We start from the raw sequence: 57,671 nt of genomic DNA on the forward strand, positions 1-57,671 counted from the left end.
TATTAAAACAGATGATATTAGCCAGGGCTTTTCCGCAGTTATCGCCGGAAGAACGCTTAAATTATATCACTGAAATTGTCGAATTTCCAGAACTTTTAGACCGTCTTTGTACTGTGAGTGGGGGTCATGTACGCGAACTTCTTGGACTTGTGCGAGATTGGATTATGCTAGAACGAAAGCTCCCCCTCTCGCATACCGGACTTGAACAAGTGATTCGCAAGCGATGTAATAAAATGAGTTTATCGATTATTGATAAAGAATGGGAATTGTTGCGTCAAGTTCATCAAACTCAAGAAGTTAGCGGCGAGGATGGATATCGTGTCTTAATTCGCAGTTTGTTTGTGTATGAATATTACGACCAACAGGGATCATGGTTTGTGGTGAATCCGATTTTATTAGAGACAGGTAAATTAGAATGAATAGTAATCCCTCAGAACATCTAACTATCCATAACCAAAATACCCTAGAACAACTGGCTTGGGCGATTGAAATGGGTGCGTCTGAGGATAATTTTTCTCTAATTTTTGCCTATTGTAATTCGGTACAACTTCGCGATCGCCTGATTCAAAAATCAAAGGAAATTTGTTCAGTTAAAATTCAAGAAGTTAAACTCAAAACAGAAGATAAACAGCTTTTAGTTGTTATTCAAGCGGAACTCGATACAGCAACTTATCAAGCAGTAATGATATCGGGTTTTGAACGGGTTGAATCTTTGGGTGAACTATTAATTTCTGCTAATAGAGTTCGAGAAGAATTTCGTAAAAAATTTCACTTTCCGATAGTTTTCTGGGTGAATGATACGGTACAGAGTCAATTTTTTCGCGTGGCGAGAGATTTAGAAAGTTGGGGGACAGGTTCGACGTTAGAATTTGAAGTTTCAACAACCGAATGGATCGAGTTAATTCAAGAGGTAACAGATACCGTTTTTTCGGAATTATTGGAAGCGGGTGCGGGTCAATATTTACCAGAAGTTGTACATTTGAGTTCTGAAAAAATTGCCGAGTTACAGTCTGCTAAAGCCGAGTTAGAAAGTCAAAATTTTAGTTTAAATGCTGATTTAGAGGCGAGTTTAGCGTTTGTTTTGGGCTGTGCCAAGTTTGGGGTTTCCGAAGAAGCTAGACAATATTATGAACGGAGTTTGCAACTGTGGGAGGGTTTGTATTTACCCCAGATACCCTTAGAAATCAAGGGTGTAAATCCCCCTCAACCCCCCTTAGAAAGGGGGGAAATTTTGGTGCGGTATGGGTGTGTTTTGTTTCACTTGGGGATTTGGTGGAAAAAATATGCAGATAAACCTCGTTCTGATCGACAAAATTGTTATTCTGAAAGTCTAACCTATCTTCGGCGATCGCTTGATTGTTTTGAACAGGCGCAACGTCCTGATTTAGTGGCAAAATTTATTAATAGTTTGGGAGAGGTTCTGTATTTTTTAGGGAATTGGAATGCTTTAGAGAAATTAGCAAAGCAAGCAATTAAATTACATAAAACCTATCCAGATCCTATTTGGTTAGCCCATGACTACGGAATTTTAAGGTCAGAAGTAGCGATCGCACGTTCGGATTGGAAACAAGTCAAAAAACTCGCAGAACAAGCCATTAGTATTTTAGCAAATGCAGAATTACATTTACCTACTTCTTTGTCAATACGAAAAGAAATAAATCGAAAATGGGCGCAAAGTTATCATCTTGGATGGTATTATTTTTCATTGGGAATGGCGCAACGACAGTTGGGAAAGCATGAAATAGCGATCTCCCACTTAGAAAAAGCAAGACAGCAAAATAATCCCATTTATGATCCTTATTTATATCTACTAATTTTAGCAGAGCTAATATACATTTATCAAGAGAAAAAAGACTACCTCAATGCTTTTAGGATAAAAAAAAGACAGCAACTTATTGAATATCAATTTCGTTTTCGAGCCTTTGTAGGTGCGGGACGAATTTCGCTGGAAATTCCTGAAGTTGACTCTCACTTCGCCGATGAAGAACGTCAACAAATTCTTGCTCAAGAAATTGAAGCTTCAGGACGCGGACAAAATATTAAGGAATTAATTGAACGCATTAGTGATAGTCAAAATAAACTTACCATTATTTACGGTTCTTCGGGAGTAGGAAAAAGTTCTTTGGTTCAAACGGGTTTAATTCCGGCATTGCGTCAAAAAACGATAGAAACCCGTACTGTTTTACCTGTTTTACAGCGCGTTTACGCTAACTGGATCGAACAGCTTTGCAGTCGCATTCTTAGAACGTTTGAGGAGCTGAAAATTAATCACCGTTTGAAAGAAAATTCTCCTTTATTAAAAGAACAGTTAGAAATCTCTATAAAGCCTATTATAGATCAACTCAAGGGAAACTACGAAAGCAATCTGTTCACAGTTTTAATTTTCGATCAGTTTGAAGAGTTTTTCTTTGAATGCAAACAACCTAATCAACGAAAAATATTTTATGAGTTTTTACAAGAATGTTTGAATATTTCCTCGGTTAGAGTCATTTTATCCTTGCGAGAAGACTATCTGCATTACTTGCTCGAATGCAATAACCGTTTAATTGGTTTAGATGTGGTGAATAGTGATATTCTTAGCAAAGATGTTCTTTATTATCTCGGAGATTTTACCAAACAGGAAGCCAAAGATGTAATCGAACGGTTAACGGATCAAGCTGAATTTTCTCTTGAACCTGAACTAATTGAAGCATTAGTTGAAGATTTGTCAAAAGAACGAGGGACGATATTACCTATAGAATTACAGATCGTCGGGGCGCAGTTACAAACGGAAAAAATTACAACTTTTAGACAATATCAACAGCAGGGTGATAAAGGAAAACTGATTGAACGGTATCTTGAAGATTTGATGATGAACTGTGGTGAAGAGAATCAACAAACAGTGTGGGAGTTGCTGCTTCTGCTAACTGATGAAAAAAGAACTCGACCGATAAAAACCAAAAGCGAAATAAAATCAGCCTTGAAGCTTGAATCTGGAAAACATGAAATAATCCTTAGTATTTTAGTAGAATCGGGTTTGATTTTAAAATTTCAAGATGTTTCTGAAGAACACTATCAATTGATTCATGATTACTTAGTTAATCCTATTCGCAAAATGGGGTATGATTTTCTTTTAGAAAAAAAATTAAAAAATAAATTTGAAGATGGGATAATATATGGTTCGATAATATATGGTTAATTATACTTCAGAGATAAACTATCTTTTCTCGCGTTGCAAGTTGTAACCTGTAGGATATAAGCATCTATTTTCAGTTACCAGTCACCAGTTTTTTCAGTTATCAATTATGAATGGGCTTATGCCATAAGCCCCTACAATTTTGTTGATTTTAACCAGTAGGGGTGCAAGGCTTGCACCCAAAAGAAACTAACGGTTGATGAATTTATTACTCAATATGGCGATCACAATTGCTCTTATGGCGGGTTACTTACAGGAAAACTAGACGGGGATTGATAAATTTTGACTTGAGTCTAACTCACCCTACGGGTTGAGAAAAGTAAAAGAATTTTTCACCTGTTCCCTGCTATACCAACAGATACAGAACCCATCTATTACCTAACTTAGAACGGATTTCCATCAGTTTAACCCTTGAAGTCAATTCTTCACATCGAATAAGAAATAAATCAAGGGTTAATGATTCAATTCCGCCATTTTTTACAAAAATTTTGGAAGATCGGTATAAACACATTGCTTCCGGTGTCTTGACTCCATCCTCTAAATCAATAATTCTTCTAATTGATGTTGGTTCCAAAGGGATTGATATAATCCTTTTTGTTGTACCAATTGCTCGTGAGTTCCTTCTTGAACAATTCTTCCTTGATCCATCACTAAAATGCGATTGGCTTTGGCTGCGGCTGACATTTGATGCGAAATAAACACAACTGTTTTTCGTTGGGTTCCTGTCGTTAAATTCTGCAAAATTTCCGTCGCCGTTTGATTATCAACACTCGAAAGTGCATCGTCCAAAATTAACACGGGAGCATCTACCAATAAAGCCCTAGCCAAAGCGGTTCGTTGTCGTTGTCCGCCTGAAAGGGTAATTCCTCGTTCTCCAACAATCGTATCATATTGTTGTGGAAAATTGATAATTTCGCCGTAAATTTTAGCCGTTTTTGCTGCGGATTCAATTTCTGAAAAATCCGCTAGAGGGTTTCCATAGCGAATATTTTCTCGAATCGTTGTACTAAACAAAAAGCTTTCTTGGGGAACATAAGCAATTGTATTTCGCAACTCGGAAAGTCTTAACTGGGTAATATCTTGACCATCGAGAAAAACACAGTCAATGTCAATATCCAATAAACGAGGTAAAGCATTAGCTAGGGTTGATTTCCCTGAACCAATTGCCCCCACAATTGCCACCATTTCACCAGGTTTTATGGTAAAATTAACCTGATCTAAAGCCGGTATTTTACTTCCGGGATAAGTGTAACTCAGATTTGTAGCACTCAGCCAACCTTGAACGGGAGTTGATAAAGGAATGGGATCAAAATGATCGTGAATTTTAGGTTTGACACTCAAAATCGCTTCAATCCGATCAATACTCACTTCTCCCCGTTGATAAGCGGTAATTGTAAACCCAAGTAACGCCGTCGGAAAGACTAATCGTTCGATATACAGAACTAACGCAACAAAATCTCCAACATTTAACTCGCCTTGAGCAATCGTTTGATCTCCCACTGCCAGGAGAATTAATAAACTTAAACTGGCTAATCCCCCTAAAACCGGAAACAAAAAATTACGGGTTTTTGCTAAACTCAAATTTGCTGCAAACAAATTATAATTATACCGTTCAAACGCTCGCTGTTCGTTTTCTTCTTGAGCATAGATTTTAATTAAAGAAATCCCGCTCATATCTTCCTGAAGCAAGTCACTGATATTTGATAACTTCTCCTGCACCTCCATCTGTTGATCCCGCAGTTTGTCACTAAAAACCTGCACTAAAATCAACATCACGGGATAAACAGAAATTGATAACAGCGTCAATCTGACATTAATGAGTAACATGACAGGTAGAGTTAAAGCATAAGCAAATAGCGTATTTGCCAAGCTCAAAATCGCAAACCCTAACAAACGACGAATATTATCAACATCACTGGTGGCTCGGTTAATTAAGTCTCCAATTCGACTATTAGAAAAATAAGCAGGTTCCAGGGTTAACAGATGTTCAAAAATATTTTGTTTGAGGTCATATTCAACTTGTCTTCCCACTCCAAAAATTAAGATGCGAGAAACCATCCGAATTACCCACATCAGAGAAGCGAGTCCAAAAATTAAGAAGACTAGACCGATAATGTTACTGATATCAATCGCATTTTCTAAGTCATTAATACCATTGCGAATTAACAGGGGAATATAAACTCCTAAACCGTTAACAAGTAATAGAGTAAAAATTCCAAGCAGCGATTGTTTCCAATGCGGTCGAATGTAACTTGCTAGTTTTTGCAGTCTTGAATAAGCCATGTTAAAAACTTCAACGTTTATTCATTAAAAAGGGATTTACCCTAGCAAGCGAGAGGCTTGCACTACCCATAAATTGTACAAAAATTTACCCGCTTCAAGTTCACAACTCCTTCAATATTTGCTATATTAACAAAATAGCTACTCTGCACTGTGAGTTGAACGTTCAGGAAAAAGCTGACAAGATCGAGAGGTCCGTTGGTTCACTTCCAACAAACGAGAGGTGATAAATCGATTCATCCACCCTTCTAAATAAATACGGTTCGCTTGTTGTTGTTGGGAATCAGTGCTATTGAGTGGATAAGGTGCTAATCCTTGTATTGTTGCGGTTGTCACACAATACATTGACTTTTGAAAACTCTGACAAATTTGCACCCGTAAATCATCTTCTCCTCGACAACTTGTACGGTAAATCTCGTGTAAATAATCGGGTAAATAGTGAATCATATCTTGCATTAATTGCGTCGGCGGAATTCCTGAACCGCCAATCGGAAGGGGATCAGCGTATAATGCACCGTAGGTAAACTCTTTTTGTTCGGTGGGAATTTGATGGACTTGAGCATTATAAGAAACGACACCTTGAAACGGTGTTCCTCGGAAGAAAACTGCTTCTACATAGGGAATGGCTGTGTCTGCTAAAAAGGTTAATCCGACAGAATCGGGGATGATCTCATAAACGCGATCGCGAAGTTTGACTTTGTAAGTAATCGGTTGATTAGCAGCAGCAACTAAACCCTTTAAAATATGATCAACCACTTGAGGAATCGATTGGATTTCACCTTGATCGTAGCGATCAGAAAGTTCGATAAACATATCGCTCATTACGCGCCAAAATTGACCTAAAGCACTGTAATAGGACAGTTGACGAATAGATTCGGGAAGAAAATCAGGAAACAGTTTATTGACTCCTAAAATCAACCCATTATTTTTAAACCTTGCTTGAATGGCTGTATTAGCAAGCTGCTTAAATTCAGGAGAATCTAAATAAGCATCTAATCCGCCGCCCCCATGCCAGAGCATGGCTTTCATGCAATATTCAGCATACTCATAGTTAATCCGATCATGCCACCAATGCTGTAACAATTTTGACAGCGTAATTTCTCCATTGAAATATTTAAAAAAGGGAAAGAATACGAGAAATTGATTTTCAGCAATGTAAATTAGATTACGAGAGTACGCATCCAAAACCACGCCATAGCTTTTAAGAATGCCAACAACTTCGACCACATTTTCCGGGTAGTCAGGCAGGAGGGCATCACCAGCTTGCAGTCGTTGGATAAATTCTTCGAGTGGATGAAGAGTAGGTTGAGATGTGGTACTGCTCATAAGTTGGTTATTTGTTGGTTTGTTTGTGATTATTGGTAGGTCGTTTGATGACGACTGTTTAGGGGACTGAACTTCAGAAATATTGCAGCCAGTCCTCTATATTTTAATTATTATTTCAACCGATTTGTTGGGGAAGCATTGGCAACGGTAGCAGAAAGATTCACTAAAGCAGTGGTTGTCGTTTCACTTAAGTTAAGAAGTAAACTGGGTTGAATTCCCAAGATTGTAATAATCATAGCCAGAACCATAGCGGGAATGCGATCGCGCCATTGAACTTGTGGCAGATTGACAACCCAATCTGATAAACGTCCGAAAAAGACGCGGTTGATCATAATCAGGAAATACACCGAAGTTAAACCCGTTCCAATCATGCACAATAACGTTTGTACAGGAAACACTTCAATACTGCCGCGAAACACAATAAACTCCGAAATAAATCCAACTAAACCGGGAATTCCTGAACTTGCCATCACCGCTAGAATCATCAAACTGCCAATTAAAGGCAAGCCCCGTTCCGGGTTCAGTAGTCCACGCAACACATTTAAATCCCGACTTCCTGACTTTTTATAAACCACACCCACCAATAAAAACAGTAACCCCGAAATCAAACCATGACTCACCATTTGTACAACAGATCCGAGTAAACTCAAAGGCGTAGCAGCAGCGAATGCTAGCAGAATATAACCCATGTGAGCAATCGAACTATAAGCAACCATTTTCTTCATATCCGTTTGATAAATGGCGCAAAAACCCCCATACAATACACTGACAACCGCCCAACTCGCCATCCAAGGAGCGACAATTTGCCAAGCCTCGGGAAATAATCCCACCCCAAACCGTAATAAACCGTAGGTTCCTAACTTGAGTAAAACTCCAGCTAATAAGACAGAAATCGGTGTGGAAGCTTCAACGTGGGCGTCGGGTAGCCAAGTATGGAAAGGAACCAACGGAATTTTAATGCCAAACCCGACAACAATTCCAGTCAGTAAAATTAATTGCGTGCTAATCGGTAAAGTGGCAATTCCTAAAGATCCAGAACTCAGTATTGCTAAATCAAAATTGGGGGCGGAAGTCAGGAAAACAATTCCTAAAAAAGAAGCTAACACGAGAATACCGGAAACCGCCGTGTAAATTAAAAATTTAGTCGCGGCATAACCCCGTCGTTTACCACCCCAAATCGCAATTAACAAATAAAGTGGGATGAGTTCAAGTTCATAAAAGAGTAAAAATAGCAGCAGATTTTGAGCTAAAAATGTTCCAGCGATACCCGACGCAATGAACAAAATGAGAATATAGTAGAGTCGATGACGACTAATATTGCTGTCTGTACTCCAAATCGCAGTGCTAGTTAAAAGACCATTGAGAATAATCAAAGGCAATGACAAACCATCCAGCCCCAAATAGTAATTTAATCCCAAGGGTTCAATCCAAGGGATAAACTCACTCATCTGCAAGTCCGCAAAATCCGGGTTAAACAGACGGGCTAAAATCAGCGACCAAACAAACAAACTTCCGGCGCTCAAAAAGGCAACTTGACGGGCTTGTTTAGCAGTAAGCTGTGGCCAAAGTCCAATGATTGCAGCACCAATAATCGGTATCCAAATGAAAACACTTAACATGGAATATTTGTAATGTTTTGTTGGTAATTGGGTGGAAAAATAGAGGGAAAAAGAGTGAGAATGGCATCAAAAATCAGCAAAGCGTTCAATTGCAAATCTCTAAAATTGCCACAACATCAAAATGATCAGCAAACCTACTGCGATCGTAATGGTCAGAACATAAAATTGAGACTGACCCGAAATACTATATTTTAAGCCTTCACTACTTCCCAATGTGGCTAAACCCAAAGCGTTGACTACTCCATCGATAATATAGCGATCAACCCAAGCGCTAATTGCTGAAAGACGACTCACCAAAAAGACAACCGTGACATCGTAGAGTCGATCAATATAAAAGTCATAGGCTAACAGTTCTTGTACCGATTTCCAGGGTAGGCGAACAGGCCTTTCCACAACACCATAGAGATATATTGCCCCTCCCACTGCAACCCCAATCAAACCGGATATCCAGAGTAAAGGAACTGCCGTTTGATGAATCAGTTCAGTGATTCCAGAAGCGGGAATATCCCGTAAGGGTGCTGACCAACTCAGGAGTAATTGCCACTGTTGCAACATCAACGGGATCAGCAAAGTGACAATCGTCATGGAAACCATCGGTACCGCCATCTGCCAGGGAACTTCCGGTGTACGCCTGGTTTTGGGTTGGGGTTCACCCGTAAAGATTAAACCAAAAACTCGGGTTAAGTTCAGCGCTGTTAAGCCGTTCACCAGCAGCAAAATTAAAACTAACCACCAGGGAGTTTCCCAAAACCCACTCACCCAACGCCGCATCGTCCAAAATGTTCCCAAGGGTAGCACCGCAACCATTCCACTCGCACCGACGAGGTAAGCGGTTGTTGTCGCAGGCATCCGTGACCAGAGTCCCCCCATTTCAGTCATGTCTTGGGTACTGGTAGTCAGAATAATTGATCCGACGCTCATAAACAGCAAGGCTTTGGCAAGGGCATGAGTTAGGAGTAATAATAAGGCAATATCAACCTGTTTGAGTCCGACTGCGATGAAGACTAACCCCAGGTATGCGCTTGTAGAATGAGACAGGGCGCGTTTGATGTCAATTTGAGCGATCGCCACTAAACTCGCCCCAATAGCCGTAGCGCTTCCGAGCGCGATCAGAACGCCGTCGGTAATCGGTGAAAGGGCTAAAACGGGTTGCAGTTTGATCAGCACAAAAGCTCCGGCTGAAACGACAACGGAGTTTCGCATGATAGAGGCGGGGTTAGGGCCTTCCATTGCTTCATCGAGCCACAAGTGCAAGGGAAATTGGGCGCATTTTCCAATGGGGCCTGCAATTAGACCCAAACCGAGTAGAGTAGCTGTTAGGGGTTTTAATTCGGCAGTTTCAGCCCAAATTTCTAAGTCGGAGAAGCTTAAACTCCCGGATAATGCCGATAAAGCGACGACTCCCATTAATAGCAGTACATCTCCAACTCGCTTGGTGAGAAAGGCATCTCGGGCGGCGGTTACGACTAACGGTTGAGCATACCAGAATCCCACCAATAGATAGGTTGACAGGGTGAGCATTTCTAGCAACCCATAGGTGAGAAACATTGAATCACTTAAGGCAATCCCACTGATCGCCGCTTCAAAAAAGCCCAATAGGGTATAAAACCGAGCGATCGCCCAGTCTTTTTCCATGTATCCCAAGGCATAGAATTGAGCGACTAAACTCAATCCTGCCACTAATTCCATCGCTCCCACACTGACGGGGGAGATTTCGATAACAAAGGATATATCTAAGTCAGGGGCGGTTAACCACGAATAGGCTAGGTTTAAGGCGGGATGATTCCAAGTGATTCTAAACAGCAGTGAGCCGTGAATGAAGGCTAAGAGGGTCATCAATAAATTAATGTAGGCGGCAGGTCTTGGCCCTGTACGTCGGACTAGCCCCATTGCCCAAGGCAGGGTCAAAATCGCCCCGATCAATCCATAGAATGGTATACACCAACTCGTTTGTAGAAGGAACTGACTCATTGATAATGTTTCCTGAAATGGCTCCTATAATAGACTTTTTTAATGCTGATTATTTAATTTAATAATTCTCTCATCACTTGGGGTGTTCGTCTATACTCTCCTTCAAATCGACTCCATTGGAGTCGTCGGCATTCAAAAACAGATCAAGAAAAATCCTGACTTCAATTTCAGTCGGGGGTGAGTATTCCTCTGGCAGCAATCTCAGCAATTTGGGTAAAATGAACTTGAGAATCTCTCTCTCTTGTCATCTCTTCCCCTATCCAATTCTTAAATCTTTTCAGGGTATTAATGAATGAATTGGAAGACTCTGGTATGGGATTAATTATATCCCTATCAATTTGATAGAAACTTTATAAAAATGGAGTCAACATCATGCACCCTGTAACTCGCATAGAATTTCTTTCTGATGCTGTGGAAATGCACAAAATTTTGGATAGTTTAGATCGAGTCGGTGTCTCGAATTATACTGTCCTGCCCAACGTCCTCGGCAAAAGTCGGCAAGGTGAAGTCTTTGATGATATGGCAGTGACGGGTTTGGGAGGTCAGGTTTATATTATTTCCTATTGTCTCCCTGAGCAAGTCAAGACGGTTGTTGAAGAGATTCGACCTATCCTCAATAAGTTTGGCGGTTCTTGTTATATCTGTGATGCGATGGAAGTCCGTTCGGTTAAGTGTATTTCTTCCCTCTAACACCCAATTTCTTTAATATCTAGCCCGTCTTTTCGGTTAACATCTAGACGGGTTAGTGTTCAATCAATTCATCGATACTAAAGCCAAAATTGATTGATAATTCCCAGATAAATGGGAATGCCAACAATAATGTTGAAGGGGAATGTTAAAGCCAATGCCATTGAAATATACAAACTGGGGTTAGCTTCAGGAACCGACATTCGCATCGCGGCTGGAACGGCTATATAAGAGGCACTGGCACACAACACCGCAAATAATAAAGCGTTGCCTTTTGACATTCCAATTAAAGCGGCTATTAAAATCCCTACAATCGCGTTAAAAACGGGCATGAAAATCGAAAATCCTATTAAAAATGAGCCGCTTTTTTTCAAGTCTTGAATTCGACGAGCCGCCACCAGTCCCATGTCCAACAAGAAAAAGGTTAAAACGCCGTAAAACAGCTCTCCTGTAAAGGGTTCGAGACTTTCCCAACCTTGTTGACTGGTGACAATTCCCACGAACAAGCTGCCGACTAATAAGAAGACTGAACCGTTTAAGCAAGCTTCTCGTAAGACTTCTGAAACCGATAATTTTTCCTCGTTTTCTGAACGATTCGCGAACAGTTGAACTAGAAGCAGTCCGATGATAATAGCGGGAGATTCCATTAAGGCTAATGCCGCCACCATATGACCACCAAAATCAATTCCCAGTCGGCTTAAAAAGGAACTCGCGGTCACAAAAGTAACAGCACTAATGGAACCATAGGCGGCTGCAATTGCGGCGGAATTATAAATATCCAGTTTGAGTTTGAGAATAAAAAAAGAGTAAATGGGAACGATAGCAGCAACAATGATAGCGGCGAGTAAGGTGAGAGTAATTTCAGCATTGAGACCGCTTTCATGGATTTCATGTCCTCCTTTAAACCCAATTGCAAATAATAAATAAAGCGAAAAAAGTTTGGGGATAGGTTGGGGAATTTCTAAGTCTGATTTGAGAAAAACGGCACTCATCCCGATGAAAAAAAATAGGACGGGTGGATTGAGAATATTAGAAAGGATCAGACTTGCATTCATGGGCTATATAGATCAAAAAAACGGGCTACCCACTTCAGCAATCCGATTGTTTTGAATATCAGTTGAACTGAAACTGTTCTGACAATCGACCTTGCTAAAATTAGGTATTTTTACTAATTTTTTCTGTAAAAGTTAAAAAGTGTGAATAAACAATAAGTATATAAACAGCTCTTTGATTTTTACAAATCTACCATAAGAAACTCGACTCTGACAATGCAATGGTTCGAGAAGTTTTGTAATGAATAAAGTTTTTTAATTAAGTAATATATAGTTTGTAACGAAATCTGATGTAAATTTAAACAAAACTTCTTGACAGTTGCGATCAGTTGTTAGTCAAACAGAAATCAAAGGGATAAAATTTAGAAGTCGGGGTTGATCCGATGAACAAGCCAGATGAACTGAATCTAAGCAACTTTGACGAGATCAGTTGCCGAACTTCCTCAACTTTGAGAATCAAGTCGGGGTTTGAGGCAGTCACAGTTATGCTCATCTGAAAGTTGGGTAGAAGTAAACTTTTTTAATAAAATATTAATTTTTGTTACGCATTAACGATTTTAATTAACTTCATCAGCAAGAATAATAGAGATTTATATTGTCAAGGAAGACACAATTCTCCTATTCTATTAATCAGGGAGAAAGGTAAGAAGGGTTCTAGAAGCGAAAAATCGCAATTCTGGTTGTCATTCTACCGATTGGTCTAAAAATTTTACGCAGTTTGTGCTGCTTTTGTGTTCATTAGGAGTTAAACGATGTCAATCGCTGTTGGGATGATTGAAACCATAGGTTTTCCAGCCGTTGTAGAAGCGGCTGACTCAATGGTGAAAGCCGCCCGAGTCACCTTAGTTGGGTATGAAAAAATTGGAAGTGGTCGCGTAACCGTAATTGTTAGAGGCGATGTGTCTGAAGTTCAAGCCTCCGTTGCGGCGGGAATTGAGGCGGTAAAGCGCGTCAACGGCGGTGAAGTGTCATCAACCCACATTATTGCTCGTCCCCACGAAAACTTGGAATACGTTCTGCCCATCCGTTATACCGATGCAGTGGAACAGTTCCGGGCTTACTAAAATCATCATGCAGTTCAGATTCATCTGGACTCGCTTCACTCATCAGTCGTACAAGGCTCACCAGCAAGAGGCAAGCAGCAAGCAATGTCGCGGAAATTCCTCAAAGGAAACTGGTTAGTGAGTCAGTCTTGTACGACCTCAAAGTGTGTTCATTGAATTGTCAGATCAGGAGTTAAGTATGGCCATTGCAGTTGGCATGATTGAAACCTTGGGGTTTCCGGCTGTGGTAGAAGCAGCCGATTCGATGGTAAAAGCAGCTCGCGTTACTCTCGTGGGATATGAGAAAATCGGGAGTGGACGAGTAACGGTAATTGTGCGAGGAGATGTTTCAGAAGTACAAGCTTCTGTCTCAGCCGCCATGGAGACGGTGCGTCGAGTCCATGGGGGTCAAGTGCTATCGACTCATATTATTGCTCGTCCCCATGAAAATTTAGAGTACGTTCTGCCCATTCGTTATACCGAAGCCGTAGAACAATTCCGCGAAAGTGTCAGTGGAATTCGCTCACTCAACCGTCCCTAAAGACAAGTCAGTTTTAGAAAAACAGATAGGGAAAAGACCAGCAACTGATGATTCTGGTCAGCGAAGAGTTCGACAGTCGATTCTACTGTATTTTCCATTTAGACCTCGCACCAGCAGAGTCTAAATCTGATTGAACAGCAAAATCGCACAATTGCTGAACTCTTAACCTTTCTGGGTTGACGAGCTAATCATTTCCAAACTCACAAAATCGCACCTAAACCCGAAAAACCCATGAAAATTGCCAGAGTCATTGGCACCGTCGTCAGTACCCAAAAAGAGCCGAGTTTGAGAGGTTCAAAATTTCTACTGTTGCAATTCATTGATGAAACCGGAGAAACTCTCCCCGAATATGAAGTTGCCCTAGATTACGTCGGCGCAGGTTTTGACGAGTGGGTTCTCGTGACGAAAGGAAGTGCAGCTCGTCAAGTTCCCGGAAGCGAAACTCGTCCTAGTGACGCGGCTGTAGTAGCAATTATAGATACCATTACAGCGGGAAATCGTTCGCTCTACAGCAAAAAAGATCAGGAACGTTAGTTTCAACCTTGAGGCAAAATTCCTGAGCCATTCCACAACAAACAACAGAAAACTCATAAAGATTGATTAGGAGAAATTCAATTATGGCAGTCCGTAGTATAGCGGCTCCTCCCACACCCTGGTCAAAAAACTTAGCCGAGCCGAAAATCGATTCTACAGCCTACGTTCACTCCTTTTCTAACATCATTGGAGATGTGCGAATTGGAGCGAATGTTTTGGTTGCACCTGGAACCTCCATCCGCGCTGATGAGGGATTCCCCTTTTATATCGGCGAAAACTCCAACATCCAAGATGGAGTGGTCATTCATGGCTTAGAAGAAGGCCGAGTTAAAGGAGATGATGGTCAATCCTACTCCGTTTGGATTGGGAAAAATACCTCCATCACCCATATGTCCTTGATTCACGGCCCCGCCTATGTGGGAAATAACTGCTTCATCGGCTTCCGTTCCACCGTGTTTAACGCCCGAGTTGGAGATGGTTGCATTATCATGATGCACACCCTGATTCAAGATGTCGAAATTCCCTCGGGTAAATATGTCCCTTCCGGGGCAATTATCACCAACCAACAACAGGCTGATCGCTTACCCGATGTTAACGACGCTGATCTGAAGTTCTCCACTCATGTCATCGGAGTCAATCAAGCGCTAAAAGCGGGTTATAAATGCTCGGAAAATGCCGCTTGTATGACGGGTATTCGCAACGAAGTTAGCAATCCCGCCACTAACGGCGGTGGACGCGATCGCTCCTATGCCTATGCGAGTAGCGGTAGCCTCGATGCCAGCATTGTCGCACAGGTGAATCAACTGTTAGCTCAAGGCTACAAAATCGGCAGCGAACACGCCGACAAACGCCGCTTCCGCACCAGTTCTTGGCGCAGTTGCACCCCCATTGATTCTAACAACTCCAAAGACGTGATGGCAGCGCTTGAAGCCTGTTTACAAGAACATCAAGGGGAATATGTTCGTTTGTTGGGGATTGATCCTCAAGCCAAGCGTCGAGTCTTTGAGGAAATTATTCAACGTCCTGACGGCATCGTACAGAAATCCTCAAACGCTCAAGTATCAGCACCAGCATCCAGAGCTTCTGCACCGAGTCCGGCGAGTGCCTCCTTTGCCAGCAGCAGCATGAGTTCTAGCCTGAGCGAACAAATTAGTCAATTGTTGGCTCAAGGTTGCAAGATTGGTCTGGAAAGTGCCGATAAACGCCGCTTCCGTACCAGTTCTTGGAACAGTGGCCCCTCAATTGAATCGACTCGGGTTGCTGATGTGGTCGCACAAGTCCAAGGCTTCGTCAGTGAACATTCGGGAGAATACGTGCGGTTAATTGGGATTGATCCCAAAGCCAAACGTCGCGTGGTTGAAGAAATTATTCAACGTCCTGATGGCCCTGCCCAGTCTGCTCCTCAATCAACCATTGCACCGACTGCTCGCCCTGTTGCTTATCAGCCTGCGGCTTCCGTCAGTTCATCCAATGGGGGTGGTGTCAATTCAGAATTGATCACATCCGTTCGCAGCTTACTCGCTCAAGGCTACAAAATCGGGACTGAACACGCCGACAAACGCCGCTTCCGCACAGGCTCTTGGCACAGTTGCGCTCCCATTGAGTCAACCCGTGATTCTGAGGTGATTGCTGCTTTAGAAGGCTGCATGAAAGAACATAGCGGTGAGTATGTTCGGATGATTGGCATTGACCCCAAAGCCAAGCGTCGGGTGATGGAAGAGATTATCCAAAAACCGAACTGACTCAACTCAGCCTTGATATCTCTAGAGGTTCACACTCAATGTATAGGTCGCCACCGCAACTCCTGAACAATGCTTCTGTTTTCGTGAGTGGCGATGTTACCATCGACCCCAGTGTGGCGATCGCACCAGGAGTCATTCTCCAAGCTGATCCAGACAGTCAAATTGTGATTGCCACTGGGGTTTGTATTGGTATGGGAGTCATTGTCCATGCTCATCAGGGCCGGATAGAAGTTGAAGCCGGAGCAACGATTGGTGCAGGGGTTTTAGTGGTGGGTGATGGAACAATTGGGGCGAAAGCAAGTATCGGAGCCGAAGCAACTCTGCTCAATCCTGCGATCGCTGCCAAACAAGTTGTACCCGCAGGTACAATTATGGGGGATGAATCTCGTTGCGTCACGCTCTCTCCATCATCTGAGGAGAACAGTGATTCGGGATCAGTGGAGGAATCCCCCATTGATCAGGAGGAATATTCACAGTCTGGGAAACCTTCAGAAGTGTCGCCCGAAACATCGTCTACTTTAGACACCAAGGCGGCGACGGCTGTACAGGAATCCTCCAACCCTCCGGCAACAATTATCTACGGACAAGTTCATTTAAATCACTTGTTAGACACACTGCTTCCGCATCGCAAGTCTCTCAACAATTCCAAACCCAACGATCGCTCTCCCTAAAAAGTTAGTAAGATAAGGATAGGGAATTCCAAATTGGGCCTTGGGTTTCGCAGAGTCAGAGAACAGCACTTCGCGCTTACGGGTGAAGGGGTAAAAATAGACAACAGAATCAAGATTTTCCTGCTTTTGTGGACTGTCTCGGTATCCCGATGCCCCTTTGCCCAACTCCCTCGCTCTGAAATCCATAGTCCCCACTCCAACAATCGCCAGCATGGATGCACACCTGCAAAAATTTGTTTCCTCTCAACAGATGAAGCGACCCGAATACCAAGATATGGCTTTGGGTTTAGTTGAAACTCGCAGCTTTCCCGCTATTGTCGGGACGGCTGACATGATGCTGAAATCAGCAGGTGTTCATCTTGTCGGTTATGAAAAAATTGGCAGTGGGTACTGTACTGCCATTGTCCGGGGTCGCATTGCTGATATTCGGTTAGCTGTAGACACCGGAACCGATACTGCTAAACAGTTTAATCAATTTGTTTCGTCTCTGGTGATTGCCCGACCCCTTCCCAACCTAGAATATGTTTTACCGATTAGTGCGCGTTTATCTCAACTGGCTAGCAGTGGCGGTTATAGTCGTCTGAGTAACCGAGCAGTGGGTTTAGTCGAAACACGGGGTTTTCCGGCGATGGTGGGTGCTTGTGATGCGATGCTGAAAGCGGCGGAAGTTTATCTGGCCTCCTATGAAACCATTGGGGAAGCCTTATGTACGGCGATTATTCGGGGTTCTGTGGCGGATGTGGCGGTGGCGGTAGAAGCCGGAATGTTAGAAGCTGAACGCATTGGGGAATTAAACGCTGTGATGGTGATTCCTCGACCTTTAGATGATTTAGAACAAACTTTACCTCTGGCGAGTTGTTGGATAGAAGAAAAACGTCAACCGCTTAAATTCCCTGTGAATGTGAAAGAAACAGAGAAAGAAACGATTAAATTACCTGATTTAAAAGCACTCCCTCAACGCATCGAAGAAGACAATAATTATTTATAGCAGTCCGTTCTGAGTTGTGTGTAATATCTTTTTGCAAGAGGCAAAAGCGCAAACTTGCGGCCCGGCGGTTTCCGTCGAGAGCAAAGTTTGCAAGAGAGGCAAGAGGCAAGAGGCGCTCTTGGGAAGTCGTTTCAGACTTTTTATCAGCTTTTAGATTTCTCACAAATCATTTCTGATTGCTATATAATTTAAAATTTGGGAAACGGGAATAAGAGAAGAAAGACCACAAAGACACACCAGACACAAAGCGTAAACCTTGATGATCTTTGTGTTTTTTTGCGTCTAGATACTGCTATAAATTCCCTCTATCTAAAGAAATAGGTTAATATTCACCCCTTGACTCTCCAGTTGACTGGAGACTGTATCTTGAGAGCATACTTCTGATGGAGTCAAGGTGATGGAAACCATCTATTTGCGACTAAAAGGCATGGGGTGTGCTGCTTGTGCCAATAAAATTGATCGCGTTATTCACGAAATTCCCGGTGTAGCAGACTGTAACGTTAATTTTGGCGCAGAACAAGCCACCGTTCAGTATAATCCGAAACAAACTAATATTAAGACGATTCAAGAAGCGGTTACTGATGCGGGATATGGCGCGGAACCTCTAGAAAATACTCAAAATAGCCTCGAAGATCGGGATGAAGAAAACCGTCAAATTGCCCAAAAATTGAGGCGCAAAGTTATTATTAGTGCGGTTATTAGTAGTATTTTAATTATTGGAAGTTTACCGATGATGACGGGGTTAGAAATTCCGTTAATTCCGATGTGGTTACATAACCCCTGGTTGCAGCTTATTTTAACAACTCCGGTAATGTTTTGGTGTGGAAAAACCTTTTTTACAGGCGCGTGGAAAGGGTTAAAACGTCACAGTGCTGACATGAATACTTTAATTGCTGTCGGAACAGGTTCGGCTTACCTTTATTCGATATTTGTGACAATTTTTCCGGGATTTTTTATCAGTCAAGGGTTAAATGCGGATGTGTATTATGAGTCAGCCGCAGTGATTATTACTCTGATTTTACTCGGACAATTACTTGAACATCAAGCCAGAGGAAAAACATCTGAAGCCATTAGAAAATTGATGGGTTTACAAGCCAAAACAGCAAGGGTTGTCAGAGATGGAAAAGAAGTCGATATTCCGTTAGAAGCCGTTAATGTTGGAGATATTATTATTGTTCGTCCCGGTGAAAAAATACCCGTTGATGGTGAACTGATAGAAGGAGGTTCAACAATTGATGAATCAATGGTAACAGGGGAAAGTGTACCTGTTGAAAAGCAACCCGGAGATGACATTATTGGCGCGACAATTAATAAAACTGGAAGCTTTAAATTTCGGGCTTCGAGAGTGGGAAAAGATACCGTTTTAGCGCAAATTGTCCAACTGGTTCAACAGGCGCAAGGTTCAAAAGCACCCATTCAAAAATTAGCTGATCAAGTAACAGGTTGGTTTGTTCCGGTTGTGATTGGCATCGCGATTTTTACCTTTATTATTTGGTTTAATTTAACGGGGAATTTAACCCTAGCAACGTTAACCAGTGTCGGGGTTTTAATTATTGCTTGTCCTTGCGCGTTAGGATTAGCAACACCCACTTCTGTAATGGTAGGAACGGGATTAGGGGCAGAACACGGTATCTTAATTAAAGGCGCAGAAAGCTTAGAACTCGCTCACAAAATTCAAACGATTATTCTCGATAAAACCGGAACCTTAACCGCCGGAAAACCAACAGTTACCAACTATATTACCACAGGAGGAACCACCAATGATAACGAATTAAAACTCTTACGATTAGTCGCCGCAGTTGAACGTAAATCAGAACATCCTTTAGCCGAAGCGATTGTACAATATGCTGAATCTCAAGGAGTTGATTTTCCCTTACCTGAACCTGAAGACTTTGAAGGCATGACAGGAATGGGAGTTCAAGGTTATGTTTCAGATCGATTTGTTCAAATTGGAACGAGTCGCTGGATGGGAGAATTAGGCGTTGATATTAAACCCTTAAAACTGTTTCAAGAACAATGGGAAACCGAAGGCAAAACAACTGCTTGGATAGCCGTTGATGGTACAATAGAAGGAGTAATGGGGATTGCTGATACCCTCAAACCCTCTTCAGAAAATGCGATCAAAACCTTAAAAAGAATGGGGTTAGAAGTGGTGATGATTACCGGAGATAATCAAAAAACGGCTGAAGCCATTGCTTCACAAGTGGGAATAGAAAGAGTCTTTGCAGAAGTTCGTCCCGAACAAAAAGCAGATTTAGTAAAATCGATTCAAAAAGAAAAGAAAAGAAAAGGAGAAAATCATCGAATTGTGGCGATGGTTGGAGATGGAATTAATGACGCACCTGCCCTCGCTCAAGCTGATGTGGGAATTGCCATCGGTACCGGAACAGATGTGGCGATCGCAGCCGGAGATATTACTTTAATTTCTGGAGAATTAACAGGAATTGCCACTGCAATTAAACTGAGTCGCGCCACGTTGAAAAATATTCGCCAAAATCTGTTTTTTGCCTTTATTTATAACACCGCAGGAATTCCCATCGCTGCTGGAATTCTCTATCCGTTCTTTGGCTTGTTACTTAATCCAATTATCGCCGGAGGTGCGATGGCAATGAGTTCAGTTTCTGTCGTGACAAATGCCTTGCGTTTACGGAACTTTAAACTGTAATCGTGGTCTTGAAAAATTCTTAGATTAGACTCTAGATACTTGAAATTAAATCTAATCTTGATGAGCAAGAATTAAATTTAGGATATTCAATTCATTAGAGGTTAAAAAATACTTATCTGTGAAAAGTTTACTTCTCATCTCATTCAGGCTGTAACTTCTAAAAACCAGCCAAGGGAAATCTTTGTATTTATGACCAATTGGCAGAATATTACTAACAGGATATAGAGAACTAATATAGGTTGCTAGAAGATCTCGAAATCTTTGATCTTCTGGTTCTTCATCATTGCTAGAAAAATATTGACTCATCGCCTCACCTGTAATAAATGTAAATAACGGCAGAGCATAATATTGATCAAAGTACAGGCTATTTTGTTCAAATTTTTGCGTCTTATTCGGTTGCTCCTCCAGTAAGTTGACTAACTCTATTGCTTCATTAAGAGCAGAGCGGATACTTTCTGGATAAGCCGGACTATTTTTTATTTCTAACATCTGATGCAATAATTTACCGTTATTAAAAGTAACAATATCTTGTCCAATCCGCATTTTATACTTTTCCTCTACCGTTCTACCCGCGAGAGGAACCACTAATAAGCTACCATTAATATAACCCGATTGAATGGGAGTAAAGCCAAGTAAACTATCTAAAGTTGTATTGATTAAATCTGAAAATTTTGTCGAAAATGACTCTCGCAATTCTAGATAGGACAGTCCTTGATCTTCTTTAAAAGCTAATCCATTCCCTATATTGATATCGACTGAATTTAACAGACCTTCTAAGCTAGAATAAACTTCTTTCAAAAGTTCATCATTAGGACGTTTACGTTGTTCCTTTTTGAGTTGTTTAATCAGCATACTCATCTTGCTGCTAAAAGTTTGACCCGCAGCAAACACTGACTTTCCACCTATGGGAATCATCATAAAATAACTTCCACCAATATTACCAGAGCCAAAAATTCGGGTCATTATGGAAGTCTTTAAAATTAGGATAATATTCAAAAGGTTTAGACGAGTTTCCTGCAAGGATAGTTCTTGCTCATCGCTAGAGTTTTGTAAGGATGACTGAGGGTTTTTGGGGTAATACACAATTTGTTCAGATAAATAAAAAACTAACTCCTTGTCTTGACTATCCAGAGTTTTTTGAATACCATCTTCTTCGTAATATCCACGACCTCTATAGATTACCTGAATTACTTCCATTAGGTTTTTTTCAATTTCAAAACGAGGGATATCAACCAGAATATGTTTGGCTTTAGGAAATGATAAACCTCGACTGGCTGAAGCCGTCATAAAGATGACTTTTACTTGATTTTGCTTCAGGGGAATTTGTTTCTTTTCGTATTCAGAAAGACTTGCGTGAATTTCTAAGTAGTCTTCATATTGTTTAAACTCACCCTGCTGCTCTCTAATTTTTTCAATGAGGTCAGCCAATCTCTGCTTATCCTGAATGTAAACAATGACTTGAGCAGAATTAGGTTTATTTAAAAAAGTCTTGATGTCTTCTACAATTTCCTCCTGAACACGTTTTTCTAAGTCATATTTTTTTATTCGGTAAAGATTTTCATTAAATTTAATAGATTCTATAAAAATTTTATATTTTATTTCTAAACTTTTAGCTGGATAAGAGTTGGCATTAATAACGGTAGCATCTAATCCATTAAACTGGAATGATTGCACAGACAAAGGTAAATTCTTAGAAGTAACTTTTCTAAAAAAGATTTTATTGGGTTCTGCGGAAGTTTCCTCTAGATGCTGCTTAATTACATCTGGATCAACAATTGAAGCATCAGCTACAATAATTTTTGTGTTAAAACCATGTTGACTGTCAATTACTTCATATTTTTTTAAGAGCCTACTCATTCCGTTGAGAAACTCTACTCCACTATCATCGCCTGTGATTTCATCAATCATAATAAATAAATTCTTAATTTTACTAGAGATTTTTTTCATCTCAGCAGGAACTACAATTCCTTCTGTAGAGTTATAAGCATCTTTAAAGATTTTTTCAAAATGATCTAAAGTATCTTTTCCACTTTGAGTTTTCTTTAAAGATTGAATAGAAACTGTCGCTACTATGTTCTGGGATAGATCACATTTAATAGCCGTATAGATGGCTTGGCAAATACTATATAAAACACCTTTATTGTGTGGACCTATATCTTGAATTTGATCTTCCGTTAGTCTGCCAAGATTTTTGGATAATGAGGTAGAGGTTAATTCATTGGTTTGATTAATAAAATGTATAGTCTGCTCTATAAAATCATCTGTACGCTCGTTTGACAAATAATTTACAGTAAATTTTCCATCGTTATTTTTAATCAAATTAGCTGATGTAGTCAGCGTAAATATTCGGTCATCATCCAGTAAATTTGTTTGTTGATTTTTAAATTTTTCGATAATGTCTAGGTTAACTTGTTTTCTAGGACTGACGTAGAAAAATAAAAACCCTTCATCTAGACAATTTTTGCTTTTTAAAAAGTTAGCAATTGCTGTCGTTTTACCAATACCAGGATTACCTGTTAAAAAAATGTAGGTAGCATCAGAACTCAATGCTTTAGTAATGAGTTCAGCATGAGCGTTTCTCAGATCTAAATCTGGAGTGACTTGCAATTGTTTTGCTAAATCAGGCGGAATTATATCTATGGAGTTACAAAAATCTTTTATACGCTCTTGATGAAGAATAGATGTTATCCCATCTTTAGCAACTTTTGAAAACTTATTCAGAAAATCTCTACCATTTTCAAAGCTCTTAGCCGCATTGCGCTGAATTTGTCGTAAAACGTTCTTACGAGCATCTTTAATTTCTTCATCTTTTGGCTCGTGCTTGTAAATTTGGGAACAGGTTTCTAAAATATCTAAATTATCTCTATTAAGAGACATAGCACTAATACCACGATCACTATATCCTACTACATTAAAAATAACTGGTGTTTCCTCTGTTAGTAAACCCTGAGATTGCAAAAATTGAAAGAAACTATAGCTATAGCTACCTGCTTGAATTAACTTAGCAGTTTCTTTATCTTCTCGCTTGAAAGCTTTAAAGTAACCCTTAAGATTTTTGGATAAATTCAATTCAGCATTCTTTGTATCTATTCCTAAATTAGAAAAAACACTTTTGGATTTCAAGTAGCTAATCTCGCTGAGTAACAGCTTTCGTAGTACCTCGACGTTATCTACATCAACTAAATCCTGAATTGATTTAATCGAAAATATTGAATAATCTATGCACAGAACCCTAAACTGCTTACTACAACGGATTAGCATGATTGTATCTGCATTCAAAAATTCTCCTTTTTTTGAAAATTTGGCGATATCAACTTCTATATCTCCAAACTGTGCTAAAACTTCCTTGAATGACTTTTCTTCACCTTTAGTATAAGTTCCTAAACTGTTATCATCAGAAAAACAGCACTGGTAGTATAAAATTTCTAAACGCTTTAGCTGATGTTTACTCCAACCTGTAGATTTAATGTATTCACTGAATAAATTTAACCCCGCTAGAAAACCTTTTTGTAGAAAAAAGGTACTCCACTTGCCAATAATTTGTCTATTTTGTTCGCTAATAACTTGTTCTTTATCGGCTAACCGTCTAATCATTTTCGGAAAACTTAGCTGCGGCAAATCTTGCTGATATAATTCCCCAAATTTATGAGATAATTGATTTTGTTCAATATAGGCAAGCATCCCAATATTGAACCCTACTTCAAACAAACGACCTAACTCTTGTCCTAAAGTTGATTTAATCATGTTTCTTCACTCTCAGGTTGTACGTTTAAAGCTTTTCTAACTTCTGTTAAAAAGGCTAAGGAATTAAATTTAACTCCACCTGTCATGTGTTTAAATATGGATAAAGCTCCAACACTATCATCCCCAATTAAATTTTCGTGGGGATCAAGTTTTAAGTTGATCTTAGTGCTACCTGCTTCATATCGAGAAAAATGATAGAGAGTAAGCATTTGGAGAATTTCATTTTTTAAAGGAGTATCATAGATCAAGCCTTCCCGAATGTCTTGATCATCTAATACGCCTTCATAGAGGTTCAAGAGTGTAGCGTAGGAAATAACCCCGTTATAGTTTTTTTCATTACCCACTTGAATTCCGTTAAATAGATTAAAAAATACGACGGCTTGTTTGCTTGGATCTTTTACCAAAGTTTCTAATTCTGCGACATCTTGTATATACAAAGAACTAGCTGTTAAATTTTGAAGCTTCACCGCATAATATTTATCATAGAAAATAGGATAAATTTTCATATCTTCTCTTTGTCCCTTTAAATGCCGCAAAACCGCTTTCTTCATAAAATATAACTCTTCATCTTCTTCAGTTTTTGTCATCTTCAAAGTCGTTGAATACGGGGATTTAGCAATGTATAAAACTTGTCTAAAACCTTGTTGATAAAGCCGATCAAATTCATCAATCAGAATATCAGGACGGCTATGAATTTCTTGGCTATTATAGTTATCAGAGAAAGTTCCAATCATGTATAAGCGAATAGAACCATCATCTTGACGCTGCACTTCTATCATTTCTCCCATTAAGTTAGCAATTTTATAATCACTCGATTTGGCGCGATCGCACTCTCGACTTGATACGACAATAATTGCTAATTTATCGAGTGTTGGTTTAGTAGAAGACTGACTCAACCTAAATATTTTAGGAAGAACAGAGTACAGGGAACTCAAAGCATTGGAAACTTTATAGGGTTTGATGTCTTTGATGTATAAACCTTGGGAATTGAAATGATGTTTTTCGTTCAATAAATGAGATAAAACTGCGAACATAGAGCGGAAAAATTTTTCTTCCGGTGAGGGTTCTTGCTTATCATTCAAATGCCACCTTAAAATCGGGATAAATAACCTGCGTTTCGATGCGTCAAGCAAAATTTTTAGACTGATATAAGCAAGTAAAGCAAAAGTAACTTGATAAACAAAGGCTTGGTGTGATTCTAAGTTATGAAATATTTCTTTTCTAAGACGTTCGTGATTATAATTAAACACCAAAAGCTTTTGTTTATCAAAACTCTTCTTATAAATTCCTCTACACTGATCTTCTTGAGGAACTAAAAGGACAGGTATAGTATAGACTTCACTTAAATCGTATTCCATACTGAAGCTTTGACTCTCGTTAGTAGAGAAATAGTGAATCTCACTAATCTGGATATTAGCTGTTAATGTACACAGTGAAGTCGTGTTGACATTGGCAGAATCAACTGATATATACTTCAGAGCAGCTTTAGGATTTTCTCTCAAGACACTTTGGAAGAAATTGCTATCTTTAGATATTGTGCTAAAATCTTCCTCCAAAATTCCTTTTTTCAGACTAATATGAATCGGATAACTTCTCGGTTGTAAAATTGATTTTCTCTCAAGTATGGTCAGTAGCATTGTTTTTAGCTTTTCTATTTTATTGCTAGCCTGATATGTCTCAACTCCTCTTTTAATTCCTCGCAGAATACTTTTCTTTTTATTTTCATCAGATCCCTGTAAGATAGGTAATACTTTTTCTTCAAAAGTTTTTCTAGGATCGTATTCTAAGTCTGATTCAGGAGTATATCCCTCAGTTGAAGGATCAATAGTCGCAAATACAAAGTAATATAATAGGGTTAGTCTTAATACCTTTTTAACAAAAAATTCTTTTTTAAATGGACTTTGCAGTTCTTCTTGATGTTCTTTACTATTGGGATATAGCAAGTTAAGGTTATAATCAATGACAGGCTTTCCACCACGAGCCTGAACTTTCCCACCTAACTTAAGCTTCAGCCCAAAGATAAATTGTTGTCTACCTTGATGCTCATCTTTAGTTTCTCCAAGATAACCAACTATTAAAGGAATAATAGGCAGTTCATCAAAAGCGTTAGATTCAGAAAAAATTGTTCGATAATTTAATGATATTCCTGCATAGTTAACATCATAGTAGCCGTCTACTTTGTCAATATCGTTAATATAATCTTCTATTAATCTCAGTCGGCGGATAAAATCTTCTAGATAGATAATATCCTTATGATTACCTAAATGTTCTTTCAAAAATTCTAAATACTTAATTTTTGCTTCTCTTTGAACTTTCCCAAGTGCTTCTGTATCCATTAACCGTCTTAAACGGTAAAGATCGGATGTGTGAGACTTTAAATCTTCTACTAAATACTCAAGAATATAGTTGAGGTCTTCTTGCTGGTCTGGAGAAAAGCTAAGACCTATAAAATTTTTTAGGCTTGCTTGTAATTGTTCGTCAAACTTACCCGTATTTTCTATGGTAATTGTTAGCTTATGAAACTTCAGCAATGGATCGCTACTAGCCGTTTTAGATTGTAAACTTAAACGTTGTTTTTGAAGATTGTCATATTTTTTCTCAAAATTATACCGAAAATTAATCTGGTTACTTTTGCTTTTAAATTGATTGATATCGGTCGCTAAATTTTCAATAAACTTTTCTAAATCTATTGCTTCACTTCCTGTAGTCAAGAGAGATTCTATATGCTGTTTTAAACCGTCTCTAATCTGCTGAACTTGACTAATAAAATGAGATTTAAAACCCCGACTAAGGTTGACTGTAGCTGACTTAGCGCTGCTGCCAGAACCTCCCAAGGGATTCTCAACAGTTGTAGAAGCTACCTGAAAAGCTATTTCATCAAGATCAATCAGCAATCGGTTATTATCTTGAGATAAACTGAAGGGATTTTTAGTCTGTTGATTTTGCAGTAGTTGTAAAATCTTAGTGAACAAGTCACTGTAGTTTACACGAACCAGACCATTATCACCCTCTTGTAAAGTATTAACCATGTCTACTCCTTCTAATTGGGGTTCAAACTTTCTAAGTGTTAAACTCTATTGAAAACGTTCATGGCAAAGCAGTGACGCTTACTTTCCACCGATTCTCCGTCATCAAGGATGAGATCAGTTTGAAGCATGGGGGGTTCCGACTCAACAACGGCAGTTTTGGCAGTAATTTGTGGATTGTTGTCAGTGATCATGTTCTATCCCCGCAACAGTTGGGTGATTTTTTTCTAGTGTAGCGCTGATTGGAGTGTAAGTTTGATTTATTTTTCAACCTCTCACCGAGCATATCGATATGACTCCTCTCACTCTCAAATGCCCCACTTGCCGAACCCTATTCTGATTTCGATACCCTTGCACCTGAAAACTTGGACAGATGGCAAGCCCAAAAGCTTTTGTTTTGGCTTAAAATTTGTTTAAGTCCCTGTAAGAGTGAAAACTGCTATAAATGTCAACCCTAACGGAGATTCAAATCATGCTAAAATATCAGAAAACAGGATTATATTTCAGTCAGATTTTACTCTCTTTAATTCTAGCAAATTCTGTACAAGCTTTTTCTTCAGAATCCCATTCTCAAACTACCGAAAAATTTCGCCAAATTCAACAACCGATTCCCGTAAAAATTGCAGTCACAGCCGCAGGTTTAGGGTTAATAGGATTAGAAATTTGGTGGTTTATGTTTAGTAAACCTAAAGCCAAACAAGCCACCCAAATTCAAGACACTCAAGAACTCGAAATTCTCGTTGATGGCGGATACGAACCCAACAGAATAACGGTTAATTCGGGTCAACCCGTTCGTTTAAAATTTTACCGCAAAGATCCCAGTCATTGTTTAGATAAAGTTCTGTTTCCTGATTTCAATATCTCCAAAGATTTACCCCTGGATAAAACCACAACCGTTGAATTTACACCTGACAAACCGGGAGAATATACGTTTAGTTGCGGGATGAATATGGTTCGAGGAACTTTGGAAGTTCGAGGATAAACTCATATGATAAACCGCCGAAAATTTATCACCTTAAGCGGCTCTACAGCCAGCGCTATTTTCTTAACGCAATGTGTTTCTAATTCTCTCAAAGCACAATCGAACAATTCTTCGATTCAAAGTAGTGTTGAAAATTTGTTAGATGTCACTTTGGAAGCGAGTTTTGATCGGGTTTCTATTGCTGGACAGCAGGCAAAACTGTTAAGTTATAGCGCTTCGCGCTAGGCAAGAGGCAAAAGCGCAAAGTGCGGTCTTGGGGTCTCCCCAAGTAGAGCAACTTTGCAATCTTAGGCAAAAGGCACTCTTGGGGGGAAAATTCGGTATAGTCAGGCTTTTGGCTGTTCTTCGTGCCTGGAATTTGTAAGTATACCAGCGCGAACTGCTATATAACGGACAAATTCCCGGGCCAAGACTGGAAGCAAAACCCGGAGATACCATCCGAATTAACTTCACTAATAAACTCTCACAGCCCACCAATTTACACTATCACGGTTTGCACATTTCGCCCACAGGAAACGCCGATAATGTCTTTTTACATATCCCACCGGGGGAAAGTTTTACCTATGAGTTTACCCTGGCTAAAAATCATCCATCTGGAACGTTTTGGTATCATCCCCATTTGCACGGTTTAGTTGCAGAACAACTTTTTGGGGGTTTAGCAGGTTTATTAATAGTAAGGGGTGAATTTGATGAAATTCCCGAAATTAAAGCCGCACAAGAACAATTTTATGATGGAATGCCTGACTCGCTAAAAGGCAATCCAGCGTCTCTAGGTATTCTTGTCCCTGACTTGGGCTGGACAAACTGCAAGTACAGGTATTTGTTGTTCTGTCAACTCGACGAAATAGGAAGCCCAAACAGTGATGTTTGGAATCTCCGTCATGCACGGGCGGAGAGGATGTCAAAAACTATCCACCTGTACAGTGAACAGTTGTAGGGGAAATTGATGAATTCCCCCTACCAGTCACCTGTCCCCTATTTCCCCTATTCTGAAAGATTTCTTAAAATCAATGTTACAAAACTTAAAGAGTGTTAAGATAGGGTCTTAGTAAGTCGCAGAATAATGATCCATGCTCAGTCCCAATCTGCCCGAACCCGAACTCCTAAAAACCATATTGCAACCCCTGTTAGAAGACTTCCAGTATTGGTTTGAGCGATCGCGTCACCTGTTTGAAACAGAAGACATACCCTTTCTGAGTCAGAAACAGCAAATCGATTTGCTGGAGCGGGTGAAGCAAGCTCAAAAGGAAGTGACGACGGCTAAAGCCCTGTTTAAAGCCACAAATAGTCAAGTCGGTGTTGAAATGAGCGTATTGATGCCCTGGCATCAACTTCTAACAGAATGCTGGCAGGTTAGCACTCGCTTTCGCTTAGAACAGTCCAAAGGTGTAGAAAATTAGGAATAGGCGGTAAAAAGTCGTCAGATTGGTGATCTTGGACAAAAAACTGAGTAAGTGTCGCCCTCAGTGAGCAACTGTGACCCATTTAATAGTCTTATCGCTTGCTCTGTAAAATAGATGTGATCACTCCACTCCGCTATCTGCGAGTAAGAGTATGTCAAAATCTATGTAGTGCTGATGGAAGTTGACGACTGGAAAGACTGTTCAGATTTACTGATGATTATTCATTTTAAAAAATTTTTGTTACTGCTCTGTGCAAACTCATAAGTTCAAAGGAGAACACGATGTTACACCTGATTTACATCCTAGCTTTTACAATCCTCGCTTTTTTGGCTGTGCGTAATTTAATTCACAGTTTGATTGTTGTTGGTATGGACTCTCAGCGTTCCCCCATGTCTAGAAATTCCTATGGTAGTAGCTCCTCCGGCTGGCTGCAAGGCGTTCCTCATCCTGAACTTTTAGATGAGTCAGGTCATGTCGTGAAAGAACCTTTGCTGGTGATGCGATCTTTATCCATACAAGAAGCTCGTAATCAACTCGATAGTTTATACCAGTCTTCTCCAAGTTCTAGCGAAGAAGCATCAGAATAAAAGTTGTAAAACTCTACTAAAATTCATTAGCGAGATGTTTCTTGAAGTTTAGGGATTTACACGATGGAATCTTCGCTCGTGTTAACTTGTGTTAGTGAGGGTTCTTGAATTGTTTAAGAAATATTAAAAGGACTTCAGACCCGAGACTCACCAACAACAGGCTCACCGCAGCGACTCTGCACAGCCAATCTAAATAAAAGTTATCAACTCAGCACCCCAATTTACGGATTGGGGTGTATAATCATGTAGCGTCTTAGTTAAGATTCTAGAAAAATCTTTCCTAAAACCAAAAACCACTCAGATTCTTTCACGTCATTACTCCCACCCAAAACCGTTTCTCACAGAAAAACAGTGCAGCTTGACGGCTTAGTAGACCCAATGGCGGTTATCCATCCCACCCTGAAACTAAACGCTGAGGAGATTTTACAATTTCCATTCTCCCGGCTTCCTGGCTTTGCTGAGTTATCCGATCAAACCCTCGCTTTGACTCCGCAAGCTTTCTTAGGGTTTCTTCCTTCAACTCCAGTTCCGCCAGTAGAGACAACAGTTCTTTTCACGGCGATTAGACAACAACCGACTGCAAGTTCTGCGATCGCTATCGAAACAATAGCGATGAGTCCAGAGATCCAAACTCTAATCATCTCGGAAAGCAACACTACATCTACACAGATTATTTCCCAGCAGCCAACCCCAACAACAGAGACATCACCTCAAATTGATCAAGATCCAGCAAACTCTCAGGTTTCAGAGGTGCCGGTTTTGTTGTGGGGATTAGTTCCTATTTTAATTCTGTTGGGTTTATTTTCAGCTTGGAGACTCAGAGATCGTTCCTCAAAATCTCAACCTCAGAGCGAAAACGATCGCAGTTTAGCTGTGACTCCAGAACCTGAAGATAAGACTTCAATAACTTCTGATTCTACAACAGTCCCAACGACTCCAGCTTTAGTGACTCAAGTGGGTTCTATTGAGGAAGAAATTTCGACACAGCCAACTTCAGAAATATTGACGCCAAACTCTCCAGATGAAACGCTTTCAGATGAATCTTCTTCCTTAGAACCGACAGTTGTCTCAGAAAACGAGATAGAACAGCCGATTGATCATAATACCAGAAGAGAAGAAACAGTTCAACTGACTGACTCCGAAGCATTATTTATTAATGAGACAGAAAACATTACTCAGGAGATATCAGAAGACTATTCTAACGAAGAATCAATAATTTCTGATGTTGAGACGAGGGAAGAAATTGTTCAAGTGACTGACTCAACAGAAGTAATAGATGAAGTGATTTCGGAAGATTATTCGTTAGAATCAACAAGGGTGTCAGAGGCGGTAACTCAGGAAGAAACAGAAAATGAGCCGATAATTTCGGAAGATTATTCGTTAGAATCAACAAGGGTGTCAGAGGCAGAAACTCAGGAAGAAACAGAAAATGCGCCGATAATTTCGGAAGATTATTCGTTAGAATCAACAAGGGTGTTAGAGGCAGAAACTCAGGAAGAAACAGAAAATGAGCCGATAATTTCGGAAGATTATTCGTTAGAATCAACAAGGGTTTCAGAGGCAGAAACTCAGGAAGAAACGGAAAATGAGCCGATAATTTCAGAAGATTATTCATTAGAATCAACAAGGGTTTCAGAGGCAGAAACTCAGGAAGAAACAGTCAATGTAAACGAGGAAATTTCGGAAGATTACTGGTTAGAAGAAACAAGTTTGTCAGACCAAGAGGAAGATGAATCGATAGCTCATAGAAATGGAAGAGATGAAAACTCTCAACTGATTAGCTCACAACAACGAGAACTAGACGCAATTGATTCAGGAGCAACAGAATCTGTTATTGATGAAGACGAGCAACGACAACTAACCCCAAAAGTACAACAAACAATATTATCAGATTCAAAGACAGAAGAAGTCACCGCCGAAACCCAGGAACCCGAAATAGAAATCGAATTGAGAACCTCTGAACAACTCAAAGATACTTCTGCGATCGCGGAGACTGTAAACTTGTCGGAAGAAATCAAGGTTCAATCTCAAGAAGAAGAAGCCTCAGATCAAGATCTGATCATCAACCTTTCTGATGACGAAGAAATACCGACTCAGGGTTCAACAGAAGTCCAAGATGTGGCGTTAACAGAAGCCCTTGTTGCCAGTATTATAGAAGACGTTCTAGACAGGACGAGCCGATCTCAAGAAGCGGGTGAAATACAAACCGCAACAGACACCGTGATCGATCAACCTGTAGAACCGGAAAAAATAAACCCAGAAAACGACAACATCAGTGCAACAACTTCTGATACCCTAGACTCAACAGCAGATCGTTCGACGCTCATTGGTGGAGCAACAGCAGGAATGGGTTTTCCAGGAATTAACGAAAGTTCAGATTCAGCCTTAGATGACGAACAACAGATCAACCTGACAACAAAAGATACAATCAGTTTAAAAGCTGATATTCCTCAACAACAGACAGAAACATCTCAGCCAGAGATAGAGACAGTTGGCGATTTATCAGAGCAACCCAAACATTTAGAAGTTGCTTCAAGTGTCGCCGAGACGAGTGATTCCGTTGAAGTGGCTTCAGAAGAAGAATCTTCTCGATTTGATCACGAAAGCTGGATAGTTCTCGAACTCCATGATCCAGAAAACGTCCATGCTTATTGGAATGTGGTTAGTGAAGATAGACAGCAACTCCGCCAAAAAGGAGGACAACAGTTTGCACTGCGTCTGTATGATGTCACCTTTATCGATATGGATGTTCAAAAGCCTCACAGCTTACGAGAGTATGAATGTGAGGAGTCAGCCAAAGAGTTGTACATTCCTGTTCCGATGAAGGAACGCGATTATATCGTTGAAATTGGCTACGTTACAGAAGAAGGACGTTGGTTAAAGTTAATTCGTTCAACTTATATTCATTTTCCTTGGGATTTTCCCTGGCCGGAAGAACCCCCAGAACCCACTGATCAAACCGAGGTTTCTGATGAAGACGAACCCTCAGAAACAACTGATGAACAGCAACCCGAAACAAACGCAGAACAAACAGAGACTATTGCTGATGTTGAACCCCCCCAAATTCAATCAGATTTAGAAGCGATTTCAACAGAAGAAGCAACGCTGATTGAACCGCCGTCTATCTCGGTTGAAACTCCAGTATCAGAAGACAAGATTACCTTAAGCGAAACAGTTCAAGTTGCTGCTCAACAAAATCAAACCTTTCCAACAGTCAAACCCAGTGAGTCAGTTAACAAAATTGAGAAATCAGCAGTAGAAACCCCTCAGTTAGAACAAACTTCAAAAGCTTTAACCTCAGTTGAGGAGACTTCCCAAGCGGCAAATCAAATGATTGAAGAACCCTTCTCAGAGGAACGGACTCAATCAAATATTGCAGCGACTAAATTTAATCTAGGACAGTCAGAAACAAGCGAACAACTAGCAGCCATTGATCAAGGGTTGCCGAGTTTACCCGGAGGTTATGGCGAAACAAAAATTGTTTTGTTACCCATTGATCCAAATTGGATTTATGTGTATTGGGATATTCCCAATGAAGATCGAGAAAAATTGCGCCAACAAGGGGGAAAACAACTTGCTTTCCGGGTTTGTGACGTGACAGAGATTGATCTCAATACTCAAAACCCTCATAGTGTAGAGTTTTATCAGTGCGATGAACTCGCTCGTGAGTGGCATATTCCCGTACCGATGAGCGATCGCGATTATCTAGTAGAAATTGGTTATGTGACAGCAGATGAACGCTGGTTGCTGTTAGCGCGATCGCTTCATGTTCGTGTTCCCCCAATTTATCCTTCAGATCGCGAAGACTACCAACAAAGAACAGTAACATGGGAAGAAAATTTGCGGAAAAAATTTTTTTTTAACCTGAGATCTGCTGCTTCTTTGTTATCTTTTATGACAACAATAGAGATATTTCACAACCCATTCTCAAACCAGATTCCCAGTTAGAACAACTTAAAAATAGTGATCAAAGTTATGCTGTTAGCCGGATGCTGACAGCATTTTTTTGACTATTTTTTAGAGATCATAACATGACGAGGGGAAGTTAGGACAGCTTCCTCACTAACCCCGTTCAACACAGAGAAATCTTTGTGTCTTGGTGTCTTGGTGGTGAGTTTCCTACTCAAAAAATGTCAATCATGCGCCTTTTGGGTAAAAACAACAACAATTCGTTAAGACTGACTTGACACACTCCCCGGTTTTCAAACGGGGGATTCTAGGGTCAAACAACAGTTGCAGGGAAACCCTGTCTTACACCATCTAACCTAAGAGTCGATGCCCCGACTCTTTTAATATTTAGAGAGGCGTTTTCGTCACGTCCATTAACGTTTGAACAGGACGGACAGCGCCATTCTCTAACATTTAATTCCAACTTTTCTAGGACATGACCACAGTGGAAGCAAGTCTTACTTGATGGATACCACTGGTCAATAAAGACGATTAATTTACCCTTCTTAACAGCAACCCATTCTAGTATTTCAATGAATTCACCAAACGCTAGATCCCCTATTTTTCGACCCCAAAGCCTCTGCATTCCTTTCAGATTCAAAGTCTCAAAACAGAGAACATCAAATTGTTCGGTGAGACGATGAGCTAACTTCCAGAACCAATCACGGCGACGGTTGACAACTTGTTCATGCTGTCTAACCAAACATTTCCTTGCTTTCTCCCAGTTATTAGAACCTTTACGCTTTTTGGATAAGCTTCGAGAAGCTTTCTTGACATCATTGAGAGCTTGCTTTAAAAACTGCGGAGACTGAATAGAAAAACCTTCTGAACAGGTTAAAAACGTCTTGATCCCAAAGTCAAACCCAGCGATTTTACCCGTCTCTGATTTGACTGAGGGTTTGTCGTCATTATCAACAACAACCACTAAAAACATCTCACCAAGAGGTGTTCTCTTGATCGTTACCGTTTTCACTTTTCCTTCAATTGGCTGGGAATTCCAGAATTGATAGACTTTGTTACCTATCTTAATTCTGTTACCACCGAGGAATTTATATCCTGCTTGTTTCAAAGTGAATGATTTGTACTTTTTCACTTTCTTAAAATTAGGTGGTCGAACTCCTTTCTTGTTGTGTTTAAAGAACAATTGGTAGGCTTTCTCAATTCGTTGACAAATATCTTGAACCGCTTGAGAACCTACCAATTGCCAGAACTTGTTACTTTTTCTTAGTTTTGCAATATGTTTTTGAAGTTTGGCGCAGTTTAAGTGTTTGCCCCACATCCGGTAGTACCGTTTATGCAGGGCAACGCAGTGATTATAGATAACTCCTGCGGCGTTTATAGTGAGCTTGAGATATCTATTTCGCTTGTGTTGGTAGAACTTAAACTTGAGCGTCTTCATGGTTTATGATGATAACATCATTGCTAATCTTTTTCACTGCCAAATAAATTGGGCTGCGCTCGCTTATATCCCCCGATTAAAATGCGCTTGCTCTACGCTTCGCCACCGTAAAATTTCCCGAACCGCCATTAAAATCTCACCGAGTTTATTCTTTCCACTGCCATCTTTACCACAACCCCAATAATAATCAACAGGAGAATTGTCGATAATTAATTCATCACCTGTTGATAGGAGAATTTCACGAATATCCCCATGCGTTTGAAACTTACACAAGACAACTTTCTGCATAATTTCATCTTTGACTTCTTCCCAGTCTGAACGTAGAGGATGTTCACGGCTACGTCCCATTCTAGCTGATTTTGAAGGCGTTTCAACAGTGCGAATTTTTTCAAACCAATCTGGATCTGTAGAAACAAACTTTTGGGCTTGAAAATAATGTTCGTTTGTCGGCCACCACAATTCATCTAGTACAAAACCGTGATATGAAAAATTAGAAAAACAGCCGTAACGTTCCTCTTGACTACTATAAAAATAAATCGTCATAATCGCTGTATTAAGTTGATGATTCCATTTGAGCTTTTTCGATTTTATCGCATTAGAATTTGAGGATCAATAGCCCGATCCAGCCCGAAAAAATAGAAGTTCAGGCTAGATAGGGGTTTCAGCAGAAGTTATACACTTCTCAGGAAATAATCTTTAAGAAAGATTAATCCCATCCCTGAATCGGAGCAACTTCTAAGACCCCAGAAGGCTTCATCACCACTTCAAATTCAATCAAATCTTGCGGTAAAATACCCCTGTGACGTAAGCTTTCTAAAGGCGTTTCTGTGACCCAATCAGAAGCAGCAGCATTCATCGGTTGATAAGAGATGAGTCTTCCATCAGCAGTGACTTTGACGCGATAAACTAGAGTTTCATTAAACGTTATAGACTGCCAATTTTGATGAATCGCCTCGTACAACATTTGATTTAACTCTACTAACGTCTTAGAGTTTGTAATTTCCGATGCAGTAAGTTGGGGTTGTGAACTCACCTCAGCCGATAGGGTACTCTGGCGGGGTTGGAATTTTTCCAATGAAGAAATCTTCCACAACTTCACCGTTTCGTCACTACTTCCACTCGCTAAAATTTTACTATCGGGACTAAATACAACCGACCAAATCGGCTTTTGATGACCTTCCCAGTGATCAATTTCTTCACCTGTTTTTGGGTTCCAAAGTCGAATCGTTTTGTCATAACTACTACTGGCTAAAATTTTACCATCTCGACTAAAAGCTAACGACAAAACCGCTCTAGAATGTCCCTTAAGAGTATGTTTTAATTGTCGGGTATTCAGTTGCCATAATTTAATCGTTTTGTCGGTACTTGCAGTGGCTAACGTTTGACCATCAGGACTCAATACAACAGACCAAACCGCTTGAGAATGTGCAGTTAGAGTATCTAAGAGTTTTCCATCCGTTAATGACCAAATTTGAACCGCTCCATTTTCACTCCCACTCACTAAAGTTTGATTGTCAGGACTAAAGACAATTGAACGAACCCAATTTGAAGTTTTGAGTGAAAAATGTTCTTTTCCAGTTGACAAATTCCACAGTTTAATGGTTTGGTCTACACTCCCACTCGCCAACCATTTTCCATCGGAACTGATGGCTAAACTTTTGACATCTTCTCCATGACCTTTTAGAGTCTGAATGAGTTCACCTGTTTCTAGGTTCCAAACTCTGATCCGATTATCCCAACCTCCACTAACAAGAATCTTGCTATCGGGACTAATGGTTAATGTTTCAATCGCATCTGTATGACCTGAAAAGCTATGAAGAAGTTGATCGGTTTTCAGGTTCCAAATTTTAATTGTACCGTCATAACTTGCACTAGCAAGGTATTGATTATTGGGAGAAATAGTGACTGCATAAACCCAAGTAGAATGTCCGATGAGTGTTTGAGAAGCGGGTAAACGTATGGCTTCTTGAGTCTGGAGTTCACTAAAAACAGAAGGTTTAAACTGAGGCTTCGGCCAACTCAAACCCAGAACAATTGTAATCGTAGAAAGAGTCAATAGTGTCGGATATTTCCAGTGGTGTTGTTGCGACTGCATCATAGTAATTTTCTCTGTGGTAAATGTGAGTAGTAATGAACAGCAAAACGAAGTTTAGAGAAGGGAAACTAATAAGATTCAGTCAAGTTTTAGCTGCTGGGTAAATCAAATCAAGAATTTTGGGGAATAGCCTTTTGATTAATAGGCTTTTTGGGTTTGTTTTTTCCTTGATTTTCCATCCACATCCGCACCAAGAATAACACTGTTGTTCCCGTCATTAAAATCATGGCAATCGGAGTGATATAAGTCCAATGACCCGACATTTTATCCCAAACGTGCCAAGTCAAAAGAAAGATGGCAAAATAGGTGAGTTGATGAATTTTCTTCCAATTTTTCTTGAGCTTTTTCACACTCCAGTCATTGGAAGTAATCGCAAGAATGGCAAAAATCGTGAAGGTTAAAACACCTTGAATGTAAATCCAAGACGTTTTTAAATCGAACAAGTCAATACTACGTTGACGAACCAATAAATACCCATGAGCGATGGCAAACCCAAAAGAGATAATTCCAATTAGACGTCGCTGTTTGAGGAGAATTTTAGGAATTCCCGTTTGTCGCGTTTGAGGAAAGACAATTCTCAGAATAGTTGGCGACAATGTAATCACATAACTGATTAACGCCAAAATTCCTAAAACATGAGCCAGTGAAGGTGTATCTAAGGTAAACATAATGCTTGCGAATGAATGATTAAACAAGAACTCAATCCGGTTGACTTGTAGGGTGATAACAGTCACATTTGGAAGTATTAGGACATCAATAAATGGCTCGATGGTTAAGCAAACCCGAACAATCCTGAAACCCTTTTCTGTTCGCGTTTTTCTATTGCTAAATCAGCTTTTGCCTAACCTCAGAGAACATTTTAATTGAGTCCGACTACTTCTATAGCGCTTCGCGCTAGGCAAGAGGCAAAAGGCAAGAGGCAAAAGGAAGGAAAAAGCTCGGTATAGTTAGTAGGCTTTTGGCAATTATTTTTCCGTGCATTTGTCAATATACCAGTGCGAACTGCTATAGGTTAAACAACCAAGGGTTTAGGCTTTTCGCGCTGATTCTCTGTAAAATCATTGTACAGGAATAAACCCAAAAAAGGCACTAGCCTATGGTTCAGTTTTTAACCTATACTAAAGATTAGGGATAAACTGACTCGGAGTTTAGGAATAAACCTGAACTTTAGGCGCTTGTGACTGGGGGCTTGTAAAGAATGCCCCCCACTATAATTAGACAACAGCAACAAAATTATTAACCGTTAAACTTCCAGTGAAACCATTCAAAATAGCTAACGTTTCATCACCCAAAACAAGCTGCGTACTGTTACCATTCACATTGAAAGATAACTGACCGAATTCTAAACCATTCGCTAAACCGATCAAGTCCTTACCAATATTAAAGTCAGCAATCAGATCTGTTCCTTGACCAACTGCCACAACAAAAGTATCATTACCTTGACCACCCGTAACGGTATCATTGCCTAAACCGCCCCAGAGTAAATCATCGCCATGATCGCCCCAAATTTGATCGTCACCTTCATCGCCATAAAGGGCGTCATTTCCACCTTTACCGCCAATGCGATCGTTACCCAGACCGCCAGAAATGGTATCATTACCACCAACGGCACCACCGGGAGAACGTTGGTTGCGATCGCCTCGGAGGATATCATCGCCATCGCCACCGAAGATTTGATCATCGCCCAAACCGCCCGCAATGGTATCATTACCCGAACGACCGTATAATTTCTCATCTTCATTGGTGCCAATGAGTTCATCCCCTTCTCGGCTACCAAAAAGAATATTTTGCTCTTGTCCGCCCTCAATGTAATATTGAGCTTGTTCAAAAACCTCCGTCGCCACGCCCTGTCCTAACGTCCGACCATTTAAGTCACCATCTTCAAAGTGAATTCCTCCATAGAGGCGAGAAATTCCCCCTTCATCAGCCGCCTCAGAAAACGTATCCCAAGCCAGAGTCAATTCTTGTTGCGGGGTGAAGCCCGGTTCAAAACGAGACTGACCGGGTTCAAAGGTAATAGAACCGCCAAAACTATCACTTCCCGTTACCAATTCTAAAATTGTAGCGGCCGACGCACTGAAGGTACTGTGTCCAGACACATATTCAGCAAAGGGTGGAGAGACATCACTACCGGGTGTTTGATAAGTGGTGAAATCTGTGGCTAAAATGGTTTGAGTGCCTTGTTCTGGGCCTGCCCAAGCTTCAATAGCATAACCGCCCAATTCTTCGTTAAACTCTCCAATTAAGCCCAATTCACCGAGTTCTCGCACCAAACGTACCGGGCGAGTATAGTCATAAAAAGTCTTCGTTTCCCAAGTGGCGACACCTGCATCAAAAACAGCATTTCCCAGACTGAAGAATAACTTCGCATCTTGATCAATAGAATGATCATTTTGAGCGGAAGTATATTGTCCGAAAGTCATCCAAGTTCCAGGGGGGAAAGCCGTTCCACCGCCATTTTCCCAGAATTCAGCAATCAGTTTTTGTTCATCAGTAAGATTAGCACTGATTTCGACAACTTCTTCAGCTTGGGCGATAAATTCAGGGTTGATAATCGTTCCGACAAGATCGCGGCTAATATTAACAACAGCCCCATCCGCTAGGGTAATGGTACGCGCTTCTAAGTCTACCTCGCCTTCTACTAACAAAAACGGTTCCGGTGCTTCAGGGCGCAACTGATCACCCGAGTCTAAACCAAAGGGAGTAACTTCACCCCAATGCGGTGTTAAAAACTCTTGCAGGGGAGCATCAGGGTTATGGACAGGAATATGTTCCGGTGTCCAAGATTCTAGATCGACAACTTGTTCGGGGGTGTTAACGGGTTGATAATCAGTAGTATAGGCGTAGTTGTTCTCTTGGTTAGAACCATCTTGACGACGAAATTCGAGTAAAGCTTCTGCTGTGACATTGCCAATTCCGGCGGCGGTTGTGGTATCTGTGGTAATATTGTTGGGGTCAAAGCCGAGTTCTAGCATTAACCCATCAAAAATCTCGACTTGCTCCGGGAATAACTCGGTTAACACCCGATAGGCGGAATAACTCATCGCCTCTGTTTTATTTGCATCGGTGTTTTCAGCTTCCGGACGTTGGAGTTCATCTCCCAATTGAGTGGCGATCGCCGTTTCATCGTAAGCAGCCCAAGCATCAAACATCCCCGTATGTACCATACCATAGGCGCGAGAAGCAATGGTCGGGCCGACTTTAGTTTCGATAACGGCTTGTTGAGCGGCTTTATCCCAAAGTACAGAAATTGTGGGGGAAGGATCGTTGACCGAAACACCTTGATGTTCAGGATCAAGAATCAGATCCACAGAGTTGATTTGACTTTCTGAAGTAACCATTTTAGGATTGAAGGTGAAAAATAAAGGTAATTTTGGGGCCAAAGTGAAGTTTGGCTTCATTTTTTTGGAGGAATCCCTCACCGATAATCAGCTTCAGGTCTTCCTAACATAATGTATGTCTTAGACTTGAGAGCTTATGCAGATTTCTGCTGAAATCCTTGGAAAATCAAACCAAACTTGATTTTTTACAGATTTTGCCTAAAATTGCAGAACAGTCTGCCTACTTAAATGCAATATAGGGTCTGACTGTGGCAAGTTATGCCAATTTGCCAATTGAAGCTGAAGCAATTCCTGATACAGTTGCAAGCTGCACATGGAGAGAACGTGCAAGATAGCGGTTTAAAAAGCAGTTTACTCCATAAGAAATTTACTTTTGGAATATTTTCTAGAAATGGTGGAGTAGATTTCAAAAAATTTACAAAACTTTGTAATCTCTCTCTAGACACAGGGCGATCCGCTTCAGGTGATCAGCAGTTAAATCTAAGGGCCTAAGACTCGATCACGACCGAGGACGACCAATTCCTGTTAAAATAATCAAGCCGAAAATGTCGCTGTTGAGTGATCGGCTTTTGAACGTCTCAGTGCTAGACATAATCACGCATGATCATGCAATCTGACACCTCCTCCTCCACGACTGTTACACCTGAAGACCTACCTGCACAACCTGAAGTTGAGATCAGCCAGCAAGTTCGGTTTCAGAGTAGCGATGGACGACTGTTGTTGATTTTACCCTCGGAAATTTCTAATAAAAAAGACGAGAGTGATTTCCCCACAAGTAGCCAATGGACAGAACTCTGGCAACAGCTCAAACATAGAATAAACGGCAGTGAACACGCTTGGCAACCCGACACCGAAGTCCATCTGATCGCCGGAAATCGACTTTTAGACGTGCGTCAACTGCAAGATATCGCAGAAGCCTTAACCAACGCACAACTGCAACTGAAGCGAGTTCAAACCTCACGCCGACAAACCGCAGTCGCCGCAGCAACAGTAGGTTACTCCGTTGATCAAGACAGTGATCGAAATACACTCAATCAAACCCCGACAGACAAAGCTTCGCCCCAAGCTGATCCGCTTTACTTGCAAACGACTCTACGTTCAGGCATGGAGGTGAAACATCCGGGTACAATTGTCATAGTCGGGGATGTCAATCCCGGAAGTACAGTAATCGCCGATGGAGATATTATGGTTTGGGGAAGGTTGCGGGGTGCTGTTCATGCCGGAGCCAGTGGCAATCTCAAGAGTATGATCATGGCTTTGCAAATGGAACCCAGTTTAATTCGGATCGCCACTCAAATGGCAAGAGGCCCGGAAAAACCCCCCGCCCAATTTTATCCCGAAATTGCTTACATGGCATCTGCCGGGATTCGGATCAGTAAAGCCTCGGATTACGCTAAAGTAAAGCTTTGGCAAGTGCGTGGCGCTCAATAAGAACAACCTTTTTCCCCAACTGGAGAAACCGTTGCGATCGGCAAAAGTCAAACCTCTGGCTCTTGCATTTTCAGACATTCTCAGGCATGATCCACTCAAAACATCTGAGCCGGGAAGTTTCTTCAGTATCACCCTGATCACCTAGACTGCCCACATCAGGATTATTCTTATATTCTTATATCCCTAACGGCTAACACAAAAAACGAGCATGAGTCGCATTATTGTTATTACCTCTGGAAAGGGAGGGGTGGGCAAAACTACCTCTACAGCCAACATTGGCATGGCTTTGGCACAAAAAGGACGTCAAGTGGCCGTGATTGATGCAGATTTTGGCTTGAGAAATCTAGACTTACTGTTAGGTCTAGAAAATCGGATTGTCTACACCGCTCTGGAAGTGCTATCGGGAGAATGTCGTCTCGAACAAGCCTTAGTCAAAGATAAACGACAGCCGAATTTGGTGCTGTTACCCGCCGCTCAAAACCGCATGAAAGATGCAGTTACACCCGAACAGATGAAACAATTAGTCGGGATGTTAGAAGAAAAATCCTATGACTACGTTCTGATTGACTGTCCGGCTGGAATTGAACAAGGCTTTCAAAATGCGATCTCCCCAGCCAAAGAAGCCATCATTGTCACCACCCCCGAGATTTCAGCCGTGCGAGATGCCGATCGGGTGATTGGTTTACTAGAAGCCAATAATATCAAACGCATTCGCCTCTTGATTAATCGGATTCGACCCCTGATGGTACAGTCGAACGAAATGATGTCTGTCCAGGATGTCGAAGAAATTCTCGCCATTCCCCTAGTCGGTGTCGTTCCTGACGATGAAGGCGTGATCGTTTCCACCAACAAAGGAGAACCTCTGGTACTGGCAGAAACCCCCTCACAAGCCGCGAAAGCCTTTAGCAATATTAGCCGTCGTCTAGAAGGAGAAAAAGTTGAATTTCTCGATTTTAATCCCCGCCAAGAAGGATTCCTGACTCGATTGCGCCGACTGCTGTCGTCTAAAATTCTTTAGTAGAGGCAGCTTTAGAGATCAACGTCGAGTTGTTGTTGATCACCTCTAATCACACCCAGTTCAAAGGGAAAACTTAAAAGCTGAAAGATCACCGATCACGGCTCGCCTGACATCACCCTACCCTCTGAGTGCCGCCTCTAGTCCCAACCCGCCATCGATCCCACACGAATCGAAAATCCGATGAAACTCAACGAACTCCTGGAACGGCTTTTTCCACGCGGTACTAATAGTCGCGATGATGTCAAACGTCGCCTCAAATTTGTTCTGGCTCATGATCGCGCTGATCTAACTCCCGAGCTAGTCGAAGCAATGCGTAAAGAAATTTTAGAAGTGTTATCTCGCTATGTCGAAATTGACACCGATGATTCTGAGTTTGGTTTAGAAAGCGATCAACGGGCGACAGCCTTAATTGCCAATTTACCCATTCGACGGGTAAAAAATCTTCCCTCCGCCGTCGAACAAACGCCTCCAACCTCCTACGATTCCATCCCCTAGTCCCCAGCCAACCCGAGGCGTCAACCCGTTAACAAACGCGGTGGATGCTTTGATCACTGCAATCCCAGCAAAATCTTGAATCTACAATCTCTTGATGTTCCCATCAGTGATACTCTAAAAGATGGTAATTATTCTAGATGTTAAGCTTTCCGAGAAATCGGAACGAGCTACTTGAGGAAATAGGCGCTGATCATGGTCTCCACCGAACAAAAAACAAACGTAGGTTACATTACCCAAATTATCGGTCCCGTTGTAGACGCGAAATTTCCGGCGGGTGAAATGCCCGAAATCTACAATGCTCTTACAATTACAGGTCGCAACGAAGCCGGCCAGGACGTTTCTGTTACCTGTGAAGTCCAGCAGCTCCTTGGTGATAACCAAGTCCGTACTGTTGCGATGAGTACCACCGATGGATTAGTCCGGGGAATGGAAGTTGTAGATACAGGCGCTCCGATTAGCGTTCCTGTCGGTACGGCAACATTGGGTCGTATTTTTAACGTGTTGGGTCAACCTGTTGATAACCTTGGCCCGGTTAATGCGGATACAACCTCCTCGATTCACCGCTCTGCACCCGCTTTCACTGAACTGGAAACCAAACCAGCCGTCTTTGAAACTGGCATTAAAGTGCTAGATCTCCTCGCACCCTACCGTCGCGGCGGCAAAATTGGCTTATTCGGCGGCGCAGGCGTTGGCAAAACCGTCATTATGATGGAATTGGTCAACAACATCGCTAAGGCTCACGGTGGCGTATCCGTGTTTGGTGGCGTGGGCGAACGCACCCGCGAAGGGAATGACCTCTATCAAGAAATGATCGAATCAGGGGTTATTAACGAAGAAGACCGCAGCAAATCCAAAATTGCCCTAGTTTACGGTCAAATGAACGAGCCGCCCGGAGCCAGAATGCGAGTCGGTCTGTCTGCTCTGGCTATGGCTGAATACTTCCGTGATGTCAGCAAACAAGACGTGCTGCTGTTTATCGATAATATCTTCCGCTTCGTGCAAGCAGGTTCTGAAGTATCCGCTCTACTGGGTCGGATGCCTTCTGCTGTGGGCTATCAGCCGACTTTGGGGACTGACGTGGGTGAACTGCAAGAGCGGATTACCTCGACGAAGGAAGGTTCGATTACTTCTGTTCAGGCTGTCTACGTTCCCGCAGATGACTTGACTGACCCCGCTCCGGCAACCACCTTTGCTCACTTGGATGCAACCACTGTACTGTCTCGGGGATTAGCCTCTAAAGGGATTTATCCGGCGGTTGATCCGTTAGACTCAACTTCTACAATGCTACAACCGAGTATTGTGGGTGAGGAGCATTATCAAACTGCACGGGCTGTACAGGCAACTCTGCAACGCTACAAAGAATTGCAAGATATTATCGCAATTCTGGGTTTAGATGAATTGTCAGAAGAAGACCGTCTGGTTGTTGCCCGCGCTCGTAAAATTGAGCGGTTCCTGTCTCAACCGTTCTTTGTGGCTGAGGTGTTCACAGGTTCTCCCGGTCAATACGTACAGTTAAAAGATACGCTCAAGGGTTTCCAAATGATTCTCGCTGGCGAACTGGATAACTTGCCCGAACAAGCTTTCTACATGGTTGGCGGTATCGATCAAGTGATGGCCAAAGCAGACAAAATGAAATCCTAGAAGAGTTAAGGGCAAATGGGAATCGGAAATCGGCATGGAATTATGACCGCTTGATTTCCTGTTTCTTCTTGCTCTGTCTCTTCTTGCCGAAACATAACGAACCCCTATCTATTTAGACTTGACAAATGACACTTAACGTGCGTGTAATTGCCCCAGATAAAACCGTTTGGGACGATAAAGCTGATGAAGTGATTCTTCCTAGCACAACAGGTCAACTCGGTGTCCTCACTGGACACGCACCTATGATGACCGCTCTCGATATTGGAGTGATGCGAGTTCGTTCTAAGTCGGAATGGGTTCCGATTGCCCTGCTCGGAGGATTTGCTGAAGTTGAAGAAAATGAAGTCACTATTTTAGTCAATGGAGCCGAACGGGGTCAATCCATTGATAAAAGTCTAGCTCAGACTGCTTATACTGAAGCAAAAGCGAACTTGGAAAAAGTAGAAACCACTGGTAGCGACCAAGACAAAATCAAAGCTAAAAATGCGCTGAAACGAGCTAGAGCGCGTTTTCAAGCCGCAGGCGGAATGGTGGAATAGACCCACATCACATCAATTGAGTGATTAGTCCTTGGGAAGCTGGAGAATTGACCGAGGACTGATCATCTGCATATTATCGCTTAACGGTATGACTCTCGAACCCTTTCAAACGGCGATCGGCAAAACACAGGCTCAAAAAATCCGTCTGATCGCTAGTGATGTCGATGGAACCCTCACCCAACAAGGAAAATTTACCCCAAAATTAATCTCGGCTATCGAAACATTAACTCAAGCCGGAATTGAGCTAATCTTAATTACAGGTCGATCAGCAGGATGGGTACAAGCGTTAAACAATTATCTTCCGGTTTCCGGGGCGATCGCAGAAAATGGCGGACTGTTTTATTCGAGTAAAAATGATTCTCCTGAATTGTTGGTTTCTCTTTCTGAAATTAGTCAACATCGCCAACAATTAGCCGAAGTTTTTAACAGTTTAAAATCCCAATTTCCCCATCTCAAAGAATCAACAGATAACCGCTTTCGCCTCACCGACTGGACGTTTGATGTTGAAGGATTAAGTTCATCTCAACTGCAAATTTTAGCTGAGATTTGTCACGAAAAAGACTGGGGTTTTACCTATAGTACCGTTCAATGTCATATTAAACTCAAAAGCCAAGATAAAGCCACTGGATTACTGAAAGTTTTATCACAATATTTCCCGAAACTCTCAACCGAAAATATTTTAACTGTTGGGGATAGTCCCAACGATGAAAGCCTATTTAACCCGGACAAATTCCCGCATTCCGTCGGTGTTGCCAATATTTTACACTATACCGAATATCTCAATTATAAACCCGCTTATGTAACCACAACTGAAGAAGTAAATGGATTTTGTGAACTCGCAGAATTACTCACCAAAAATACACCCTAAAAACCCGGTAACTTTCTCGCGCATCGGGTTTTCAGACAGAGATTATATCATGTCCGACTAATCAATAATGATTCTGTAGGGGCGGGTTCTACAATATCTTTAGCACTACTCCGAGATTGAGATAAACCCGCCCCACCCCATAACAGAATTAATCAACCGGACATAATATTAGTTCCAAAAACCCGGTTTCTTGGAGGGGTTTTTAATCTTTGAGAAACCAGGTTTTCAGACAGAGATTAGTTCCAAAAACCCGGTTTCTTGCAGAGGTTTTTAAGATAAATTAGATTTCTAGAACTTCAATTAAACCAATACTATTAAATTCTGCAACCGAAGTCGTTTGTAATATCGCCAGCGTTTCACCCGTTGAAATCAAATTAATTAACAAACTACCATTATTAGCACCCGTTCCATCCACAAGCGTTACACTACCCGCAGTAATTCCATCGCTAGCATCAAAAACAATACTATAGCAGAGAAAGAGTTGATTAGGACACTGTTTTTCTGTCAAATCCTTTTATGATAAAGGTTTCAATTCTGTCTCCTGTCTCCTGTCTCCTGATTTCTGCTATATCACCTGCACTGTAATTAATAATAATATCTGTTCCCTCTCCGGGCTTGAAGACAAATTTATCATTACCATTTCCCCCAAACAAAGTATCATTCCCGCCATCTCCAAACAACCAATCATCACCCAAATTTCCAGCTAGACTATCATTTCCCTGACCGCCAAATAGACTATCATTATCATTACCCCCATCGAGAGTATCCTCAGACTGATTCCCAAAAACTAAATCTAACCCGTCGCCACCAAAAACTTGATCGCTTGTAGCTGAGGTTGACAAATTAGCATAAATTATTCAACTCTGAAACACCAAAAAAATTTGTTAAAATTCCAAGCCAAAACCGATCTAAAATAGGAAAATGGAACTGCTTGGAGTCGCCTGGGATGAGCCAATGTTTGAATCCTGACTGTTTGTTGAATAACCAGCCAAACACTCTATTTTGTCAGCGTTGTGGTGTAAAATTACTATTAGCCGAACGTTATCGATCAGTAGAAATTATCGGTCAAGGCGGGTTTGGTCGCACCTTCAAAGCGATAGACGAGTTCAAACCCTCAAAACCCTTTTGTGTGATCAAACAGTTTTTTCCGCAAGCGCAGGGAACAGAAACCGTAGAGAAAGCCAAACAACTTTTTGAACAGGAAGCAGTTCGTTTGGATGAGTTGGGAAAACATCCGCAAATTCCCGAACTTTACGCCTATTTTACCCAAGATAACCGTCAGTATTTAGTTCAAGAATATATTCAAGGAAAAAACCTGCAACAAGAGTTAGACGAGTCGGGAACCTTTAACGAGACTCAAATTTTACAACTGCTGAAAAAATTACTTCCTGTCTTATATTTTGTTCACCAAAATCAAGTGATTCATCGGGATATAAAGCCGGAAAACCTGATTTATCGAGCTTCAGATCACCAACTGTTTTTAGTCGATTTCGGAGCGGCGAAATTGGCGACTCGTACCGCCTTAGCCGTCACCGGAACAACCATCGGTTCTGCTGGATATGCGGCACCAGAACAAGCTTTAGGAAAAGCCAATTTTAGCAGTGATATTTACAGTTTGGGGGTGACTTGTATTCATCTGTTAACCCAAGTTGAACCCTTTCAATTGTACGATGTGAGCGAGGGAGAATGGGTTTGGCGAGATTATTTAACCAATCCTATTAATCAAAAATTGGGCGAAGTGTTAGATAAGATGTTACAGCAGGCGATGAAAAAACGCTATCAGTCTGTTGGGGAAATTGTGAATGCAATTTCATCTCAAGCTGCACCTTCTAAAACCGTTCGCATACCTCCACCTCCACCACCCCCAACATCGTTAACAAAAGTAATTGCAGCGCCACCGCCACCGCCCCCAACACAGTTAATAAAAGTAGTTTCAGCCAGAGGAGTAGATTATACTTTACTCGAATATTTGTTGAGTCAAAAACAGTGGGAATATGCGGACGAAGAAACGGCTAAACGACTGCGGGAGGCTGCTGGAATAAATCGCAACTTCTTGCACTTTGCAGAGATTGAAAAATTACCCTGCGAAGACCTTGGTATTATTAACAACCTTTGGATTAAATATAGTGATGGACGTTTTGGCTTGACTGTTCAGAAACAGATTTATTTGAATACGGGAAACAAGTTAGGACAATACCACAGAAAAGCCTTTGAAGATTTTGGCGACAAAGTAGGATGGAGACAAAATAAACAGTGGTTATCTTATAATAATCTGAGCAATATTTCTTTTGTTCCCCAGGGACATTTCCCCCTACGGGAATGTTTATGGGAGGGAAGATTTTACGCTGATCGGTTTGGTCGATTATTTTCTCGCGTAGGAAATTGTAACCTGTAAAATACAACAATTGATCATCATTATAGATCCCCCCTGCCCCCCTTAAAAAGGCAGGGCCGTTTCATTCTCGGTTCAAAAATGCGATCGCCAAATCTTAAAAGCCTTTCTCTGTAAAGAAAAGGAGGATTATTTCAACAGTTTTGAGATTTTCTGTTTAAATAGAGCCTAAAACTTGCCCCCCATCAAAGGTTTAGCGATCGCCAAAAATTAGAATGAAACAGCCCTGCCCTTAAAAAGGGGGGAATGAAAAAAAAGGGAATTGTATTAGGAATGGTTTTCATCCCCCCTAGCCCCCCTTAAGAAGGGCGGAATGGAAAAAAAGGGGGAGACAATTCCCTGAAATTGTTCTCTCTTAAAAATTACAACTATTTTCGCAATAATAAATAACTTCAAAAAATCACCCCCCTTTTTAAGGGGGGCAGGGGGGATCTATAATGATGTCAATTGTTCTATCTTAAAAATTACAACTATTTTCGCAAGAATAGAAACAGTAACTTCAATCAATCACCCCCCTTTTTAAGGCAGGGGGGATCTATAATGATGTCAATTGTTCTCTCTTAAAAATTACAACTATTTTCGCAATAACAAACAGTAACCTCAAAAAATCACCCCCCTTTTTAAGGCAGGGCCGTTTCATTCTAAAATTTTGCGATCGCTAAACCTTTGATGGGGAGAAAGTTTTAGGCTCTATTTAAACAGAAAATATCAAAACTTTGGAAATAATTCTCCTTTTCTTTACAGAGAAAGGCTTTTAAGATTTGGCGATCGCATTTTTGAACCGAGAATGAAACAGCCCTGCCCTTTTTAAGGGGGGCTAGGGGGGATCAAACCCCCAAACAAAAACACAAACGGTTAATTAGTAATTATAGAACTTAGCAAATAAACGAATCAAAAGTGTTATTTCTTGAACAAACTGCGCCAAAAGTCTTTTTTTATAATAAACTAATAAAAGACATCATAGAAAATCGACCCATGTTACACAAACCGAATAAAATTTGGAATCCCTCCCTGTGGGCGAGTTGGAAGCCCTTTGGAATTGGTGAACAATATCCGAATAACTATTGGGAAGGCGTGAGGGCGGTTTGGGAAAATCGCGATCGCCTATCCTATGCTTGGGATATTCTTAATCATGGCGTTTGTGATGGCTGTTCTTTGGGAACAACGGGAATGAAAGACTGGACGTTAGATGGCTTTCATTTGTGTAATGTGCGGATGCGACTTTTGCGACTCAATACCATGTCTGAATTCGATCCCAAACTATTAGCAGATGTCAGTTTATTACAACAAAAAAGAAGTTCAGAATTGCGAGAAATGGGACGAGTTCCCTATCCGATGAGACGGGATAAAGGCGATAAAGGATTTCGACGCATCAGTTGGGATGAAGCTTTATACTGCATTTCCCAACGCATTAAAGCCTCTACTCCCGAACGTTTGGGGTTCTATGTAACCAGTCGGGGAACGGTGAACGAAACCTATTATGGCGTTCAAAAAGCCGTCCGTTCAATGGGGAGTAATAATGTTGATAATGCGGCGAGAATTTGTCACTCTCCCAGTACCGGAGCGTTAAAAACAACGATTGGGGCGGCTGCAACAACTTGTTCTTATAAAGATTGGATTGGAACGGATTTATTAGTGTTTTTTGGTTCAAATGTTGCCAACAATCAACCCGTTACGGTTAAATATTTACACTGGGCAAAAAAAGCGGGGACTCGCATTGTTTGCGTGAATACCTATCGAGAACCGGGAATGGAACGCTACTGGGTGCCTTCAATTCCTGAAAGTGCAATATTCGGGACAAAATTCGCCGAAGATTTCTTTTTAGTCAATCTCAATGGCGATCAAGCCTTTATCAACGGCGTGATTAAACACCTGATTGCTAACAACTGGATTGACTGCAATTTTATCAATAATTATACCACAAATTTTGAACAACTCCAAGCCGAATTAGACCGCCAAACCTGGGAAGATTTAGAACAAATTTCTGGGGCGACTCGTGAGGAAATGTATGCTTTTGCTGAGATGGTGGGAAAAGCAGAAAAAGCGGTGTTTGTTTGGAGTATGGGAATTACTCAACATGAATGCGGCGAAGATAACGTTAGAGCGATTATTAATCTCGCTTTAATGAAGGGTTTTGTCGGGCGTGAAGGGTGCGGTTTAATGCCTATTCGCGGACATTCTGGCGTGCAGGGCGGGGCGGAAATGGGATGCTATTCTACTGTATTTCCTGGAGGGCGAAAAATTAACGAAGAAAATGCCCAATTAATGAACGAATATTGGGGATTTAACGTTTCTCCCAAAACGGGTTTAATTACCTCAGAAATGATTACAGCAGCAGCCGAAAATCAACTCGATGTGTTGTTCTCCATTGGCGGTAATTTTCTGGAAGTAATGCCCGATCCAGATTATGTAGAAACCGCTTTAAAAAACATTCCCTTGCGGGTTCACATGGATATTGTTTGTTCTAATCAAATGTTGTTAGAACCGACGGAAACAGTGATAATATTACCTGCAACGACTCGTTATGAAGTTCCCGGAGGAGTAACAGAAACTAGCACCGAAAGACGGGTAATCTTTAGCCCAGAAATTCCCGGTGCCAGAGTCGCCGAAGCCCGTCCAGAGTGGGAAGTGTTGATGGAATTAGCACGGCGAGTTCATCCCGAATTAGCGGATAAATTACAGTTTGAAAATACCGCAGAAATGCGTCAAGAAATTGCAAAAGTTATCCCGCAATATGCCGGAATTCAACATCTAAAAGAACAGGGCGATCAGTTTCAATATGGCGGATCTCATCTCTGTTTTGGCTGGAAGTTTCCAACGCCCGATGGAAAAGCCCATTTCTCGGTTTTATCCCCGAGTTTTGATGAATTACCTGCGGGTTATTTCTTCGTGGCAACTCGTCGGGGAAAACAGTTTAATAGTATGGTTCAAGAACGTAAAGATGCCATTACCGGAGCGTTGCGAGAAGCGGTGTTAATTAATCCCGTTGATGCGGAAAAGTTGAATTTAAAAGATGGCGATAAAGTTCTCTTAAAAAATGACTGGGGTGAATATAAAGGACGAGTTTATACAGCCCCGATGAAACCTCGAAATCTTCAAGTTCATTGGCCAGAGGGTAATGTTTTATTGGATAAAAATAAGCGTTCATCAGAAGGGGTTCCCGACTATAACGCATTAGTTTGTTTGGAAAAAATTGGTTGATTCATAACGTTTGTAGTTGGGCTAGTTTTGTGCTAGTTTTGTGCTAGTTGTTGTTGCTCTAGCCCTAAAACGGTGCGCTGTAGAGTAGCGCAACAACGAACAAAAGTTGTTGGACTTTAGCCCTCAAATTAATGCGCGTGCATCGCAACAACGAACTTATTGATATCATGTCCGGTTGATTAATAATTCTGTGATGGGGTGGGGCGGGTTTACCTCAATCTCGGAGTAGTAGTAAAGATCTTGAATGAACCCGCCCCTACGAAGCGGATTAGCGCAAAGTGCGGTCTTGGTGGTTTCCATCAAGGAGCAACTTTGCAAGAATTGATTAGTCGGACATGAGATGAGACTTCAATTAAATTAACTAAAAAATCAACCTATGAGCGCTGCAAAAAGCAAAACCAAGTCTAAAATCTGGACAATAGAAGGAAATAAAATTCGTTCTCGTTCAGATGACATTACCACCGAAGAACCTTTAGAAATACGTTTGGTTTCTCCTGCACAAACCCTAGCCGTTACCATGCGAACACCGGGAGCCGATTTTGATTTAGTGGCGGGTTTTTTGTACAGTGAAGGGGTGATTACCAGCCGAGAAGATATTGCTAAAATGAGTTATTGTGTTGATCCTGATGTTGATGGCGAACAACGACAAAATATTATTAATGTGGCTCTCAAACGGGGATTAACTTTTGATTTTAAACGACTCGAACGGCATTTTTTTATGACGAGCGCTTGCGGTGTTTGTGGGAAAGCAAGTATTGAGTCTTTAAAATTGCGGGAAATTCCGCCAATTTCCTCTGATTTTAACGTTAAGCCAGAAATTATTTATAATTTAAGTGAACAATTACAATTAGCTCAAGGATTATTTTCGGCGACAGGTGGCTTACACGCAGCAGCATTGTTTGATGAAAGTGGAAAACTCTTGAAACTTCGTGAAGATGTGGGTCGTCATAATGCTTTAGATAAACTCATTGGTTCTTCGGTCTTGACAGATGACTTACCTCTAGCGCATCATATCGTGATGGTCAGTGGACGCTCTAGCTTTGAAATTTTGCAAAAGTGTATCGTTGCAGGGGTTCCAATTCTTTGTGCTGTGTCTGCTCCCAGTAGTTTAGCGGTGGAGATGGCGCAAGCCTTTAATATTACGTTGATTGGTTTTTTACGAGGTCTACGGTTTAATGTTTATTCGGGAATTGAACGCATTGAATCTGTTTTTTAGTCTGTTTTTATCAGGCATTCTCTATCCCGATTTCATCAAGAGCAGCCGTATATTTTTGATGATTAAATCCTGGCTCTCCCGGATAAAAAATTAGGCATTAAGCATTACTCATTGAGAAAAAAGACTATGACTAACTGACAGCAAATCCAGGATGAAAAGGAGTTGCTGTTAATTCAGGAAAACATGACCTCAACAAAAATTAGCCTTTGTTGAATGACTTCTTCACTTTTTTCTTCAAACAAAATTTGTTTAAATCTCTTGACATCTGAAAATTTAGATTCTCTTTCTTTGACTCAAAAGGGTAAAATAGACACAAGAGTTTAAGGTGTAGTATTAGGAGTTAGGTATTTATTATGGACTACAAACAAGAATTAATAACAACAATACATGACTTTGGTTGTGATCTAGAACTCCTAGAAGCACGATTAACTCAAATGAGTGAAACCTCACCCACGGCTGTATTAATTCCCGCCTTATATGATGAATTGGAAAGACCTGCTTTAACTTTAATTCGAGATCAATTACAAGAGTGTAAATTTGTGAATACTGTTGTGATTTGTCTTTGCGCTCAAACCGCCGAACAATACAACAAAGCCGTTGATTTTTTCAGTGTATTACACCAGCCTACTTTTGTGATTTGGGAAAACGGCCCTCGGGTCACTCAACTGTTAGAAAAATTGCGAGATAAAGGCTTAGATTTACTCAGCTTTAAAGGCAAAGGTCAAGCCGTTTGGTTAGGACTCGGTGTGGCATCTTTGCAAGCAGAAGTAATCGCTCTACACGATGCTGATATTATCACCTATAACAAGAGCTATCCTCTGAAGTTACTCTTTCCCCTGGTCGAAAAAGAGTTGGGGATCGCCTTTAACAAAGCTTATTATGCTCGCTTAGGGGGTGAACCGCCTCGTTTTCATGGGCGAGTGGTGCGTTTATTTGTCATGCCTTTACTGACCGCTTTAACTGATATGTTAGGCTATCATAATTATCTACGTTATTTAGGCGCTTATCGCTATCCCCTCTCTGGAGAATGCGCCCTAACAAACGATTTAGCTCTTAATATTCGCATTCCCGGAAATTGGGGTTTAGAAATCGGTTTATTGGCTGAAGTTTATCGCAATGTAGCCGAAAAACGCATCGCTCAAATCGACCTGGGAATATTTGATCACAAGCATCAACCGATTGGCAATTCCACCCACGAAGGACTGCGGAAAATGTGTCGAGATATTCTTCGATCTATTCTCAGAACCTTAACTGAAATGGAACGAGTGGTGTTAACAATTGATGAAATTCGCACCTTGCGCGTGAAGTTTCGCCGAGAAGCCCAAGACTACACTCGTCAGTATTTTGTTGATGCTCGTTTTAACAATTTAGAGTATGATCGTCATCAAGAAGAAATCACCGTCGAACTGTTTGAACAGGTGATTACCGAAGCGGGTCAAGACTACCTCAACAACCCCGCCAGCATTCAAATTCCCGACTGGACACGCGCTCTAGCCGTGATGCCTGCCCTGCGTGAACAACTGCGAGAAGCCACCCGACGCGATATGGCAGAAGCGAAAGCCTCCATAGCTCAGGGAAACTCTGACCTCTCCCGACCCGATTCTAATCATAATACTCATAATCCCGTTATCGTCACTCCCTAGTCCGGTATTGAGGTAGAGGCACGCCCAGGCGAGTCTCTACAGCAGTTGCTCATCGCAATATTTCGATGATCTTAGCTGTGCTTAACTGGAATTTGAATTTTAAACTCTGTTCCCTGACCAAGCTGAGACTCGCATTGTAATATTCCTTTATGTTTTTCGACAACAATTTGATAACTAATTGATAGTCCTAATCCAGTTCCTTTCCCCACAGGTTTGGTCGTGAAAAACGGATCAAAAATCTTAGCTTTGACTGCGGGTGGAATTCCTCCTGCATTATCTTGGATGGAAATCATCACCCAGTTTTTAGGCGTACAATCTATTTTTTGAATAACGCCTGTTTTAATAGTAATTCTAGGTAAAAATGAAGCCTCAGATTGATGATAAACTGATTCTAAAGCATCCAAAGCATTACTCAAAATATTCATAAAAACCTGATTGAGTTGAGCCGCATAACATTCAACTTTGGGAAGTTTACCGTAATTTTTAATCAGTTCAATTCCTGAGCGTTCTGACTTAGATTTCAAGCGATGATGCAAGATTAACAGCGTACTATCAATCCCTTCGTGAATATCAACCGCTTTGACTTCGGCTTCATCCAAACGTGAGAAATTCCGCAACGACAAAACAAGCTGACGAATTCGTTCAGCACCCAATCGCATCGAAGAGAGAATTTTGGGTAAATCTTCGCTCAAATAATCTAACTCTATTTCTGATATTTTTTCTTCTATTTTAGCAGTTGGTTGAGGATATTCTTGCTGATAAAGTTGAACTAAATCAAGTATATCTTGAGTAAAATCAGTCGCCGGATCGAGATTTCCATAAATAAAGTTAACGGGATTATTAATTTCGTGGGCAATTCCGGCGACTAGATGACCCAAGCTTGACATTTTTTCGGTTTGAACTAATTGGATTTGAGTTTGTTTTAAATTTTCGGCTAAAGCTTTAGTTTCTGCTAATAATTCAGCTTGTTGTAAGGCGACTCCGAGTTGAATTCCAATCTGAGCTAAGAGTTGCAATTCATCGTTTTTCCAACTGCGAGGTGCAGTATTTTGATAAGCGGCGAGTAATCCCCATAACGTTTCGCCTTGGAGAATGGGAACAACAATATAGGCTCGGGCGTGAAATTGCTCTAAGAGTTTTATTTGACAGTCGGAATATCCAGCTTTATAGATATCCTCAATGGCTAAAAGTTCTCCTTGGCGAAAGCGTCCACCGTTGGTTTCTTGCAGACAAGTATCTGCGATTGTGGGAATTTTATCTATTAAAAGTTCCCACTCTGATGATACCGACTCCGCCACAAAATAACCAGACCAATCTGGATTAAAGCGATAAACAACAACCCGATCACTGTTTAAAAACTGTCTAACTTCTTCTGTTGCTGTATCAAAAATGGTTTGCATATCCAGAGATTGACGAATCCGATTAACCATTTCAAATAATATTTGATGTCGTTGATCTCCTTTGTGACGTTCATCAATAAGAGCCAGTTGTTGAGCCTGATGTTGAACTTGCTCAATATATTCAACTTGTTGCAGAGCGACATCAAAATGATGAGCAATTTGAGTCACAAATTCAATCTCATTCTCTGACCAATTTCGAGGTGAGGAACATTGATGAATACACAGTCCTCCCCACAGTTTACCTCCCTTGAGTAACGGCACAAATAGATTGGCTCGCACTTGAAATTGACTGAGGATTTCAATGTGACAATTACTTAAACCTGCGGTATAAATATCGGCAATAGCATTAATTCTTCCTTGTTGGTATTGGGGTGCAAACTGTTCACCGAAGCAGTGATCATAAACCTGCGCTGTTAAAACCGATTTAAACTCTGGATTGATATCTTCAGAGATAAACTCACCCTGATCATAACCCGAATCCGGATCAAAACGAAACACAGCGACTCGATCTGCATTTAATAATTGTCGAACTTCTATTGCCGTTGCGGTAAATATAGTGTTAAGATCAAGGGATTCTCGAATGCGACTAATCACCCGAAATAATGCTCTATAGCGTTCTGTAGGATGAATCTGGCATTGAAAGTGAGCAGAGTTAGATGATTGATCATTTATCAATTGACAGGGTAGTTGCTGCTCACTTAAAATTTGTTGCAGTCGTTCAAAGGCGGCTTGATTTTTACAGCACTCTCGTATTTGTTCCCATTGATGAGCGTTAAGCATCATAAGTTTGTAGTTGCATCAAGGATGACATACTTCAGGCAGCATAGGGCTAATTAAATTCCCTCTTTTTTAGTATAAGATAAAATCCACCTTGAGTGAATATCGAAACTCACGGGAGAATGCTTTAAGATTGGTAAATGGGGAGAGAAATTGCAAACTCCGTTGACTCTCCGGGTTGAGAAATACAGTTAAGACTACCCCGATGTTTTTCGACAATAATTTGATAGC

At 41.0% G+C, this 57,671-nt stretch carries 42 protein-coding genes (2 of these 42 cut by a window edge); 26 read left to right on the plus strand and 16 right to left on the minus strand.

Features of this window, described 5'->3' with window-relative positions; translation table 11 throughout:
• Together VB836_RS18565 and VB836_RS18570 are read left to right on the plus strand one after the other, a co-directional pair.
• Window positions 1–419: the end of an ATP-binding protein gene (locus VB836_RS18565; RefSeq protein WP_323221436.1), read on the plus strand. 934 nt of this gene lie to the left of the window's left edge; the window shows 419 of its 1,353 coding nt (coding positions 935–1,353); its start codon lies beyond the left edge, outside the window; the stop codon is at window positions 417–419.
• Window positions 416–3,178, plus strand: coding sequence for an nSTAND1 domain-containing NTPase (locus tag VB836_RS18570; RefSeq protein ID WP_323221438.1), 2,763 nt, complete (start codon window positions 416–418; stop codon window positions 3,176–3,178). The genes VB836_RS18565 and VB836_RS18570 overlap by 4 nt, the downstream gene beginning before the upstream one ends.
• Window positions 3,179–3,712: 534 nt before the next feature.
• On the opposite strand, the gene VB836_RS18575 is transcribed toward VB836_RS18570, so the two are convergent.
• The 4 genes from VB836_RS18575 to VB836_RS18590 form a co-directional block, all read right to left on the minus strand.
• Window positions 3,713–5,458 carry an ABC transporter ATP-binding protein gene (locus tag VB836_RS18575; protein WP_323221440.1) on the minus strand — a complete coding sequence of 582 codons (1,746 nt, stop codon included), beginning with the start codon at window positions 5,456–5,458 and terminating at the stop codon, window positions 3,713–3,715.
• Window positions 5,459–5,596: 138 nt separating this feature from the next.
• The gene (locus VB836_RS18580) at window positions 5,597–6,781 is read right to left on the minus strand and encodes a CO2 hydration protein (RefSeq protein WP_323221442.1); all 1,185 of its coding nucleotides are present in this window, start codon (window positions 6,779–6,781) and stop codon (window positions 5,597–5,599) included.
• Window positions 6,782–6,891: 110 nt separating this feature from the next.
• The gene (locus tag VB836_RS18585; RefSeq protein WP_323221444.1) at window positions 6,892–8,400 is read right to left on the minus strand and encodes an NADH-quinone oxidoreductase subunit M; all 1,509 of its coding nucleotides are present in this window, start codon (window positions 8,398–8,400) and stop codon (window positions 6,892–6,894) included.
• A 99-nt stretch (window positions 8,401–8,499) separates the two neighbouring features.
• Window positions 8,500–10,371 carry an NAD(P)H-quinone oxidoreductase subunit F gene (locus tag VB836_RS18590; protein WP_323221445.1) on the minus strand — a complete coding sequence of 624 codons (1,872 nt, stop codon included), beginning with the start codon at window positions 10,369–10,371 and terminating at the stop codon, window positions 8,500–8,502.
• A gap of 372 nt (window positions 10,372–10,743) precedes the next feature.
• Between VB836_RS18590 and VB836_RS18595 the strand changes: the two genes are divergently transcribed.
• Entirely contained in the window at window positions 10,744–11,061 is a 318-nt protein-coding gene (locus tag VB836_RS18595; RefSeq protein ID WP_323221447.1) for a P-II family nitrogen regulator, read from the plus strand.
• Window positions 11,062–11,138: 77 nt separating this feature from the next.
• Here the strand turns inward: VB836_RS18595 and VB836_RS18600 are convergent, their stop codons facing one another.
• Complete coding sequence (locus VB836_RS18600; RefSeq protein WP_046279157.1) at window positions 11,139–12,113, minus strand: sodium-dependent bicarbonate transport family permease; 975 nt, start codon at window positions 12,111–12,113, stop codon at window positions 11,139–11,141.
• A 749-nt stretch (window positions 12,114–12,862) separates the two neighbouring features.
• Here VB836_RS18600 and VB836_RS18605 point away from each other — a divergent pair.
• The 7 genes from VB836_RS18605 to VB836_RS18635 all read left to right on the plus strand — a co-directional run bounded on the left by VB836_RS18605 (window position 12,863) and on the right by VB836_RS18635 (window position 20,294).
• Window positions 12,863–13,174, plus strand: a complete 312-nt coding sequence (locus VB836_RS18605) for a carbon dioxide-concentrating mechanism protein CcmK (protein WP_009785181.1) — start codon at window positions 12,863–12,865, stop codon at window positions 13,172–13,174.
• A 178-nt stretch (window positions 13,175–13,352) separates the two neighbouring features.
• Window positions 13,353–13,694 carry a carbon dioxide-concentrating mechanism protein CcmK gene (locus VB836_RS18610; RefSeq protein WP_046278580.1) on the plus strand — a complete coding sequence of 114 codons (342 nt, stop codon included), beginning with the start codon at window positions 13,353–13,355 and terminating at the stop codon, window positions 13,692–13,694.
• Window positions 13,695–13,925: 231 nt separating this feature from the next.
• Complete coding sequence (locus VB836_RS18615; RefSeq protein ID WP_046278581.1) at window positions 13,926–14,228, plus strand: EutN/CcmL family microcompartment protein; 303 nt, start codon at window positions 13,926–13,928, stop codon at window positions 14,226–14,228.
• An 83-nt stretch (window positions 14,229–14,311) separates the two neighbouring features.
• On the plus strand, window positions 14,312–15,970 hold the full coding sequence (locus tag VB836_RS18620) for a ribulose bisphosphate carboxylase small subunit (RefSeq protein WP_323221450.1): 1,659 nt from the start codon (window positions 14,312–14,314) through the stop codon (window positions 15,968–15,970).
• Between the two features lie 38 nt (window positions 15,971–16,008).
• Entirely contained in the window at window positions 16,009–16,641 is a 633-nt protein-coding gene (locus tag VB836_RS18625; RefSeq protein ID WP_323221452.1) for an LbetaH domain-containing protein, read from the plus strand.
• Between the two features lie 211 nt (window positions 16,642–16,852).
• On the plus strand, window positions 16,853–17,629 hold the full coding sequence (locus tag VB836_RS18630; RefSeq protein WP_046278584.1) for a BMC domain-containing protein: 777 nt from the start codon (window positions 16,853–16,855) through the stop codon (window positions 17,627–17,629).
• Window positions 17,630–18,026: 397 nt separating this feature from the next.
• Window positions 18,027–20,294, plus strand: coding sequence for a heavy metal translocating P-type ATPase (locus tag VB836_RS18635; protein ID WP_323221455.1), 2,268 nt, complete (start codon window positions 18,027–18,029; stop codon window positions 20,292–20,294).
• A gap of 51 nt (window positions 20,295–20,345) precedes the next feature.
• Here VB836_RS18635 and VB836_RS18640 read toward each other — a convergent pair whose 3' ends face one another.
• Together VB836_RS18640 and VB836_RS18645 are read right to left on the minus strand one after the other, a co-directional pair.
• Window positions 20,346–24,038: a helicase-related protein gene (locus VB836_RS18640; protein WP_323221457.1), complete on the minus strand. Its 3,693-nt coding sequence runs from the start codon at window positions 24,036–24,038 to the stop codon at window positions 20,346–20,348.
• Window positions 24,035–27,067 carry a hypothetical protein gene (locus VB836_RS18645; RefSeq protein WP_323221459.1) on the minus strand — a complete coding sequence of 1,011 codons (3,033 nt, stop codon included), beginning with the start codon at window positions 27,065–27,067 and terminating at the stop codon, window positions 24,035–24,037. The genes VB836_RS18640 and VB836_RS18645 overlap by 4 nt, the downstream gene beginning before the upstream one ends.
• A gap of 469 nt (window positions 27,068–27,536) precedes the next feature.
• Here VB836_RS18645 and VB836_RS18650 point away from each other — a divergent pair, with 469 nt between their 5' ends.
• The 6 genes from VB836_RS18650 (at window position 27,537) to VB836_RS18675 (ending at window position 33,984) form a co-directional block, all read left to right on the plus strand.
• Complete coding sequence (locus tag VB836_RS18650; protein WP_323221461.1) at window positions 27,537–28,046, plus strand: cupredoxin domain-containing protein; 510 nt, start codon at window positions 27,537–27,539, stop codon at window positions 28,044–28,046.
• A 6-nt stretch (window positions 28,047–28,052) separates the two neighbouring features.
• A complete protein-coding gene (locus tag VB836_RS18655; RefSeq protein ID WP_323221463.1) occupies window positions 28,053–28,271 on the plus strand; it encodes a hypothetical protein in 219 nt (72 codons plus the stop codon).
• A gap of 154 nt (window positions 28,272–28,425) precedes the next feature.
• Window positions 28,426–28,983 (plus strand): multicopper oxidase domain-containing protein, encoded by a 558-nt coding sequence (locus VB836_RS18660; RefSeq protein WP_323221500.1) that lies wholly within the window; start codon window positions 28,426–28,428, stop codon window positions 28,981–28,983.
• A gap of 133 nt (window positions 28,984–29,116) precedes the next feature.
• Window positions 29,117–29,446: a DUF2605 domain-containing protein gene (locus VB836_RS18665; protein WP_323221465.1), complete on the plus strand. Its 330-nt coding sequence runs from the start codon at window positions 29,117–29,119 to the stop codon at window positions 29,444–29,446.
• A gap of 284 nt (window positions 29,447–29,730) precedes the next feature.
• Window positions 29,731–30,036 (plus strand): DUF2973 domain-containing protein, encoded by a 306-nt coding sequence (locus VB836_RS18670; protein WP_323221467.1) that lies wholly within the window; start codon window positions 29,731–29,733, stop codon window positions 30,034–30,036.
• Between the two features lie 351 nt (window positions 30,037–30,387).
• Complete coding sequence (locus VB836_RS18675) at window positions 30,388–33,984, plus strand: DUF4912 domain-containing protein (RefSeq protein WP_323221470.1); 3,597 nt, start codon at window positions 30,388–30,390, stop codon at window positions 33,982–33,984.
• 274 nt (window positions 33,985–34,258) lie between these two features.
• Here VB836_RS18675 and VB836_RS18680 read toward each other — a convergent pair whose 3' ends face one another.
• The 5 genes from VB836_RS18680 to VB836_RS18700 all read right to left on the minus strand — a co-directional run bounded on the left by VB836_RS18680 (window position 34,259) and on the right by VB836_RS18700 (window position 40,819).
• A complete protein-coding gene (locus VB836_RS18680) occupies window positions 34,259–35,383 on the minus strand; it encodes an RNA-guided endonuclease InsQ/TnpB family protein (RefSeq protein ID WP_323221471.1) in 1,125 nt (374 codons plus the stop codon).
• 63 nt (window positions 35,384–35,446) lie between these two features.
• Window positions 35,447–35,926 (minus strand): NADAR family protein, encoded by a 480-nt coding sequence (locus VB836_RS18685; protein WP_323221473.1) that lies wholly within the window; start codon window positions 35,924–35,926, stop codon window positions 35,447–35,449.
• 163 nt (window positions 35,927–36,089) lie between these two features.
• Entirely contained in the window at window positions 36,090–37,481 is a 1,392-nt protein-coding gene (locus tag VB836_RS18690) for a WD40 repeat domain-containing protein (protein WP_323221475.1), read from the minus strand.
• Window positions 37,482–37,588: 107 nt separating this feature from the next.
• Complete coding sequence (locus VB836_RS18695; RefSeq protein ID WP_323221477.1) at window positions 37,589–38,146, minus strand: ferric reductase-like transmembrane domain-containing protein; 558 nt, start codon at window positions 38,144–38,146, stop codon at window positions 37,589–37,591.
• A gap of 546 nt (window positions 38,147–38,692) precedes the next feature.
• Window positions 38,693–40,819: a DUF6851 domain-containing protein gene (locus VB836_RS18700; RefSeq protein WP_323221479.1), complete on the minus strand. Its 2,127-nt coding sequence runs from the start codon at window positions 40,817–40,819 to the stop codon at window positions 38,693–38,695.
• A gap of 606 nt (window positions 40,820–41,425) precedes the next feature.
• Here VB836_RS18700 and minC point away from each other — a divergent pair.
• From minC to VB836_RS18730, 6 genes are all read left to right on the plus strand, one after another.
• Window positions 41,426–42,250 (plus strand): septum site-determining protein MinC, encoded by an 825-nt coding sequence (minC, locus tag VB836_RS18705; RefSeq protein ID WP_046280424.1) that lies wholly within the window; start codon window positions 41,426–41,428, stop codon window positions 42,248–42,250.
• A gap of 208 nt (window positions 42,251–42,458) precedes the next feature.
• Window positions 42,459–43,268 carry a septum site-determining protein MinD gene (minD, locus tag VB836_RS18710; RefSeq protein ID WP_046280423.1) on the plus strand — a complete coding sequence of 270 codons (810 nt, stop codon included), beginning with the start codon at window positions 42,459–42,461 and terminating at the stop codon, window positions 43,266–43,268.
• A 180-nt stretch (window positions 43,269–43,448) separates the two neighbouring features.
• Window positions 43,449–43,763: a cell division topological specificity factor MinE gene (gene minE, locus VB836_RS18715; protein ID WP_046280422.1), complete on the plus strand. Its 315-nt coding sequence runs from the start codon at window positions 43,449–43,451 to the stop codon at window positions 43,761–43,763.
• A gap of 192 nt (window positions 43,764–43,955) precedes the next feature.
• Window positions 43,956–45,404, plus strand: a complete 1,449-nt coding sequence (atpD, locus tag VB836_RS18720) for a F0F1 ATP synthase subunit beta (RefSeq protein ID WP_323221482.1) — start codon at window positions 43,956–43,958, stop codon at window positions 45,402–45,404.
• 125 nt (window positions 45,405–45,529) lie between these two features.
• Window positions 45,530–45,943, plus strand: coding sequence for an ATP synthase F1 subunit epsilon (gene atpC / locus VB836_RS18725; RefSeq protein WP_046280420.1), 414 nt, complete (start codon window positions 45,530–45,532; stop codon window positions 45,941–45,943).
• An 88-nt stretch (window positions 45,944–46,031) separates the two neighbouring features.
• Window positions 46,032–46,811 carry an HAD-IIB family hydrolase gene (locus tag VB836_RS18730; RefSeq protein WP_046280419.1) on the plus strand — a complete coding sequence of 260 codons (780 nt, stop codon included), beginning with the start codon at window positions 46,032–46,034 and terminating at the stop codon, window positions 46,809–46,811.
• Window positions 46,812–47,091: 280 nt separating this feature from the next.
• Here VB836_RS18730 and VB836_RS18735 read toward each other — a convergent pair whose 3' ends face one another.
• Window positions 47,092–47,319 carry a hypothetical protein gene (locus VB836_RS18735; RefSeq protein WP_046282143.1) on the minus strand — a complete coding sequence of 76 codons (228 nt, stop codon included), beginning with the start codon at window positions 47,317–47,319 and terminating at the stop codon, window positions 47,092–47,094.
• Window positions 47,297–47,653 (minus strand): calcium-binding protein, encoded by a 357-nt coding sequence (locus VB836_RS18740; RefSeq protein ID WP_053221561.1) that lies wholly within the window; start codon window positions 47,651–47,653, stop codon window positions 47,297–47,299. The genes VB836_RS18735 and VB836_RS18740 overlap by 23 nt, the downstream gene beginning before the upstream one ends.
• A gap of 104 nt (window positions 47,654–47,757) precedes the next feature.
• On the opposite strand from VB836_RS18740, the gene VB836_RS18745 reads away from it, so the two are divergent.
• From VB836_RS18745 to VB836_RS18760, 4 genes are all read left to right on the plus strand, one after another.
• Complete coding sequence (locus tag VB836_RS18745; RefSeq protein WP_323221485.1) at window positions 47,758–49,206, plus strand: serine/threonine-protein kinase; 1,449 nt, start codon at window positions 47,758–47,760, stop codon at window positions 49,204–49,206.
• A 972-nt stretch (window positions 49,207–50,178) separates the two neighbouring features.
• The gene (locus tag VB836_RS18750) at window positions 50,179–52,404 is read left to right on the plus strand and encodes an FdhF/YdeP family oxidoreductase (protein WP_323221487.1); all 2,226 of its coding nucleotides are present in this window, start codon (window positions 50,179–50,181) and stop codon (window positions 52,402–52,404) included.
• A 376-nt stretch (window positions 52,405–52,780) separates the two neighbouring features.
• Window positions 52,781–53,620, plus strand: coding sequence for a formate dehydrogenase accessory sulfurtransferase FdhD (fdhD, locus tag VB836_RS18755; protein WP_323221489.1), 840 nt, complete (start codon window positions 52,781–52,783; stop codon window positions 53,618–53,620).
• Between the two features lie 353 nt (window positions 53,621–53,973).
• The gene (locus VB836_RS18760) at window positions 53,974–55,263 is read left to right on the plus strand and encodes a glycosyltransferase family protein (protein WP_046278390.1); all 1,290 of its coding nucleotides are present in this window, start codon (window positions 53,974–53,976) and stop codon (window positions 55,261–55,263) included.
• Window positions 55,264–55,334: 71 nt separating this feature from the next.
• On the opposite strand, the gene VB836_RS18765 is transcribed toward VB836_RS18760, so the two are convergent.
• Complete coding sequence (locus tag VB836_RS18765; RefSeq protein ID WP_323221491.1) at window positions 55,335–57,446, minus strand: GAF domain-containing sensor histidine kinase; 2,112 nt, start codon at window positions 57,444–57,446, stop codon at window positions 55,335–55,337.
• A 121-nt stretch (window positions 57,447–57,567) separates the two neighbouring features.
• On the minus strand, window positions 57,568–57,671 hold the end of the coding sequence (locus VB836_RS18770; protein ID WP_323221493.1) for a GAF domain-containing sensor histidine kinase. It continues 2,683 nt past the right edge of the window; only the last 104 of its 2,787 coding nucleotides appear in the window; its start codon lies beyond the right edge, outside the window — the gene reads right to left on this strand; its stop codon occupies window positions 57,568–57,570.

This window comes from Limnoraphis robusta BA-68 BA1 (genome assembly GCF_034932365.1).
Classification (GTDB): Bacteria; Cyanobacteriota; Cyanobacteriia; order Cyanobacteriales; family Microcoleaceae; genus Capilliphycus; species Capilliphycus robustus.

Coding starts and splice junctions, on each gene's coding strand:
- VB836_RS18570 (WP_323221438.1), top strand. CDS start 416: ATGAATAGTAATCCCTCAGAACATCTAACTATCCATAACCAAAATACC.
- VB836_RS18575 (WP_323221440.1), bottom strand. CDS start 5,458: ATGGCTTATTCAAGACTGCAAAAACTAGCAAGTTACATTCGACCGCAT.
- VB836_RS18580 (WP_323221442.1), bottom strand. CDS start 6,781: ATGAGCAGTACCACATCTCAACCTACTCTTCATCCACTCGAAGAATTT.
- VB836_RS18585 (WP_323221444.1), bottom strand. CDS start 8,400: ATGTTAAGTGTTTTCATTTGGATACCGATTATTGGTGCTGCAATCATT.
- VB836_RS18590 (WP_323221445.1), bottom strand. CDS start 10,371: ATGAGTCAGTTCCTTCTACAAACGAGTTGGTGTATACCATTCTATGGA.
- VB836_RS18595 (WP_323221447.1), top strand. CDS start 10,744: ATGCACCCTGTAACTCGCATAGAATTTCTTTCTGATGCTGTGGAAATG.
- VB836_RS18600 (WP_046279157.1), bottom strand. CDS start 12,113: ATGAATGCAAGTCTGATCCTTTCTAATATTCTCAATCCACCCGTCCTA.
- VB836_RS18605 (WP_009785181.1), top strand. CDS start 12,863: ATGTCAATCGCTGTTGGGATGATTGAAACCATAGGTTTTCCAGCCGTT.
- VB836_RS18610 (WP_046278580.1), top strand. CDS start 13,353: ATGGCCATTGCAGTTGGCATGATTGAAACCTTGGGGTTTCCGGCTGTG.
- VB836_RS18615 (WP_046278581.1), top strand. CDS start 13,926: ATGAAAATTGCCAGAGTCATTGGCACCGTCGTCAGTACCCAAAAAGAG.
- VB836_RS18620 (WP_323221450.1), top strand. CDS start 14,312: ATGGCAGTCCGTAGTATAGCGGCTCCTCCCACACCCTGGTCAAAAAAC.
- VB836_RS18625 (WP_323221452.1), top strand. CDS start 16,009: ATGTATAGGTCGCCACCGCAACTCCTGAACAATGCTTCTGTTTTCGTG.
- VB836_RS18630 (WP_046278584.1), top strand. CDS start 16,853: ATGGATGCACACCTGCAAAAATTTGTTTCCTCTCAACAGATGAAGCGA.
- VB836_RS18635 (WP_323221455.1), top strand. CDS start 18,027: ATGGAAACCATCTATTTGCGACTAAAAGGCATGGGGTGTGCTGCTTGT.
- VB836_RS18640 (WP_323221457.1), bottom strand. CDS start 24,038: ATGATTAAATCAACTTTAGGACAAGAGTTAGGTCGTTTGTTTGAAGTA.
- VB836_RS18645 (WP_323221459.1), bottom strand. CDS start 27,067: ATGGTTAATACTTTACAAGAGGGTGATAATGGTCTGGTTCGTGTAAAC.
- VB836_RS18650 (WP_323221461.1), top strand. CDS start 27,537: ATGCTAAAATATCAGAAAACAGGATTATATTTCAGTCAGATTTTACTC.
- VB836_RS18655 (WP_323221463.1), top strand. CDS start 28,053: ATGATAAACCGCCGAAAATTTATCACCTTAAGCGGCTCTACAGCCAGC.
- VB836_RS18665 (WP_323221465.1), top strand. CDS start 29,117: ATGCTCAGTCCCAATCTGCCCGAACCCGAACTCCTAAAAACCATATTG.
- VB836_RS18670 (WP_323221467.1), top strand. CDS start 29,731: ATGTTACACCTGATTTACATCCTAGCTTTTACAATCCTCGCTTTTTTG.
- VB836_RS18680 (WP_323221471.1), bottom strand. CDS start 35,383: ATGAAGACGCTCAAGTTTAAGTTCTACCAACACAAGCGAAATAGATAT.
- VB836_RS18685 (WP_323221473.1), bottom strand. CDS start 35,926: ATGACGATTTATTTTTATAGTAGTCAAGAGGAACGTTACGGCTGTTTT.
- VB836_RS18690 (WP_323221475.1), bottom strand. CDS start 37,481: ATGATGCAGTCGCAACAACACCACTGGAAATATCCGACACTATTGACT.
- VB836_RS18695 (WP_323221477.1), bottom strand. CDS start 38,146: ATGTTTACCTTAGATACACCTTCACTGGCTCATGTTTTAGGAATTTTG.
- VB836_RS18700 (WP_323221479.1), bottom strand. CDS start 40,819: ATGGTTACTTCAGAAAGTCAAATCAACTCTGTGGATCTGATTCTTGAT.
- minC (WP_046280424.1), top strand. CDS start 41,426: ATGCAATCTGACACCTCCTCCTCCACGACTGTTACACCTGAAGACCTA.
- minD (WP_046280423.1), top strand. CDS start 42,459: ATGAGTCGCATTATTGTTATTACCTCTGGAAAGGGAGGGGTGGGCAAA.
- minE (WP_046280422.1), top strand. CDS start 43,449: ATGAAACTCAACGAACTCCTGGAACGGCTTTTTCCACGCGGTACTAAT.
- atpD (WP_323221482.1), top strand. CDS start 43,956: ATGGTCTCCACCGAACAAAAAACAAACGTAGGTTACATTACCCAAATT.
- atpC (WP_046280420.1), top strand. CDS start 45,530: ATGACACTTAACGTGCGTGTAATTGCCCCAGATAAAACCGTTTGGGAC.
- VB836_RS18730 (WP_046280419.1), top strand. CDS start 46,032: ATGACTCTCGAACCCTTTCAAACGGCGATCGGCAAAACACAGGCTCAA.
- VB836_RS18745 (WP_323221485.1), top strand. CDS start 47,758: ATGAGCCAATGTTTGAATCCTGACTGTTTGTTGAATAACCAGCCAAAC.
- VB836_RS18750 (WP_323221487.1), top strand. CDS start 50,179: ATGTTACACAAACCGAATAAAATTTGGAATCCCTCCCTGTGGGCGAGT.
- fdhD (WP_323221489.1), top strand. CDS start 52,781: ATGAGCGCTGCAAAAAGCAAAACCAAGTCTAAAATCTGGACAATAGAA.
- VB836_RS18760 (WP_046278390.1), top strand. CDS start 53,974: ATGGACTACAAACAAGAATTAATAACAACAATACATGACTTTGGTTGT.
- VB836_RS18765 (WP_323221491.1), bottom strand. CDS start 57,446: ATGATGCTTAACGCTCATCAATGGGAACAAATACGAGAGTGCTGTAAA.